Source organism: Gilliamella sp. Pas-s25 (assembly GCF_009795885.1).
Taxonomy (GTDB): domain Bacteria; phylum Pseudomonadota; class Gammaproteobacteria; order Enterobacterales; family Orbaceae; genus Gilliamella.
Genome location: NZ_WTEV01000007.1, coordinates 5036 through 62706, shown reverse-complemented (window position 1 = coordinate 62706; position 57671 = coordinate 5036). Strand labels below are relative to the sequence as shown.

General features: G+C 34.4%; 61 protein-coding genes, 1 pseudogene and 1 CRISPR repeat array. Of the genes and pseudogenes, 38 read left to right on the top strand and 24 right to left on the bottom strand.

The features are described from left to right. The first annotated feature begins 226 nt into the window (after positions 1–226). From murB to birA, 3 genes are read left to right on the top strand one after another with little or no spacing between them, the layout of a single operon-like run. On the top strand, positions 227–1237 hold the full coding sequence (gene murB, locus GQ593_RS05030) for a UDP-N-acetylmuramate dehydrogenase (RefSeq protein ID WP_160431064.1): 1011 nt from the start codon (positions 227–229) through the stop codon (positions 1235–1237). A gap of 59 nt (positions 1238–1296) precedes the next feature. Next, the gene (locus tag GQ593_RS05025) at positions 1297–2439 is read left to right on the top strand and encodes an MFS transporter (RefSeq protein ID WP_160431063.1); all 1143 of its coding nucleotides are present in this window, start codon (positions 1297–1299) and stop codon (positions 2437–2439) included. Beyond that, entirely contained in the window at positions 2414–3367 is a 954-nt protein-coding gene (birA, locus tag GQ593_RS05020) for a bifunctional biotin--[acetyl-CoA-carboxylase] ligase/biotin operon repressor BirA (protein WP_160431062.1), read from the top strand. The genes GQ593_RS05025 and birA overlap by 26 nt, the downstream gene beginning before the upstream one ends. A gap of 75 nt (positions 3368–3442) precedes the next feature. On the opposite strand, the gene GQ593_RS05015 is transcribed toward birA, so the two are convergent. The 4 genes from GQ593_RS05015 to GQ593_RS05005 form a co-directional block, all read right to left on the bottom strand. Then, positions 3443–5761 (bottom strand): zinc/cadmium/mercury/lead-transporting ATPase, encoded by a 2319-nt coding sequence (locus GQ593_RS05015; protein WP_160431061.1) that lies wholly within the window; start codon positions 5759–5761, stop codon positions 3443–3445. A gap of 112 nt (positions 5762–5873) precedes the next feature. Next, positions 5874–6326, bottom strand: a complete 453-nt coding sequence (locus tag GQ593_RS13595; RefSeq protein WP_202115373.1) for a hypothetical protein — start codon at positions 6324–6326, stop codon at positions 5874–5876. Between the two features lie 55 nt (positions 6327–6381). Then, positions 6382–6750, bottom strand: a complete 369-nt coding sequence (locus GQ593_RS05010) for a hypothetical protein (RefSeq protein WP_160431060.1) — start codon at positions 6748–6750, stop codon at positions 6382–6384. 251 nt (positions 6751–7001) lie between these two features. Then, on the bottom strand, positions 7002–7316 hold the full coding sequence (locus GQ593_RS05005; protein WP_160431059.1) for a hypothetical protein: 315 nt from the start codon (positions 7314–7316) through the stop codon (positions 7002–7004). A gap of 456 nt (positions 7317–7772) precedes the next feature. On the opposite strand from GQ593_RS05005, the gene GQ593_RS05000 reads away from it, so the two are divergent. Beyond that, entirely contained in the window at positions 7773–8201 is a 429-nt protein-coding gene (locus GQ593_RS05000) for an SMI1/KNR4 family protein (RefSeq protein ID WP_160431058.1), read from the top strand. A 406-nt stretch (positions 8202–8607) separates the two neighbouring features. Next, positions 8608–8940: a hypothetical protein gene (locus tag GQ593_RS04995; RefSeq protein WP_160431057.1), complete on the top strand. Its 333-nt coding sequence runs from the start codon at positions 8608–8610 to the stop codon at positions 8938–8940. A gap of 18 nt (positions 8941–8958) precedes the next feature. On the opposite strand, the gene GQ593_RS04990 is transcribed toward GQ593_RS04995, so the two are convergent. From GQ593_RS04990 to GQ593_RS04940, 11 genes are all read right to left on the bottom strand, one after another. Continuing rightward, complete coding sequence (locus tag GQ593_RS04990) at positions 8959–9240, bottom strand: hypothetical protein (RefSeq protein WP_160431056.1); 282 nt, start codon at positions 9238–9240, stop codon at positions 8959–8961. Next, entirely contained in the window at positions 9231–9563 is a 333-nt protein-coding gene (locus tag GQ593_RS04985) for a hypothetical protein (protein ID WP_160431055.1), read from the bottom strand. Before GQ593_RS04985 ends, GQ593_RS04990 begins: the two co-directional genes overlap by 10 nt. 174 nt (positions 9564–9737) lie before the next feature. Next, entirely contained in the window at positions 9738–10097 is a 360-nt protein-coding gene (locus GQ593_RS04980) for a hypothetical protein (protein ID WP_160431054.1), read from the bottom strand. A 172-nt stretch (positions 10098–10269) separates the two neighbouring features. After that, the gene (locus GQ593_RS04975; RefSeq protein ID WP_160431053.1) at positions 10270–11151 is read right to left on the bottom strand and encodes a hypothetical protein; all 882 of its coding nucleotides are present in this window, start codon (positions 11149–11151) and stop codon (positions 10270–10272) included. A gap of 127 nt (positions 11152–11278) precedes the next feature. Further along, on the bottom strand, positions 11279–11590 hold the full coding sequence (locus GQ593_RS04970; RefSeq protein ID WP_160431052.1) for a DUF7716 domain-containing protein: 312 nt from the start codon (positions 11588–11590) through the stop codon (positions 11279–11281). 40 nt (positions 11591–11630) lie between these two features. Beyond that, positions 11631–12116, bottom strand: coding sequence for a hypothetical protein (locus GQ593_RS04965; RefSeq protein ID WP_160431051.1), 486 nt, complete (start codon positions 12114–12116; stop codon positions 11631–11633). 146 nt (positions 12117–12262) lie between these two features. Then, entirely contained in the window at positions 12263–12622 is a 360-nt protein-coding gene (locus tag GQ593_RS04960) for a hypothetical protein (RefSeq protein WP_160431050.1), read from the bottom strand. 60 nt (positions 12623–12682) lie between these two features. After that, positions 12683–13147 (bottom strand): hypothetical protein, encoded by a 465-nt coding sequence (locus GQ593_RS04955; protein WP_160431049.1) that lies wholly within the window; start codon positions 13145–13147, stop codon positions 12683–12685. A 200-nt stretch (positions 13148–13347) separates the two neighbouring features. Continuing rightward, positions 13348–13725, bottom strand: coding sequence for an Imm8 family immunity protein (locus tag GQ593_RS04950; RefSeq protein WP_160431048.1), 378 nt, complete (start codon positions 13723–13725; stop codon positions 13348–13350). An 86-nt stretch (positions 13726–13811) separates the two neighbouring features. Beyond that, positions 13812–14405, bottom strand: coding sequence for a hypothetical protein (locus tag GQ593_RS04945; protein ID WP_160431047.1), 594 nt, complete (start codon positions 14403–14405; stop codon positions 13812–13814). 182 nt (positions 14406–14587) lie between these two features. Continuing rightward, a complete protein-coding gene (locus GQ593_RS04940) occupies positions 14588–15040 on the bottom strand; it encodes a hypothetical protein (RefSeq protein ID WP_160431046.1) in 453 nt (150 codons plus the stop codon). 175 nt (positions 15041–15215) lie between these two features. Here GQ593_RS04940 and GQ593_RS04935 point away from each other — a divergent pair, with 175 nt between their 5' ends. From GQ593_RS04935 to GQ593_RS04885, 11 genes are all read left to right on the top strand, one after another. Next, entirely contained in the window at positions 15216–15671 is a 456-nt protein-coding gene (locus tag GQ593_RS04935) for a CPCC family cysteine-rich protein (protein WP_160431045.1), read from the top strand. 78 nt (positions 15672–15749) lie between these two features. Next, on the top strand, positions 15750–16184 hold the full coding sequence (locus GQ593_RS04930) for a hypothetical protein (protein ID WP_160431044.1): 435 nt from the start codon (positions 15750–15752) through the stop codon (positions 16182–16184). 658 nt (positions 16185–16842) lie between these two features. Continuing rightward, positions 16843–17325 carry a competence protein ComJ gene (gene comJ, locus GQ593_RS04925; RefSeq protein WP_160431043.1) on the top strand — a complete coding sequence of 161 codons (483 nt, stop codon included), beginning with the start codon at positions 16843–16845 and terminating at the stop codon, positions 17323–17325. Between the two features lie 66 nt (positions 17326–17391). Beyond that, the gene (locus GQ593_RS04920; protein ID WP_160431042.1) at positions 17392–17802 is read left to right on the top strand and encodes a hypothetical protein; all 411 of its coding nucleotides are present in this window, start codon (positions 17392–17394) and stop codon (positions 17800–17802) included. 60 nt (positions 17803–17862) lie between these two features. Then, a complete protein-coding gene (locus tag GQ593_RS04915) occupies positions 17863–18201 on the top strand; it encodes a DUF7716 domain-containing protein (protein ID WP_160431041.1) in 339 nt (112 codons plus the stop codon). Positions 18202–18245: 44 nt separating this feature from the next. Beyond that, on the top strand, positions 18246–18632 hold the full coding sequence (locus tag GQ593_RS04910) for a hypothetical protein (RefSeq protein ID WP_160431040.1): 387 nt from the start codon (positions 18246–18248) through the stop codon (positions 18630–18632). A 357-nt stretch (positions 18633–18989) separates the two neighbouring features. Continuing rightward, positions 18990–19277 (top strand): hypothetical protein, encoded by a 288-nt coding sequence (locus GQ593_RS04905; RefSeq protein WP_160431039.1) that lies wholly within the window; start codon positions 18990–18992, stop codon positions 19275–19277. A gap of 8 nt (positions 19278–19285) precedes the next feature. Continuing rightward, positions 19286–19669 carry a hypothetical protein gene (locus GQ593_RS04900; protein ID WP_160431038.1) on the top strand — a complete coding sequence of 128 codons (384 nt, stop codon included), beginning with the start codon at positions 19286–19288 and terminating at the stop codon, positions 19667–19669. Positions 19670–19793: 124 nt separating this feature from the next. Next, the gene (locus tag GQ593_RS04895; RefSeq protein ID WP_160431037.1) at positions 19794–20228 is read left to right on the top strand and encodes a hypothetical protein; all 435 of its coding nucleotides are present in this window, start codon (positions 19794–19796) and stop codon (positions 20226–20228) included. A gap of 118 nt (positions 20229–20346) precedes the next feature. Beyond that, entirely contained in the window at positions 20347–20595 is a 249-nt protein-coding gene (locus GQ593_RS04890; protein ID WP_237397688.1) for a hypothetical protein, read from the top strand. A gap of 337 nt (positions 20596–20932) precedes the next feature. Next, positions 20933–22141: an MFS transporter gene (locus tag GQ593_RS04885; protein ID WP_160431035.1), complete on the top strand. Its 1209-nt coding sequence runs from the start codon at positions 20933–20935 to the stop codon at positions 22139–22141. A 60-nt stretch (positions 22142–22201) separates the two neighbouring features. Here GQ593_RS04885 and surE read toward each other — a convergent pair whose 3' ends face one another. Both surE and ypfJ read right to left on the bottom strand, forming a co-directional pair. Further along, positions 22202–22981, bottom strand: coding sequence for a 5'/3'-nucleotidase SurE (gene surE / locus GQ593_RS04880; protein WP_160431034.1), 780 nt, complete (start codon positions 22979–22981; stop codon positions 22202–22204). Positions 22982–22990: 9 nt separating this feature from the next. Further along, positions 22991–23848: a KPN_02809 family neutral zinc metallopeptidase gene (gene ypfJ, locus GQ593_RS04875; protein ID WP_160431033.1), complete on the bottom strand. Its 858-nt coding sequence runs from the start codon at positions 23846–23848 to the stop codon at positions 22991–22993. A 223-nt stretch (positions 23849–24071) separates the two neighbouring features. Between ypfJ and GQ593_RS04870 the strand changes: the two genes are divergently transcribed. Both GQ593_RS04870 and proP read left to right on the top strand, forming a co-directional pair. Beyond that, entirely contained in the window at positions 24072–24953 is an 882-nt protein-coding gene (locus tag GQ593_RS04870) for a DMT family transporter (RefSeq protein WP_160431032.1), read from the top strand. A gap of 335 nt (positions 24954–25288) precedes the next feature. After that, positions 25289–26794 carry a glycine betaine/L-proline transporter ProP gene (proP, locus tag GQ593_RS04865; protein ID WP_160431031.1) on the top strand — a complete coding sequence of 502 codons (1506 nt, stop codon included), beginning with the start codon at positions 25289–25291 and terminating at the stop codon, positions 26792–26794. 263 nt (positions 26795–27057) lie between these two features. Then, positions 27058–27625: direct repeats of the CRISPR family, unit length 28 nt; unit sequence GTTTACCGCCGAATAGGCGGTTTAGAAA. 55 nt (positions 27626–27680) lie between these two features. Here proP and GQ593_RS14180 read toward each other — a convergent pair. Together GQ593_RS14180 and GQ593_RS04855 are read right to left on the bottom strand one after the other, a co-directional pair. Then, positions 27681–27896 carry an HTH domain-containing protein gene (locus GQ593_RS14180; RefSeq protein WP_442903588.1) on the bottom strand — a complete coding sequence of 72 codons (216 nt, stop codon included), beginning with the start codon at positions 27894–27896 and terminating at the stop codon, positions 27681–27683. 924 nt (positions 27897–28820) lie between these two features. Further along, complete coding sequence (locus tag GQ593_RS04855; protein ID WP_160431029.1) at positions 28821–29687, bottom strand: AraC family transcriptional regulator; 867 nt, start codon at positions 29685–29687, stop codon at positions 28821–28823. Positions 29688–29984: 297 nt separating this feature from the next. Here GQ593_RS04855 and fsa point away from each other — a divergent pair. The 3 genes and pseudogenes from fsa (at position 29985) to GQ593_RS04840 (ending at position 32204) form a co-directional block, all read left to right on the top strand. Next, positions 29985–30646, top strand: a pseudogene (fsa, locus tag GQ593_RS04850) (fructose-6-phosphate aldolase). A 150-nt stretch (positions 30647–30796) separates the two neighbouring features. Continuing rightward, on the top strand, positions 30797–31606 hold the full coding sequence (locus tag GQ593_RS04845) for a siderophore-interacting protein (protein ID WP_160431028.1): 810 nt from the start codon (positions 30797–30799) through the stop codon (positions 31604–31606). 16 nt (positions 31607–31622) lie between these two features. Beyond that, the gene (locus GQ593_RS04840; protein WP_237397687.1) at positions 31623–32204 is read left to right on the top strand and encodes an acyl carrier protein phosphodiesterase; all 582 of its coding nucleotides are present in this window, start codon (positions 31623–31625) and stop codon (positions 32202–32204) included. A 74-nt stretch (positions 32205–32278) separates the two neighbouring features. On the opposite strand, the gene GQ593_RS04835 is transcribed toward GQ593_RS04840, so the two are convergent. Together GQ593_RS04835 and ilvY are read right to left on the bottom strand one after the other, a co-directional pair. After that, positions 32279–34465, bottom strand: a complete 2187-nt coding sequence (locus GQ593_RS04835) for a 3-hydroxybutyrate oligomer hydrolase family protein (RefSeq protein ID WP_160431026.1) — start codon at positions 34463–34465, stop codon at positions 32279–32281. Positions 34466–34602: 137 nt separating this feature from the next. Next, complete coding sequence (gene ilvY / locus GQ593_RS04830; protein WP_160431116.1) at positions 34603–35505, bottom strand: HTH-type transcriptional activator IlvY; 903 nt, start codon at positions 35503–35505, stop codon at positions 34603–34605. 205 nt (positions 35506–35710) lie between these two features. On the opposite strand from ilvY, the gene prfC reads away from it, so the two are divergent. The 12 genes from prfC (at position 35711) to GQ593_RS04770 (ending at position 50849) form a co-directional block, all read left to right on the top strand. Continuing rightward, positions 35711–37303, top strand: a complete 1593-nt coding sequence (gene prfC, locus GQ593_RS04825) for a peptide chain release factor 3 (protein ID WP_160431025.1) — start codon at positions 35711–35713, stop codon at positions 37301–37303. A gap of 176 nt (positions 37304–37479) precedes the next feature. Further along, positions 37480–40311, top strand: coding sequence for a pitrilysin (gene ptrA / locus GQ593_RS04820; RefSeq protein ID WP_160431024.1), 2832 nt, complete (start codon positions 37480–37482; stop codon positions 40309–40311). A gap of 114 nt (positions 40312–40425) precedes the next feature. Next, positions 40426–41298 (top strand): helix-turn-helix domain-containing protein, encoded by an 873-nt coding sequence (locus tag GQ593_RS04815; protein WP_160431023.1) that lies wholly within the window; start codon positions 40426–40428, stop codon positions 41296–41298. 21 nt (positions 41299–41319) lie between these two features. Beyond that, positions 41320–42600 (top strand): 3-phosphoshikimate 1-carboxyvinyltransferase, encoded by a 1281-nt coding sequence (gene aroA / locus GQ593_RS04810; protein WP_160431022.1) that lies wholly within the window; start codon positions 41320–41322, stop codon positions 42598–42600. A 1-nt stretch (position 42601) separates the two neighbouring features. Continuing rightward, positions 42602–43282, top strand: a complete 681-nt coding sequence (gene cmk, locus GQ593_RS04805; protein ID WP_160431021.1) for a (d)CMP kinase — start codon at positions 42602–42604, stop codon at positions 43280–43282. A gap of 111 nt (positions 43283–43393) precedes the next feature. Next, positions 43394–45076: a 30S ribosomal protein S1 gene (rpsA, locus tag GQ593_RS04800; RefSeq protein ID WP_160431020.1), complete on the top strand. Its 1683-nt coding sequence runs from the start codon at positions 43394–43396 to the stop codon at positions 45074–45076. A gap of 98 nt (positions 45077–45174) precedes the next feature. Beyond that, positions 45175–45465 carry an integration host factor subunit beta gene (gene ihfB / locus GQ593_RS04795; RefSeq protein WP_065638907.1) on the top strand — a complete coding sequence of 97 codons (291 nt, stop codon included), beginning with the start codon at positions 45175–45177 and terminating at the stop codon, positions 45463–45465. 304 nt (positions 45466–45769) lie between these two features. Next, positions 45770–48073 (top strand): DNA internalization-related competence protein ComEC/Rec2, encoded by a 2304-nt coding sequence (locus GQ593_RS04790; RefSeq protein WP_160431019.1) that lies wholly within the window; start codon positions 45770–45772, stop codon positions 48071–48073. Positions 48074–48174: 101 nt separating this feature from the next. Next, complete coding sequence (gene lpxK / locus GQ593_RS04785; protein WP_160431018.1) at positions 48175–49182, top strand: tetraacyldisaccharide 4'-kinase; 1008 nt, start codon at positions 48175–48177, stop codon at positions 49180–49182. Positions 49183–49185: 3 nt separating this feature from the next. Beyond that, entirely contained in the window at positions 49186–49371 is a 186-nt protein-coding gene (locus GQ593_RS04780; RefSeq protein ID WP_160431017.1) for a Trm112 family protein, read from the top strand. A gap of 17 nt (positions 49372–49388) precedes the next feature. Then, positions 49389–50153 (top strand): 3-deoxy-manno-octulosonate cytidylyltransferase, encoded by a 765-nt coding sequence (gene kdsB / locus GQ593_RS04775; RefSeq protein WP_160431016.1) that lies wholly within the window; start codon positions 49389–49391, stop codon positions 50151–50153. 3 nt (positions 50154–50156) lie between these two features. After that, positions 50157–50849, top strand: a complete 693-nt coding sequence (locus tag GQ593_RS04770) for a DUF2461 domain-containing protein (RefSeq protein WP_160431015.1) — start codon at positions 50157–50159, stop codon at positions 50847–50849. Between the two features lie 176 nt (positions 50850–51025). Here the strand turns inward: GQ593_RS04770 and GQ593_RS04765 are convergent, their stop codons facing one another. Next, positions 51026–51553, bottom strand: coding sequence for a single-stranded DNA-binding protein (locus GQ593_RS04765; protein ID WP_160431014.1), 528 nt, complete (start codon positions 51551–51553; stop codon positions 51026–51028). Between the two features lie 218 nt (positions 51554–51771). On the opposite strand from GQ593_RS04765, the gene corA reads away from it, so the two are divergent. The 4 genes from corA (at position 51772) to GQ593_RS04745 (ending at position 54561) form a co-directional block, all read left to right on the top strand. Next, complete coding sequence (gene corA, locus GQ593_RS04760; RefSeq protein WP_160431013.1) at positions 51772–52713, top strand: magnesium/cobalt transporter CorA; 942 nt, start codon at positions 51772–51774, stop codon at positions 52711–52713. A gap of 196 nt (positions 52714–52909) precedes the next feature. After that, the gene (locus tag GQ593_RS04755; protein ID WP_160431012.1) at positions 52910–53869 is read left to right on the top strand and encodes a glucokinase; all 960 of its coding nucleotides are present in this window, start codon (positions 52910–52912) and stop codon (positions 53867–53869) included. A gap of 24 nt (positions 53870–53893) precedes the next feature. After that, positions 53894–54142, top strand: coding sequence for a YcgL domain-containing protein (locus GQ593_RS04750; protein WP_081303153.1), 249 nt, complete (start codon positions 53894–53896; stop codon positions 54140–54142). Further along, positions 54139–54561 carry a YcgN family cysteine cluster protein gene (locus GQ593_RS04745; protein WP_065638821.1) on the top strand — a complete coding sequence of 141 codons (423 nt, stop codon included), beginning with the start codon at positions 54139–54141 and terminating at the stop codon, positions 54559–54561. The genes GQ593_RS04750 and GQ593_RS04745 overlap by 4 nt, the downstream gene beginning before the upstream one ends. A gap of 423 nt (positions 54562–54984) precedes the next feature. On the opposite strand, the gene GQ593_RS04740 is transcribed toward GQ593_RS04745, so the two are convergent. Continuing rightward, complete coding sequence (locus GQ593_RS04740) at positions 54985–55542, bottom strand: YggT family protein (RefSeq protein ID WP_160431011.1); 558 nt, start codon at positions 55540–55542, stop codon at positions 54985–54987. Between the two features lie 36 nt (positions 55543–55578). Next, the gene (locus GQ593_RS04735; protein ID WP_160431010.1) at positions 55579–56280 is read right to left on the bottom strand and encodes a YggS family pyridoxal phosphate-dependent enzyme; all 702 of its coding nucleotides are present in this window, start codon (positions 56278–56280) and stop codon (positions 55579–55581) included. Between the two features lie 36 nt (positions 56281–56316). On the opposite strand from GQ593_RS04735, the gene GQ593_RS04730 reads away from it, so the two are divergent. Beyond that, complete coding sequence (locus GQ593_RS04730) at positions 56317–57258, top strand: type IV pilus twitching motility protein PilT (protein ID WP_160431009.1); 942 nt, start codon at positions 56317–56319, stop codon at positions 57256–57258. Positions 57259–57671: the final 413 nt, after the last annotated feature.

Genomic DNA, 57671 nt, shown 5'->3' with positions numbered 1-57671 from the left:
TCACACTATTGTCGAAAAAAAGTAAATAGACTAATTTTATGAAGTGCACGATTAATAGCAAATTTAAAGAAAATTTAAAATTATTCGCGATCAAATAATTAATCAAATAAGCTTAACCAATGTGGTAATATAATCAGCAAATGCAATAGAGCCCAAATCATAACAATAACAGATAAAATCGAATTACACTTGGGTGTCTACTTTCACAAAATAAAGGTAGTGATTAATGAAACAAAAAATTCCTAATACATTTGGTCTAACTGTTTTTGCTCAAAAAGTTATTACTGTCACAACTGTCGAACAATTACAACAGATTTGGCAAGATAACTCGCCGCATTTACCGATTATGATTATTGGTGAAGGCAGTAACACTCTTTTTACCTGTGATTTTGAAGGTATTGTTATTGTTAATCGCATAAAAGGTATTACTATAACTGAAACCGAACAAGCGTGGCATTTAAAAGTGGGGGCTGGCGAAATTTGGCATGATTTAGTGTCAAGAACTATTGCGCAAGATATATCAGGGCTTGAAAACCTCGCATTAATTCCGGGGTGTGTTGGTTCTGCACCTATTCAAAATATTGGTGCTTACGGGGTTGAATTTCAAAAAGTAGCTGATTATGTAGAACTGCTTGAGCTTGCCACAGGTAACATCATTACAGTTATCGATGGTCAATATGGTTACCGGGAAAGCATCTTCAAAAAAGCATATTTGCAAGGTTATGCGGTCATCAATGTTGGTATTAAATTACCCAAACAGTGGCAACCAGTATTAACTTACGGTGAATTACGAAACTTTGATCCAAAAAGTGTCACCCCAAAAATGGTCTTTGATAAGGTATGTGATATTCGCCGCAGTAAATTGCCTGATCCAAAAGAGCTTGGCAATGGCGGGAGCTTTTTTAAAAATCCCGTGGTCGATAAAATTGAGGCAGATAAGCTACTTGAAATTTATCCGAATATGCCAATATATCCACAAGCCAATCATCAAACAAAATTGGCCGCAGGTTGGCTTATCGATCAGTGTGGTCTAAAAGGCTATCAAATAGGCGGAGCTGCCGTGCATCAGCAACAAGCGTTAGTGTTAGTCAACAAAAAACAAGCAACTGCACATGATGTAGTTGAATTAGCTCGTTATATAAAAAAATGTGTATTACAAAAATTCTTGGTGAGTTTATCGCCAGAAATCCGATTTATCGGCAACTCGGGCGAAATTGATGCTGACAGTTATTTATAATTGATACCAAATTATAATTGCCTGCAAATTATAACCCATAAATTATATGCGATAACATTATGAAACATTCGTATTCATTTCCTATTTTATTAACGAGTTTACTCTTTGTGACTATCTCGTTGTCAGCACTCAACACACAAGTACCATTGTGGTTAGTGCGTAATGAATTTTCGCTGGGGCAAATTGGTCTTGTGGGATCAAGTTATTTTACTGGCAACTTGATTGGCACTATTTTTGCCAATTGGTTTATTGGTAAATTTAATGCTCGACACACTTATACCTATAGTTGCATTATTTTTGCTATTGCAACTATTGGCTTAAGTTTTTCAATGAATTTTTATAGTTGGATCATGTGGCGCTTTTTTATTGGCATCGCTTGTGCTGTCACTTGGGTGGTGATTGAAAGTTGCATATTACTCACTGGCCCAGTGCATACCCGTGGAAGGATGCTTGCAGTTTATTTAACCACTTATTATTTAGGCACGGTTTTGGGGCAAGCTTTGTTACAGTATTTTCCACAAGATGTCTTGTATTTTGGATTGGTGATTATGTTACTAATGGGGCTTGCGATTTTATTTATTTTGCGCACACATTATAAATTACCAAAAAGAAAAAAAAGCAGCTTTGACATTATGCCAATGATATTAAATAAACCCTCTCGGCTTGGGTTAACCGGTTGCGTTATTGCTGGTATGTTAATCGGGTCGTTATATTCACTGTTACCAGTTTATTATTCACACTTGGGTTATAGCGATACTCAAGTTGCTAATTGGATGATTTTACTTATTTTATCAGGAGTGGCAGCACAAATGCCTGCCAACTGGTGTGCCGACAAATTTGGACGGCAAATGGTATTGCTAATTGAATCGCTACTCATGTTGGTTGCATGTATTATGCTTATATTTAATTGGTTTGGCGCATTGGCAATTATCTTATTAGGTGCAACCATTTACACCATTTATCCCATATCGATGGCTTGGGCTTGCTCATGTGTTAAAAAGCAAAATATTGTGGCTATGAACCAAGCAATGCTATTAACTAACACCTTAGGTAGCTTAGTTGCTCCTGCGGTGATAGCATTCATCATGGATAAAACGAGTAATACCTATTTATTTGTTAGTTTTGCTATAATTTCGTTATACTTCGTTATCTTATTAGTTAAAAAAAGAGGAACGGATGCGCAGCCACAAAAATCCACTTAAATTAATTGAAATATTAGCCGATGGACAGTTCCACTCAGGCGAAGAATTGGCAACCATTTTTGGCATTACACGTGCAGGTATTAATAAATATATCAAACAACTGCGTGAGTGGGGAATAGCGTTAACCTCAGTGCAAGGAAAAGGCTATTGCTTGGCAGCGCCGCTTGATTTGCTCAATAAAAACAAGATTGATCAGCATTACCAATCCGACAGCCATTGCGAAATATTACCGATTATTGATTCAACCAACCAATATCTGCTTGATCGAATAGGGCAATTAACATCGGGTGATTGTTGTGTGGCTGAATTTCAATCAAAAGCAAGAGGAAGACGTGGGCGAAAATGGTTTTCACCTTTTGGTAGCAATTTATACTTCTCGATGTATTGGCGATTAGATCAAGGCGTGGCTGCGGCAATGGGGTTAAGTTTGGTGGTCGGGATAGTACTTGCCGATACCTTGCGCACATTATCAGGCCAAGATATCAAAGTTAAATGGCCAAATGATCTTTATCTTAACGACCAAAAGTTAGCAGGAATTTTAGTTGAGCTCGCCGGTAAAACTGGCGACTGTGCCCATGTAGTGATTGGTGTAGGCGTCAATCTAACCATGACAAACCCCGATATCAACATAGTTAACCAAAAATGGGCTAATTTAGGTAATGTTGATCGTAATTTACTTGTGGCACAAGTTTCCAAAGTCTTAAAAAGTAAATTAATCGAATTTGAAAAACATGGTTTAGCTCCATTTATTCATGATTGGAATAGACTAGATAATTTTGCCAATCGACCAGTAAAACTATTAATTGGCGATAACACTATTCGTGGCATTGCAAAAGGCATTAATGAGCAAGGCGCTTTATTGTTAGAACAAAATGGTAAAATTAATGCCCATATTGGTGGCGAAATATCATTAAGAATTGATGAATAATAAACCCAAAATGATTTAACAAAACTATTCCGCTTGTAACAAGCGGAATAGATTAAGCAAACATATTCTTAACTTTTATTTTTTAAATTTCAAAACCCTAAGAGCATTAGCGGTCACAATCGCAGTCGTGCCTGAATCAGCCAACACTGCTAGCCACAATCCAGTAAAACCAAACAAACTGGTAATCAAAAAGATCAACTTAATGCCTAATGCAATGGTAATATTTTGTTTAATATTACGACTCGCAAAGCGAGTTAAGCGAATTAACTTAGGCAAACTGAGTAAGCTATTTTTAGTTAATGCGGCATCGGCAGCTTCTAGCGCAACATCTGTGCCACTTCCCATGGCAATACTCACAGTTGCGGCTTTCATGGCTGGTGAATCATTAATACCATCGCCCACCATAGCAATTGACGTTGTGTTACGGATCTTTTCAATGGTAATCAACTTATCGGCAGGCAACAGTTCAGCGCGGTGATCCATACCTAACTGATCGGCAATAGCTTTAGCTGCTCGCGCATTATCGCCTGTTAGCATCAAAGATTTAATACCAAGCTGATTAAGTTCATTTATTGTAGTCTTTGCATCTGACCGCAATATATCTTGCAGAGCAATAATGCCCATCAGTTGTTGATTTGTTACCGCAACCACCACGGTTTTACCTGCACTTTCAAGTTCCGCAATGATTTTAGTGTGTTCATCATTTAAAGGCGTTGAAACGGTCGCAACTTTGTTTGGCGAAACAATATAAAAATTCTGATTATCAATCTCGCCTTGAATACCAATTCCCGCAATCGCTTTACGATTATCGGCCTGATTAATGCTTAACTGATTTTGTAATGCGTAATCAACAATAGCTTTACCAATAGGATGATGCGAACCACTTTCAACCGAGGCAACCATTGTTAATAATTGTTCTTTGGAAATATCTTGAGGAATCACATCGGTTACTTGTGGTTTACCTTCAGTTAAGGTACCAGTCTTATCAAACGCAACCAGTTTAACCGAACCAATATGCTCTAATGCTGCTCCACCTTTAATTAACACCCCTTGCTTTGCCGCATTCGACAAGGCCGATGTTATCACCGCAGGCGTTGAAATCACCAGCGCACAAGGGCAACCAATTAATAACAACGTCAAGCCACGATAACACCAAGTATACCAATCAGCATTAAGCAACAAAGGTGGCACAACAATCACCAATAGTGCAAATAAAGCAATTGTAGGCGTATAGTAACGGCTAAATTTATCAATAAAACGTTCAATAGGCGCTTTGCGTTCCTCGGCATCTTCAATCATCTGTAAAATACGATCAACCGCATTTTGCCCGACTTCTGATACCACTTTAAGTTGAATTGTATTATCAACCACCAGCGAACCAGCCATAATTTTGTCGCCTGAAAGATAATTAACAGGAATGGACTCGCCAGTTAATGCGCTTTCATCAATATTGGCTTGCTCACTCATTAAAATGACATCAGCAGGCAACCGCCCTCCAGATGAAATTTCAATAATGTCCTCGGGTTTTAAACTATGACTGGCAACGGTTTTTCTTACACCGTCAATGATTATCACGGTCTCTTCTGGCATGAGCTGAGCAAGCGAGGAGATGCCTTTTTTTGCTTTACTTGTTGCAACACCTTCTAACATTTCACCAATCATAAATAAATATATGACCATGGTGGCTTCTTCGGCAGCACCAATAAATAAAGCACCAATAGCTGACACGCTCATTAACGACTCGATCGCAAATGGTGTTCCACTGCGCGTTAAAACCAATGCTTCTTTCAAAATAGGAATAAGTCCAACAATTGCTGTTACCATAAAGGCATATTCGCCAACGGTTTGATTACATAACAACAGGATATAGCTCACAACAATTAAAGCGCCTAATACTCCTAAAGGGATTAATGCTTTATTATCAAAACGATGGGAATGCTCATGATGATGTGAATGTTCGGGGGATGATTCAAAAATGGGTTTATAGCCTAACTCGATGATTTTATCTTCGATCAATTTAATGGTTTGTTCATTCTTTTGTGGAACAAAAACAACTAATTTTTCGGTAGAAAAGATAATCTTGGTTTGGCAAATATTGGGTAATGTCTTTACACTATTTTCAATTTTTTGTGCACAGTTTGCACAATCCATGCCTTTTATTTTCCATGTTAATTTAGTTTGATTGATTTGCCTGTCGGGGTCATCAGGGGGATCGTCAAACTCATTTTTTGGGTTAGTCATATGGGTATCGCCACCTGAACAAAGCGTTGAATCTTGATGACAATTTAACTCATGAGATAAATGTGCATGATTATGCGCCATATTTTGACAATTATCATGACAACATTCATGGTGGTGATGTTTGTGGCACATTGATTTGTTATTATATAACATAACGTTACCTCGTTTTGGGGATGATTTTGATTGTACGCTAAAAAATAAAAAAGAAAATCATTTTATTTTTAATAATGAGGTAATGGGGGATGACAGATCTTTTGATCCTTTATTAATCTAATATATCTGCATAAAAAAATGTTTCTTCATAAGAAAAGATCATCTTATTGCTATTGGTAATTAAAAGAATACTTGATTCATCACTAGGATAAAAAAAATCGCTCCATGCTTTAACAAAAATCTCCACCGGTACAATAGCACTCGCTTTTCGTTCCCAAAAGAAAAAAACTGATGAAATGTCGGTTAATTTATTTTTAAAAAACAAAGAAGATTCTTGAGGAAAGTTAAAATCCAAAGTAATTTTTTCTAGAATAGAATAACATGATGAATTGATGTTCATTAAATGTTCAAATGGAAATATCATATCCCAAAAATGACTCGATTCTTCGGTATCAAGGAAAACAATCCTGTTTTTTTCATCAAAGGATAGCAAGCAATCTTGAGAATTAAATCTCCATGCAATAGGATATTTTTTTTCATCAATGGTGAATAAATTTTTATGCATAAAATATATACCATGCCGAACTGTATTTTATCTAACTGCTATTTTTTTATAAAATTTATACAGGAAATCTTTTATTCTTATAAGCAGACCATAAGTGTGTAATAGCCCAGTTAGTATATTCTCCTGCTATAAAGCTCTTGGCTATTATCTCAATATCGTCAGCGATTCGGGATGATATTTCAAAATTATTAATCGCTTTTAAAGATAGCATAAATGCTTTTTCTCGTAATGTGTTAATCAATTTGATTTCATCATTATCAAAGCTTTTATTTTTTAATGCATTAAAGGTATTCATCCACTGATCATCAAATATATGTTCATCTCTTAGATCCAATTGATGATCTGCATCTAATAACTTTAAAAAATCGAAATTTGTTGGAACAGATAAATAATCATCAATTTCAGTAAGATATTTATTTTTCATTTTATGAATCCTTATTTTTTCTTAAAGAAAGTCATTATTCAATTGATAATTTTAAAGTATATAGCATTAGCAACTAAATTATAATCTTGATTCAGAGATTTAATATTCGCTTTCATGCATCTAAACTTGAATATGGTCTACAATAGGCATTAAAAATATTTTTATGTAAAGCTATGAAATTATTTATTGAAATAATAATTTAGAATCTTGCTTTCCATACCTTTAGCTGCTTTCAGTAGTAATATCTTATATTACATTTCTTTCAAAAACATATTTGCATAAGAGCTTAAATCATCTTGATCGTTACCTAGTGGGTGTTTTTCTCCTAATTTAAGCAACCAATCACTAAAATTTTCTAAAAATGATTTATTATCATTATTGACTTCAAATATCGCTGAATCAGAATAAGATTCAACTAATATATCTAATACCTCCAAAAAACCTTGATCATTTTTTAATATCTCCTCAACTTTAAATGCTTGAAGATATTTCATTACATCTATTATCTGAGATAACGTTAAAATAGTTGGACCATTTCTTAGATTATTTAATATTTCTTGGATCATGGCTATTTGCCTAAAAATTATCATCCTATTTTATTGATATTGTAGATGAGTTTTGTGTTTTTTTACTCTATTATTTTGCGGATAGTTACAGGTGCAATATAATTTGGGAATTAGTATGATGAATATATTTGATTCATTAGAAAGTTTTTTAAATACTTTAGCCTATAATGAAGAACAAGACTAAGATGAAACTATTGAATATAAAGATATTAAACCAAGAGCAAGTAACAAATTCTATGACTCTGAACAAGCAATAATACCGCTGACCTAAATGAGGTTGAAAAACTTTTAAAGATAACAATTTCTATGCAATAGTTTTAATGAATTTATTTCTAAATTAGTGTTTGAAGATGATTTATAGGGTTTATAAATAATAGCTATAAAACTGATTTTATCTTAGATGATATCTAGGTCTGTATTTAGACAGATTTACGCAACTAAAAAAGGCAATGGCAAATGGGGTTAAAACTTGAAGAATCAGAAAAACAATTATCTTTTGATGAATTAGACGAATTTAGCAAATACTTTGACAAAAAGATTCCACTTTCGTTTTCTAATTTTTATATGGAATTTAATGGCGGTTACCCACCTGAAAATGGAAGACATAATTTCTTTTTATTAGGTGGCTTTAATTCGATAAAATACGGTGATGTAACTATAGAAAATATATACACTGACTTAGTGGATAGTTTCCCTAATTTAAAGAATATGATTCCTTTTGCTTATGATGAAGGTGGAAATTGCTTTGTACTTTCATTAAAAGATGAAAATTATGGGAAAATATATATATGGTTAATGGATGAAAAAGAATTAGTTTTAGTGTCTGAATCCTTTGATAACTTTATCACAAAATTATCACAAAGTTATTCGCTATTGAATTATTAGTTAATTGATTATATTTTATTTTCACCAGTTGGTAATGATTCAGAATAACTAAAATATAAATTCAATAATAACCAGATTAGACATAAATGGGATGTTTTGGTCGATTAATCGCGCTATAACAAAAAAACGCAACGTACCTTTGACTACTGTATTGATTGTGTTGGAGAATCATTGCCGTTAGAAGTCATTTTGGGGTTTTCAAACAAATACTAATGAAGATCTTATTTAGATAGAACACCCGAAAATTATTTTGCCATAGTCAAGTTGAATTATGCGATGAGTGAACCACAATCAAAGCTCTTAGAGGATAGAACAAAAATTAATGATGTTGGAATCCATTATATGGTGAAACAGGGGAAAATGACATAATGATACAAGTCACAAATTTTAAGATAAAAGATTAATTATGAAATTTATTTATAAAGATGATAAAACAAAATCTATGCACTGGGCATTTTGTGAGAAAAGTCATACTCCTTTTATAGAGTTAAGTATTATTAATCATAAATTCACTAATATCTTTTATGATATAACCAATTATCATATCTCTTTAGAAGAAATTTCTGATGATATAAAAAAATTATATTTAGCTTACATCGAATTTTGTAGACTTTCAGATCCTATAATTGAAGATTTGTATAACCAATACTATTTTTTTAATTTAATCGTAAAAAGTGAGCATGCTAATTTTTTAGCAGAAAAATTATATGATTATCTTTTATTTAGATTAAGCAATTAAGTTAGAATATTTCCACTATTAATCAGGTTTAATTAAATAGTAATCAAAACAGTTAGGGCAGTATTTTTCTAGCCAATTTATGGCTCTTGCACTAATAAAACAGCCTAGTATTTCAATTCCCATAAAAAAATCAGAATCATCAAGTGCGTTGCCAACAAAAGTAATATATTCCGAAGGGTTTTGCATATCGATAAGTTTATTTTTGTTTAAATGAATTTGGCTTTCTATACTAGACAAGTAATAATCTGGCATATCCTGATTTAATTTTACATCATTAATACCATCAAAAATTAAATCCACTGGTTCATATAGATCAAATAATCAGTTATATCTTTATTCACATCCCATTTTGTCCAATCAAGATTAATAATTTTCTTTTTTTCTATTTCATACAAAAATTTAATGTCTTTTAATGAGGAATTTTCGATTAGTTCCTTTATTTCTTTTGTAAAAATAAAGTTATTATTTGAAAAATAAGCTTTTGGAGTAAAAGGTCCAGTACGTTCGATAGCAATAGACTGCTTATTTTCATCCCAAGGTGTTAACCCTGTCCAAAGTATATCGCCCCAAGGGGCGGTTTTATTTTCAATTAAGAATAGGAAGCGTTGATCTTTTGATTTCATGATTATGTACCTTTACATTGATACCCAAATAAACGTGTTATGACACTAGAAATAACAGCCTATATTCCATAGATCACTTAAGCTTTTTGTCAGACAATTAATTTATTTTTTTATCAATGCTTATAGCACTACAAAAACGGTTGCATAGTTATTACATGCGCAGCTATATTTTTGTTAAAACATGGTCAAGCAAAAATCACTATCTATGAAACGATACTCTAGCCAGTTGCCAGATTTTTTACTGTATCCTTGTAATATAAAATTATTTTGTTCAAGCGATATTTTCTGAATATATTCAAAAAACTCTAATTCATGTTTGAATAACGTTTTCTGTTCAAAGCGATTATTCAAATGATTAACGATAAAAACATTTGCTTCAAAAAATGACCAATTAAAAATCGATAAACAAACATTAGTTATACGTTGTTTTGTCTCTAATTGGTAAACTGATGCAAAATATATCTTAATTTCATGAGAAAATATTTTAGTATCCAAGATATTGCAATCAGCTGTTTCTATATGTTGTATATTCATTTTTTAGCAGCTTAGTTTGTTTTAAACAATAGATTGCTTTAAATCAACAATATTATCGTAAATATCTAAAGCGCTTGTTACCTAATCATATAGAAGAACGTGATTGGTATAATATTACTTTATCTGGCGATAGCATTGAGTCAATTAAGAAGATTTGCTTTTTTAACTTATCTTAATTTACTCTCAGTGACGGTTTATTAAGCTTTATAGTTAACTCTTTAATACATTCATTCGCCATTTTTTTATATTGTATCGCATTTTCTTCAGAATAGTTTTCATCCACCATTTTTTCAAAATCTGCAAGTGTACCAAAAAAGTCTGTTGCTTGAATTGCAAATGCGCCATTAGCCCAACAAGCAAAAATAGTTTGCGACTTATCTTCATCAGTTTTACGATAAGCTATATTCTGTATTTGATCTATATCCAAATGTATGCCACGAGTAACAGATAAGGTTTCGGGTAATTCTTGAATTTCTGTCGATTCGATGTTTAAGAGACCATCAACGGATAAGTATTCAGGTAACTTAGTCATTTTGGTAAATTTCAAATCTAAGTCACCTTTAATAGAAAAGTGTTCTGGTAATGCTTCTATTTCTGTAAATCCTAAGTATAAACTCCCACCAACTGATAAGTTTTCCGGTAGCATTTTGATGTTTGTCACTGTTAAATTGAGATCACCTTGGACAGATAGGTTTTCTGGTAGTGCTGTTATTTTTGTTTTTGCTAAATTTAGACTACCACTAATCGAAAAATTCTTAGGTAATGCTTTGATTTCCGTATTTGTTAAATATAAATAGCCACCAATAAGTATATTTTCAGGTAATTTTCTGATTTCTGTATTTGTTAAATCTAAATCACCACTAACAGAAAAATTTTTAGGCAGTGCTTCAATTTTTGTATGAGTTAAAATCAAATCCCCGTTAACAAACAAGTTTTCAGGTAATGCTTTAATTCCTTTATTTCTTAGATTTAAATTACCATCAACTGTGATCTTATTGTCTTCAATGAGGTACTTTATACCTTGTTTATTTAGTAATTCTAAAAATTTTTTCATAATTTCTCTTTAGCGATAAAAACTGTTTTAAATAGACTACATTAATGCAGTTAACAACGGTAAATTTTACTACTACAGATTTTTGCTTAAAAACGGAAAGACCTTTTTTTGACCTTCCTATTTTGGATTAATCCAAAAAATCATCATTTTCAAGGTAATAAATAATAGCATCTAATAAATCTTTTTTTGTAGCATTAGGATGATGTTCAAGTTTATTATCGATAATGGCTTGAAATGTCGGATATTCTAACCATGGGTTATATTTATCAGGTGTATCATCCATTTCATCAAATTCATCTTCCGTCTCTGCAACGTAATAATTGGCATTTTTAATGCAATTGATCTCATTTATAAATTCAGGTTCCACAAAAAAGCGCCATGGTTCATCCAGATTTTTATAAATACGGAATAAATTTTCAATTCCTTTTATAGTTTTCATTCATAATCTCCAATTATTATTTACAATAAATTGTATCTGGCTATTTTCTGCAATCATCACAACCATCATTTTGATTTATTTGATCATTCCACTCTAAACTGACTTGCTCATCATAGCATGATGGAATTTCTTTATCTAGAACGGGTAAGTATTCGCCGTTTATTATATTATATGCATGTTTTCTATAAGGATACTTAGATATTATATTTTTAATATCATCATACAAATTTTCTTTTTTTAACCAGACGTTACCACATTCACCACACCCAAAAAATGGAGGGATATCTTCAATATAAGATACTATACCCGTACATATTTCTTTAGGGCATCTTAACCCATTAACAACAGGAATTTTTTTATTGTCTAGGTTAGTTAACTGCATTGGATTAAAAGCATAACTCATTGAACAATAAGGGCACTGTATCATAATGAATTTCATGTTTTTTTCACGAGAAACTAAGATGAATCGGTCTTGCTCCTCTGATGCTATAAATGCTTTATTACAATTATCGCAGAATAAATTCATACCAACCTCTTTTAATTAACACCAAATAAGGGATATTCTTTTAGGATACTTGTGTAAATCTTATTATTGACGAAATAATGGGTTTTTATGATGTACAACCATATTATCAGCCAATTTTCCTTCCAAATTATTACAAACGTTAATAACTATTTGTAGCTTACTTCACATTGACCAATCACATCAAAAATATGATCATAAGTACTTAAAACATAATGTTCATCTTGTTCCTTATCAAATACTTTATCGAAACAAGATTTTTTTACCAGCTGATATTTTGATTCATCAATCATCGTAATAGTTAAACTTTTTATATTTTTAAATTTAAAACAGATTAAAGCCTCACCTTCTAATCTTCTGCTGGGTTGACAATGTGGTAACCACAAAGAAGCTACTACCTTTAATTCCAGTGGAAACATATCAAATATGATGTCTTTTAATATTAAAGCGTCTCTTCCATATATTTCTCCATAGATTGTTTCAATTGCCTGATTGTGTACTTCTGGCATTTTATTTTTCTCCTATTTCGACTATTCCCAAGCTGTCATCATGTAGTTTAATTATTATTTTTAATTGACCGATAAACCGAATGAAAACAACAGTGCTAAAACTGAGGCTTTTTTATCCTCGACACCAAAAGCCGAGGAATTTATATCAAAGGTATATAAAAGCTCATTTTTGTTTAACAACACAAAATGATAATCATGTAATATATCAATCAGTTCAGGCAATATTTGATAAATATCATCATTACAATCAATAACTTTATTTTCATAATATAAAAAAGCATAGGCCGATACTAAAGATAAATATAAATACATTGATTTATTATGATAATTAAATTTTAGCGATATACATACGTCATAGTTTAAATCAGTATTATCTTCTATTTTAAATAAAGCATGGATATCATTTAGTAGACATTTATATTTTAGAGAATTGTAGGATTTCATCACGAAATGGAAATCAGGGTTGCTTAAATCGCCATATGCTTTTTGCAGTGCATATAAGATCTTTTCTCTTTGAATATGCATTAATATTAAAACTCCCATTTTATGGAATACTTATATACTTCACTTTTGCAATCCACATGAACGCTGGTTTTAGTTTGCACGTTCTCATTAGGCTCAGTCTCAACCGAACTATTTTTACTCAAACCGCTATAAAGGATCACTTAATAAATTGTGCTAATTACTCATCACCACATATTCATAATTAGCATATTTTTTTAGGGTTATTTCATAGCATCATATTCCCAATAAAAACTACTGGCTAATTTATCCAAGGCTTGTATTTCATCAGTGGGATTTATCAAAGCAAGCTGCTGATCTATTGTGCGTCTAACCTTATTCCAATCGTATTGGTATAGTAACAACATTTTATATAATTTAGGTTGTTGCATTCTGTTGTTATTTAAATTCATTATCCCTTCTGGAGTGGCAATAATAATTGAATAAATATCTGTTTCATCCTTTCCTGTAATACCAATATTCATTTCTAATAAGTAAAATACTGCATTGTCTTCTGGTTTCCATCGCCAAGGATCATGTATATCTGGGGACCAGTAATGTTTGACTTCAAACTTTTGTTGCTTAATTTTCAATTTATTCATGATATATCGCTTGAGATTTTGCTAGATATGACACCCCGATAGAATTATTATTAAATCATATCGCCGTGTTGCCAGTTAGTTATTGTTTATGTTGATTGCTCAAAAGTCATATATGTATTTTCCTTTTCATTTAAAAAAATATATAAATAGGTAATATCGTGGCTGATTTCGGTTATATCTAATTGACCTATAAAAATTAATGGTTTGTTATCTACGGTTGGCCAGTTTGGGGATTGGAGCCACTTAGGTCTATTTTTTAAGAATTTAAAATCTTTCTTAATTTCTAATTTTAACGCTCTTTCTAATTCAACTCCAACTTTATCCCGATGTTTATTCATGATTAAATTAAAGTATGGTTCAGTTAAATTTAACCAGCTTGGCTGAATTTTCATGAATAGATCATACTTTTTTTCATGTTCATTATTTAACGAGAAGTTAATATTTCTTTTAGCGAGAAACTTTGAAAGTAAATCTTTACTATTGATTTCACCTGATGGCAATAAAATATCAATTTCAATAAGATATAAAAATGCGTTTTTATATCTGTTGGTATAGGGGGGAATTTGGTTCTCTTCCGATAGAAGATCTTCAATATCCTTATTATAATAAAGTTCTTTTTGAAAATCCTGTGGAGAAAGTGTGCCTGCCAAATAGCTTTTTATAATATCGATAGAGTTCATTTTTTATTACCTTTTGGGTATCGCAACAGATCAAGGGCAACATTTCTTTTTTCATGTGACTCAATTTTAATTGATTAAATTTTGAGATCTTCTTTTGAAATGTTATCTCTATTTTTCCTTATATAATCAATAATAATCATATATTAATTGATGACGATAAACAAATCACACATTATTCCAATTCAAAAAATGACGCTCTTTAATGTATTGGATATCACCGCAGGCGGTAAGTCAGCTCGCTGATAAATTATAGTGCTTCCACTACAGAAGTGTATTTCAATTTGTTCTATATTATCTATATGGTTTACTGTATGCTCAGGCAATAGTTGGATAATATTAGCTGGTAATAAAGCATTAAAATTTGTTTTCATTATTCCATAAGTATCATGGATAGCGATACCACTAACTTCATGGTTATCTTCAGATAAATTAATGAGTTCATAGCCACTATGTTCTTTTTTATCAAGACCTATTTCTATATCAAAAAGTCCGATTTTAGCTGTGTACAAAATGGCTGATTTCATTGTTTCTATTCGGCAACGTCGAAAAAAAGCATCTTGCGCTAAAGCAGGCAGGCACTTTAAAAAGCCGCCATTGTTAATAATATCAATAAGATCAATATTTAATCTTTCCATATTTCACATTCTATCTTTTTTATTGTTCCAGTTTTTCATTTATCATAAGCATAAAATAAAAAGCGAGGTAGTGATCAAACTGTATTTTTGATAAATTAGATAATTTATCATCGTTCACTTTAACTCAATGAAGACGCTCAGCCGAAAACTCGCTTTAACACTGTTAGCTATCGAAATGATTGCACAATCTTCAAAACAGGATATTGAGAATATTCTCTTTGCAAATTATCTTGATAAAGATGGTCAACCTTTAGCATATACAAATATCTATGATGATGCTATTCAACCGTTTTTATTAGGCTATTTTATTGATATTAAATTGAAAGGCTATTCTAATCAATATTTAAAACAATATGTTAGTGCTTTATATGGTAAATCTATTACCATTATAGGGGACGAAGATATTTTGCATGCATGCCCTTGTTGCCATTATTTAACCTTAACTCATCAAGGACAATACGATGTTTGCCCATTATGTGATTGGGAGGATGATGGTACACTAAGCACTGAATTAGAGCATTATAGTTCAGTTAATCACTCGACATTAAGCAAATATAAAGTAATGTTCGATAAAAAACAAAAGGCTACTTTGATGAATATTCCGTATAAATTAGCTAATAGAGATTTATAATACTTGCATCAAATCTAGATTTGATTATGCAATAAATTAACCACGCTTTTTGGGATTAACATATAAAAGAGTGCTTAGATGACAAAAATATTGGCGTTATGGAATAAACAAACGTTACCTATAAAAGACGGGATTTACTTTTCTACTGGTGAATCGATATCCCTTTCAGCCCAGTTTTATCCCCAATTGTTAATTAAAAAAGGGAAACCATTCCACCTTAATCTTTTTTTGGATAAAGATCCTGATAATATCACTAATATAGATATCATCCAAAAAATCACCCTAACAAATGGTAATAAATGCTTTTTAGGTGAAGGAAGCTATGGCTCGGAAGGTTTTATCGCCTACTTAACACCTAAGGATGATTTAAAATGGGTGATCTATTTCGAAACATCAAACCCATTCATTAATGCAATTGAATTACCCAATCACTTTCTTAGGGTGGAATCAAGTGCCAATTTCAAAATAGTAATTGAATTAAATAACCCACTTAATCTTATTTTAGTTAAATAAGTTTTGTTATATTCTTTTTAAGTCATATAGATAACACCGAAAGACCTCATGAAGAATTAAATAATCTGCTATCTACTAAAACAGGCAGGGTATTTACCCAACTGTCGATTTTTCGGTCATATTTTTGTAAAAAATATTCAGGATTCTATACCGTTTGGCGGTTAATGGAGACTTTACCGTATGCTATTGGTTAATCCCTATGATACTAACGTATCACTCAAACATTCACAAAACCTGCTAGCCGACAAAAGAATGGGAAAACTAAAAGAGATAGGTATTTTAATGAAGATGTGAGGCTCATTTCTTCGGTCATATTTTTGTAAAAAATATTCAGGATTCTATGCCGTTTGGTGATTAATTGAGACTTTGCAGCATCTATTGGTTAAGACCTATGATACTAACGAATCAATTAAACATTCACAAAAGATGCTAGCTAATAAATGAATGAAAAATCAGAAAAATATGTTTACTTTCATTGGGATGTGGCATAATAAGCAAATAGTTAGTGATGTAAAAAATAGAAAACAAAACTTAATCGATTTTTAGTAAAACGCCTTGTAAGTGTTAGCGGATTAGTTTAATTATGTGGTGTAAACAATCCAGCGGTTTCCTATATTTAATTTGATGATTTTATAGTGTGTAAAAGAGGGGATTGTTGATGGAAAAAAACAAACAGCAGGTTGTGGATTTATTAATATCTCATAGTCAAATTTTGGTTAGATCAAGACCATTCAGTGAAGAATTATCGCAATGGGGCAACCAAAATATCGAACAAGGTGCCGTTATTCATCACGATTATGTTATTTTTGATCCATTACCTGATGATGCTTTCGGTGCGAATGTCGTTTTAACCTTAGCAGATAATTTTATAATGGATAACCAAACCCAACGCTGCATTGTTGTTCCTTTTTATACACATCCTGACAATGTGATTGAAGTTGCCTCGGCGACAGAAAAATTTACTGTTAACCTACAATTAGATGCACCATTATATTCACTGCATTATGAAATTTGTGAAGGTGATGAAGTTTTTTATAAATTTACCTTTGTACCTGCACTTGTGCCGATTACTGCTCACTACATTATTGATGACCAATGGGGTGGTCAAAAAGGGAAAATGCTTCAATCAGGTAGAGTATAATGCTAACTTCAACAGGTTTAGCGCTAATCGGGACATACTCGCCACAAATTTAACCGAGATTAATAAATGGAAAAGAACAATCGCCAAAATATAAACAGCTATATTATTGAGGACGAAGGCATAGCAATAGATATTCTGTTGGCTAGTTTTAGCCAACAATGTATCCCGATTATTTATCTAGAATCCTTTGAGTCTGATAATAACATGCTAAATAATATCGATTTTATTAAATCTCACCAAGTCGAACTTCATCACATCATCAATAATGAAATCACGGCTTATATTACTCAAGTTTATAAGCAAGATGGCGGTAAAGTATTATCGCAAATTTCACTCATTAAAATTTACTTATTACCAGAAAAGGATGAATATGGCTTTATGTTTGCCTGGTCTGGCGATAGTGAACATGGTATCGGCGTTAAATTAAAAAATCTCTCAATGATAAAAATAGGTTATGCTGAAACGGCCTTTTTATAAAAGTAGAGATTATATTCGCAATATTATAATGATCCAAAATGATATAGGAGTATTAGGAACATGCTTATCAAAGAAAATCTTTATTCAATAAACGATATAATCAACTATATGAAAAATAGTCTTGAACGAGATGATGATTTTTGTGTATATGGCGTTGAAGACAAAGAGTTGGAAAATCAAGAAAGCTATTATATTGATGACTATCCTGAAGTCGATGATGATGGACAAGAAATTTACCCTCCTCTTGTACGGCAAAAGCATTTACATTATCTTTATTCAGGTCAACAATTTGCTGATGTTGTTGATGTTGTCTTAGATCAAAAGCCGTCAGCCACGATAGATGACTTTATTCAATCATTAAATTATTATGCAGAAAATGATAATTTTTTAGAGCTGTAACGCAACAATCAATTATAGCTTCATCAATAATGAAAGAATAAAATATGTGGGAACTAAAACAGCTATGTAACGATCTACATTTACCACTCGGTGATAAATTCACTCAAGATTGGGCGTATGAACTGCCCGATCAGTATCGAACGCAAACATGGCTCGATAAATACCTCTATGCTTATGTTAATTCAACATATTCAAAGTTACAAAAGCACATACTCATGACTTTATTACTTGATGTGACCAATGATTTATTATCATCGGGAATGAGCGCGTCATCGCCAAAAATTAGCCAAGTATTAGCGCTTTTATTTCATAATCATGATGATTATATGGATCTCATTGATTATTGGTCGTTATCTGATGAGCCTATAGAAGACTGCTTTGCATTAACGCCTGAAATAAGAAAGTTAAAACGACGATTAAATAACAAATGATAAGACTATTTTTTAAAACAATCTAAAACAAAACTATTTAGTTCCCAATTTTGTATCAGAGCCAACAACTGCGTTAAGATTGGTTTAAAATGATAATAGAAGAATAGCCGATTAACTTTTTGAACTGGATTATGCAGAAAAATAAAATGATTAATGGATATAAGTTTGTTAATAATAAAATTTAATTAAAGTATAGGATGATTTTGCCTAGAAATATAAATCATTATGTTTGTTTATCGAGATGATTTACTGGTTTTAAATTTATTTAATGATCAATTTATGGTTATATACTGCATTTAGCAATCAAGATAATCAACTTTTCCCATTATTTTACCGTGCTTAGCTAAAGAGGTGTCAATGCAACGAACAACGAATATCTCTGATGACGAATTAAAATTGATACAAATGCGATGTAATAACGCAACTAAAGGACCTTGGGTGTCTTATGTTGAGGATAGAGATCATACTAGTGGTGGTAATTTTATCATGACAGGTGATAACAATAATCGAGGCGAAGACATCGAGCTTATTGGCGCAACTATTGCCGATCAAGAATTTATTGCTCATGCACGACAGGATATACCAAGATTAATTAATGAAATTAGACGACTAAAGCAGTTACTTACAGATATTAAGTCATCATAAATAGAACAATGAAAAATAATTACGTATTTAAAAATTTAGCCAACAAAGAATTTGTATTAGGAACTGATAAGCAAGATATATTTTTCAACATGTTAGACGTTGTGCGTAAGGGCAATTTAACTTTATTTACTCAGTCATTTTCAGACCTTGTTTATCTCCTTGAAAAGGATAGCTATTATATTGCACATAACTTAATTGTTTATAAGGGTAAAAAAGCCATATTTGCAGGGCAACTAGTCAGGGCATTTAAAGCACAATTGATCGATTTTATTCAGCACGCCATTAATTATGATGATCTCAGGCCATTTTTGATATCTTCCATATTTACGCAAGATTGCAAACGGGTTTTTTATCTCACTGAAGAGGGATTTTATTTATATGATGTTAAATAGTGCTCAGCATAAATAGTACTAAAAAGCCAATAAATACTCGTTGTGATAACAAAGGGTTAAGGTAATAATAATACCGCGTGTTTTTTTATGTGTTATATCTATTCCCCATGTTATGGATAAATCAATGAATATAAAAAACTTTCTAGAAACAGGTAGTTATTTAGGCTTAAAAGTAGGGTTATCCGAACAAGCATTATATGCAATTTTACCCCCCAAAGTATTAGGTAAAAAACATTACTTTGATGAATCTAATAAAGACGAAGGCTTTAGCTATTTTTATCAGGCAATAGAAATCATGATAATAGAAGCCAAAATATACTCATTAGGCGTTGATGTCGAGCGTAGCTCTTTTACATTTTTAAATGATTTTACTATCAATGCTAATAGTAGTTTTGAGCTTATCTTAAAATATCTTGATATTGCAAATATAGCATGGCACTTTGAACAGCAGTATTGTTATCAGCGTGAAATAACCATAAAGACCCAAGGGAATGTTTTACTTGGATGTGTGTACGATAAAGGCGATTATCGATTATCAAAGTTGAAAGTATTTGAATAAAATAACAAAGACAACCAGTTAATAAATATTTAATCTATTGATATACAATCAATAATATCATGCATCAAAAATTTTTAGATTTTCAGCATAAGATTTTATATAGCAAAAAATAGGATAAATGATGATTCAACTACCTGATTGGTATGACGATTTATTACAATTTGAAAGTGAAGCAAAAGGTATCATTTTAAATTTCAACGTCACCATAAATAACCGTCACTATACCTTCAATTTTTATGATCCTGTGCGATTTGTTCAAGATGCTAATCATGAAATAACTAATAACGGCTATTTTCAAGATAAAAATGCAGTGATTTTAGAAAAAGTGACCAAAAAGAATATTATTCAATATCTATCAACACTTTAATTTATTTATATCAAATAGATAGGTTAGTAAATTGGGTTATTTATTGGTAAAATTGCGTGCCTCACTATTGCTTAATTGTCAATTAGCTATCATATTGCAAATCTTATTACCTTATTTTCTGGAAAACAGATTCATCATTATCACATCAATCATAATAAATTCAAATTATTACTGCTGTAAAATTTAAAGTCACATTAGCGTCGATTTAAACTATAATAAATGGTCAAAAAAATCGAAGAAAGCTTATTTTAGTTCGAATTTTAGTTCGAAATTTTGTTACGTGTATGTCGATTTTAAGTATATAATTGGCAGAAACCCTCCTCTATTATTTATTGATATGGCTAATATATCTTCATTTCGCCAAAAACAAGGCACTATTTTTTTTGCTTTTCTAGTTACCACTTTTATTGTGGGTATTGCAGGCGCTTTACAATCTCCCACATTAAGTCGATTTTTAACCTTTGAAGTCAACGTTGATTCTCGTTTAGTAGGGCTTTTTTTCTCGATTAATGCTTTAGCAAGCATTGTGGGTAGCTTTTTATTGGCTAAATATTCCGACCAAAAAGGTGACAGGCGTTATATTGTCATTTTCTGCTGTTTAATGGGTATTGCTAACAGCGTCATCTTCGCCTTTTCACGTCACTATTTAGTGTTAATCACCCTTGGGGTACTGTTTGCTGCGTTATCTTCTGCTGCTATGCCACAAATTTTTGCCCTAGCGCGCGAATATGCGGTAAAAACGGGGCGTAATGTTGTGGCCTTTAATTCACTTATTCGTGCTCAACTTTCGCTAGCTTGGGTGTTTGGTCCGCCAATTTCATTTGGTTTAGCCGTTAAATTTGGCTTTACGGTTATGTATTTAACCGCCATGAGCATGTTTATGGTCGCGATGCTGTTTGTTGCCATTTTTTTACCTTCGGTTGCCAAAAATCCCACTTCACAACTAAATAACGCAACAGAGCTACAAGCGGCAAGTCAACCAATTTGGCAAAACAGAAATGTGCTTTGCTTATTGTTATCCACCGTATTTATGTGGACAGCAAACATGATGTATATCATTGATATGCCGATTTATGTGGATGTTGCATTGCATCTATCTGATTCATTGCCAGGGGTGTTAATGGGGCTTGCTGCAGGTATTGAAATTCCCGTTATGATTATTGCTGGATATTTAGTGCCTTATTTAGGCAAACGAAATCTATTTTTTATTGCGATTATCTGCGGTTTAATTTTTTATATTGGCATGATTTTTTGTACCGATAAAACCGCTTTGTTAGCATTACAGCTATTTAACGCGCTATTTATTGGGATAGTGGCCAATATTGGCATTATCTATTTTCAGGACTTATTGCCAACTCAAATGGGCGTGGCTTCAACCTTATTTAATAATGGTGTTGTCTTTAGCATAATTATCGCTGGAATGCTACAAGGATTTGTCTCAAAAGCCTATGGGCATGAGCTCATCTATTGGATTGCGTTAGTTATGGTCGCAGTATCATTATTATTTTGTGCATTGGTAAAAGATCCACAAAATAAAGTGGATTAAATATAATTAATAGCAAATTTGTCTTCCTAATAGTTAGGAAGACAAATCGCCAAAAAACAATTAAAGATTAAACGTGTTTAATAGTTTTTCATAAAAGACATAATCTGTCCTTTCATAACTCAATGGTGTAATGGTAATAAAATCGGCATTAACACCATCAAGTTCTTTATTATCATCAATTACTTGCAAATTGCGTTTAGCTCTAAACCAAAAATAGTCGTTGCCTTCGGGATCTTGGGTTGGCATCACCACAAAACGACTTACATCGCTATCGCCTTGTTTGGTTATTTTCAAACCTTTAACCTGATGTGCTGCACAGGCAGGAAAATTGACATTAAAGCAGATATTTTTGGGAGCCGATAACGAAAGTAATTTAGCGATAACTGATTGTGCATGGTGCTTAGCACAATCCCAATTAGTTGGCTGATTATCTTCACTGGTTACTTGACTTAAAGCAATCGCAGGAATGCCCAACGTCATTGCCATCATTGCCGCACCAACCGTGCCAGATAAGATTGTTTCAAAGCCTACATTCGAACCATTATTAATTCCCGATAGCACAACATCAGGTAAATGATCCGCCATCAAATATTTAATCGCAAATAACGAACAATCGGCAGGTGTGCCATAAACGGCAAATTCGTGTTTACCACGCTGAGCAACCCTAAATGGCGATTTTAGGCTTACCGAACACGATACACCACTTTGATCTATCGCTGGCGCAACAAGCCAAACCTCGTGGGCTATTTGCTTTGCGATTTCTTGCAATAACTTAATGCCCGGTGCATCAAATCCGTCATCATTCACTAATAAAACGCGGTTAACTAACTTATTTAGCATATTCTTTCCTTATTGGGCAAATGTATTGCATTCATTAATTGCACCGCTATCAAATCCTCGTTTAAACCAACTATAACGTTGTTTAGATGTGCCGTGCGTAAAACTATCGGGCACCACATATCCTTCGCTTTGTTGTTGCAAGCGATCATCGCCAATAGCTTTTGCTGTGTTTAAGGCTTGTTCAATGTCACCTGTATCTAGTCGATTTTGTTGCTGCATTGCATTGCCCCACATACCAGCAAAACAATCAGCTTGCAGCTCTAATTTAACGGATAATTGATTATTAGTTATTGTTGATTGCTCCTGCTTTAAATGTTCAACTTGGCTAAAAGTACCCAGCAAATTTTGTACATGATGACCAATTTCATGCGCAATCACATAGCCCTGAGCAAAATCACCACCACCGCCAAGTCGCTGTTTCATCTCTTGATAAAACGACATATCGAGATAAACGGTTTTATCAATACTGCAATAAAACGGCCCCATAAAGGTTTTCCCTGTGCCGCACGATGTTCTTGTTGCGCCTTTATAAAGTACTAATTTGGGGGGAACATAGGTTTTGCCTAAACGTTGAAATTCTTGATGCCAATAATCCTCAGTACTGGCTAAAATGATTGATGTAAATTTAGCAGCATCTTCATCATCAATTGAATATTGATTGGTACTTTGCTCAGTACTGCTAGTATCAATTAGATTTGAATTTAACAAGCCGGTCAAATCAACGCCATAATAGCCCGCCACTAACACGACAATAAATAAAACAACTTTGCCTTTACCACCAATGGGGATTTTTGTTCCCATTTCACTTCCTGATTGTGAGCGACGATCTTCGATGTTATCACTCTCTCTTTGGTCTCTCCAGCGCATAGGGATCACCTTATCAGTTTAGATTTAATTATTTTAAAGGATAACAAATAAGGATTCTAGATTAAGTTGATAGTCTTATCGAAATTTACATAAATTAGCCGAAATCAGTGAATTTAAATTAGGTGGCGTGTTTGTTTTTCAACTGCGTTATTTTCTGACTGTTTTTAGGTATATAATACGCTCAACAGTCATTATATCTTCATTTTAATGTTAGGGTATTATTATGCCATATTTGTTACTTACATTAGCGGCTTGCTTTTGGGGCGGAAATTATGTTGTTGGGCGCGTTCTAGTTACACAAGCCGATCCTATGGTAATATCTGAAGGTCGTTGGGTCATCACTGCGCTGTTATTATTGTGTTTATACCATCAACAACTCCGCAGTGATCTGCCTAAAATTAAAAAATCGATTTGGCCAATATGTTTGCTTGCTATTTTTGGGCAAATTTTGTTCCCGTTAACACTTTATATTGGATTGCAATATACCTCATCGCTTAATGCGTCAATTTACCTTTCGGCAACGCCATGCATGGTATTGGTTATGAATAAATTATTATTTAATGATACGATTTCAAAAAATAATATTTTAGGGGTTTTATTTAGTACTATCGGTGTGATTTATTTAATTTTACAAGGAAACCTAACCAATTTAAGTGAACTTAGCAATATCAACAAAGGTGACCTGTGGGCAATGGCATCGGCACTAAGCTGGGCTTGTTATAGCGCATTTTTGCGGTTAAAAGATAAATCGATATCGGGTAATGCCTTTGTAACTATCAGTGCAGTGTTAGGTTCAGCAATGCTATTGCCCATTGCTTTAGTCTATTTTTATTGTTATCCAGTTTCTAATCTAGCACATTATACTACCCCTGACTTTTTGCTGGGTTTACTCTATATTGCTATTTTTGCATCTTGGCTATCTTATTTATTTTGGAATAAAGGCATAGTTGAAATTGGCGCAACAAGAGGGCAAATTTATACCCATATCATCCCCTTATCAGCTGGCATTTTCAGTATTGTGTTTTTACATACACCAGTTGCCTATTTTCATCTTGTTTCAATAGTATTCATTGTGATTGGGATCTATTTTTGTTCAAAAAAATAAACTGCTAATTATGTTTACACCGCTACATGATTAGCAGTTTATTTGCTGGATTTTACAAAATAAGGGGATTTTGCTATAATTGGTATTCAATCTTCACGAAAAGGAATTGTTTTGTTGTGATTTGCTAAAAACAAAATAGACAATAAAACATTAATTTTTGCTTTTTTATTATCCTCTTTTTTTATCTTTGCTGTCTTTTGCTTCAATTTTAATTAGCTGATAAACACATCTTGATGTGTAGTCCAAAAAAGTATTGTTTTTATGTATTAAAAGGTAACCGTTTACCTTGTTGCATCATTCCTTTTTATTATTTCTAGGTAAACAGGCGGTATTTTATGAAAAAAATAAGAAAGTCCAAAAACAAACCATTAAACATCAACGATATTTTAATAATTGATGATAGCAAGTTAAAAAAAGCCATTACCGCAGCAGCGTTAGGTAATGCAATGGAGTGGTTTGATTTTGGTGTGTATGGCTTTTTAGCTTATGTATTAGGGCAAGTCTTTTTCCCTGATGCTTCGCCAAGTGTTCAAATGGTGGCAGCGCTTGCCACATTTTCGGTACCGTTTTTAGTTCGGCCGTTAGGGGGATTGGTTTTTGGTATTCTTGGCGATAAATTTGGACGACAAAAAGTATTATCAATCACCATTATCATAATGTCATTAAGCACTTTTTGTATTGGTTTAATTCCATCTTATGCCTCAATTGGCATCGCCGCGCCCGTATTATTACTGCTAGCTAAATTCGCGCAAGGCTTTTCAATTGGCGGCGAATATTCTGGCGCAGCCATATTTGTTGCCGAATACTCGCCAGATCGCAAACGTGGCTTTATGGGGAGTTGGTTAGATTTTGGTTCTATTGCTGGGTTTTTAGTTGGCGCTGGCTTAGTGGTATTATTATCAAGCATTCTTGGTAAAAACGCATTTCATGATTGGGGCTGGCGAATTCCATTCTTATTTGCTTTGCCACTTGGATTAATTGGGCTTTATTTACGTCATGCATTAGATGAAACACCAGCATTTCAACAGCATACCGATTTAATGGATCAAAATGATCGTGATCATATTACCAATCAACCTAAAATGACATTTAAAGAGATCATAACCAAATATTGGCAGAGCCTACTGGTTTGTGTAGGGCTTGTGATTGTCACTAATGTGACTTATTATATGTTGCTTACTTATATGCCTAGCTACTTATCTCACAACCTAAATTATCATACAGAACATGGGGTGCTAATTATTATTGCCATTATGATAGGCATGCTCTTTGTGCAACCATTGATTGGATTTATTAGTGATAAAATAGGTCGCCGACCATTTATTATTGGCGGTAGCTTAGGTTTATTAATTCTTTCTTATCCCTCTTTCATTATGATCAATAGTGACATTATTGGTCTTATTTTCTTAGGATTACTGATTTTAGCTGTATTACTTAACTGTTTTACTGGCGTTATGGCTTCCATTTTACCGGCTATCTTTCCAACCAGTATTCGTTATAGTGCATTGGCGATATCTTTTAATATCTCGGTATTAGTTGCCGGTGCGACACCTACCGTTATCGCTTGGCTGGTTGAAGAAAGTCATAATCTATATATGCCAGCATATTATCTAATGGTTGTAGCATTAATTGGATTACTTACTGGCATAAAGATGAGAGAAACCGCAAACCAACCATTGCGTGGCGCAACGCCAGCGGCATCAGATCGTTCAGAAGCCAAAGAAATCTTATCGGATCACTTTGACACAATTGAGCACAAAGTCGAAGATATTGAACAGAAGATCGAAACTCTGCAGGCTCAGCGACAGAATTTAGTGGATCAGCATCCTAAGTTAGATTGATTTTTTATTTTTTGGATTTGTATGTTTTACTTTAAAAACATACAAAACTAAAATTTAATAAAATCAATATGCTACCTGAATAATTTTTAACAGTAAAATTAACCCATCATAAAAATAACCAAAACGCTGCCAACCCTTTTTTTTATTAATAAATTAAAGCAAATAAAAACAACATATTAGGGAAGTGCTACAAAAAAGGGTTTTTGAAAATAGAAATCCTATTTGCCTTTTGCTAAACAGGGTTTATAGTATATCGGTTTCTAGTTTACCGCCGAATAGGCGGTTTAGAAACATTACTAAGTGAAGACGAAGCTAAGCTTGTTGTTTACCGCCGAATAGGCGGTTTAGAAATCAGGGAACAAGCCCACCTTACATCTGTTACAGTTTACCGCCGAATAGGCGGTTTAGAAAATGGGTTGAGCAAATCACAACAGCAAATATTAGTTTACCGCCGAATAGGCGGTTTAGAAATGCTGCCGCCATTAACTGCGCGCTCAAAAAATGTTTACCGCCGAATAGGCGGTTTAGAAATCATATGTTTCACGACGCCGGAGCAGATATTCGTTTACCGCCGAATAGGCGGTTTAGAAAAGAAGAAAAATTAACTTCAGAACATAAAGATGGTTTACCGCCGAATAGGCGGTTTAGAAAGATAAACAAAAATCGGCGCTCCACTTCGTCGGGTTTACCGCCGAATAGGCGGTTTAGAAAAAATTAATCATTCAATAATCAACAATCAAGCCGTTTACCGCCGAATAGGCGGTTTAGAAAGTCATCATCCCAGTCTTGCAGCAAATTACCTTGTTTACCGCCGCACATGCGGTTTAGAAATCATTGGTTATGCTATTCAGTGATTATTTCGCCCGGATAGGTTTTGTTATAGTGTTTAGTTAGCTTGTTGTCTTAATTTATCTTCAATGGACTTTTTAACTTTAACCAGATGTTTAGATTTATAACTAATTGTTTTATAACGTTTAACTATACTGGTTAGATGCACAAACAGCTTCAATCGGGCTTTCTTTAGTACGTTATAAATAGTTGGACGACTAACCATAAAGCGTTTAGCCAATTCAGTGACAGTTATTCTTTCTTTATGATTTATGTGACAAATCTCTTGTCTTTGATAAAGTGTTAATTTTGTTTTTTATTTATATTCATTACAATGTCTTATCAAATTACTATAAACAACTAAGCAAATAAACTGGCTGATGAATTAGCAGATTGTCCATATTCTAGCGGTAAAAAAGAATCTAAATCTAAAGTCATCAGAAAAATTTCGTTTGAAATTGATGAAAGCTAATATGAAGAATTAGACGATATTGAAATAAAAAATAAACGAGCAAAGTTGCCTTTAAAAACAATATCTGATTTGCTAAGATTAGCAGTAAATGATTCCTTAACGAAACACAATAGATCTTAATTTAATATTAACCCACAATTATAAGGAATTTATATGAAAAAAATACTAGTAATGATTACTGCCATGTTTTTATTCGGATGTAATGAGAAGACCTATACTGTATAAGACTTTGAAAATAACAAAGAACTACTAGATGAATACCGTAAAAAATGTGAGAACGGTGAAATTGATGGTGATAGTTTGAATTGTGAAAACTATCACAAAGCAATGGTTAGTCTTAGTAGACCAACTAATACAGGAAAATGGACTGATTAATTTAAGAGCATAAAAGCCACTCATGTGGTTTTTAAATTTCTATCTGTGATAAGTTTATAGTCTTAATTTGATTCTTATTCATTATAAACTTATCACCTTATATTATAATCTTATCTCCTTTTTCTGCTTTATTGTCATTTAAAAATCGATTAATCTGTTTCGACCAAATAGTCTTTTCATTGCCGTTGTTATCAACTAATTTGGCAAATGCTGATTGCTTACCGTTTATTGGAAATTGATAATTAGCTTGACCGAAATCATTAATAATAAATTCTTGAGCTTCTAATGGTTCGACTTTTTCTATAGCTCATTGTGAAAAACAAAAGCGTTTGAACGTTAACTGTGAAAAAACTATTTGCACATTAACTTACTATGATATTGTCGACGATATTCGGTTGGTGTTCGCTCTGTCTTTTTTTTAAAAATCCGACAAAAATAATTACTATCTTTAAACCCCGATACTAGAGCAATTTCTTTTATATTTAGATCATAATCTTTTAATAGCGATTTGGCATATTCTAAACGAATATGATTTAGGTATTCATTTAACCCTATTTTTCCCTCGCTTTGAAATAGATGTGATAAATAATTGGGCGAAATGTAAAACATGTTAGCTAAAAAGTCGCGTGTAATATTTTCACGAAAGTGGGTATCAATGTATTGGCGAATAGCTTCAAATAAGCTGGTGGTTTTGGATGATGTTTCGATCTCAACATTAAGTAAATCTAGTGTATTGCTGAGCAAGCTTTGAATCAGAAAGTATGCTGTTTGGTTTTGCTCCTGTGGTTGATTTTGCCAATTTAGTTCTGTAAGTGCTTGAATGATAAATGTTCCCACTCTTGGCCCCCGCCTAGATTTGTTTACTTGTCCATGGGGGATTAATTGAGTGCCATCCCAGTGCAATAAGCTCATTCCAATTTGTTGTTTTCCAAACAAAATACTTAATGATGTAACAGGGGTTGTCCAAATGGGGTTGTTCCAACTTTGAGGGGAAATATATAAAAGATCATTAGTCGATAATATTTTTTCAATAATTTTTCCATTATTATCCGCCCATTGCATTTGTTGCTTGCCTTCTAATATGATTTCAATTCTAGGAAAGTTGACTTGGTAGGCAAGTAAAGGGGGGCAAGCATTACTATTGGCAAAATAGATATGATTGATTGACTCTTGGTTATTGACTAGTTTGGCTAATTTTTCGTTAATGATTTTTGTCATAAAAACAACTTGATAATAAATAAAGTTATGTACTATGTTGCTTAGATTATATACGGATATGGGAAAGATAAAAACAAACATAAATTTTTTTATTTAATAGGTTAATGTGAATTTTTAGTTGTGTGATCTAAATCTCAATTTCTTATTTAGCGTACAAAAATCCAGTAAATGACAAAATTGTCTTCTAGGCGGTTGGATCAGTTTTTTTTACTATAGCTGTCACGCAAAATTTGTAATACAAAGAGCGTTATACGTATACGTTAATAGATGTTTGTTGGTTTTAACTAGGAGTTAACCATGGAATTATACTTAGATACCGCCGATATTGTCGCCATTAAACGTTTAGCCAAGGTGTTACCTATTAGTGGGGTTACCACTAATCCAAGCATTGTAGCAAAATCGGGCAAGTCAATTTTTTCGTTATTAGATGAATTACAAGAGGTGCTAGGTTCAGATAAATTGCTGTTTGCCCAAGTGCTTTCAAGTAATGCCGACGAAATGATAAAAGAGGCTCATCAACTTAGAAAGGCGGTGCCGTCGATTGTGACTAAAATCCCTGTTAATGCGCAAGGCTTGATTGCAATAAAAGCACTAGCCCAACAAGGTATTCCTACGTTAGGCACGGCTGTTTATGGGGCAGGGCAAGGCTTTTTGGCAGCATTAGCAGGAGCTAAATATATTGCACCTTATGTCAATCGTATTGATGCTCAAGGTGGAAATAGTAAAGATACCGTGCTCGAATTGCAAAAACTATTAGATTTGCATAGCCACAGTCGATGGTATTAGCCGCCAGTTTTAGAACACCAAGGCAAGTGTTAGATTGTATGCTTGCAGGTTGCAAGTCTATTACGTTACCGGTAGATGTGGCAGAACAGTTTATTTCTGATCCAGCTGTGGATGCAGCAATTACTAAGTTTAATCAAGATTGGTGTGGTGCTTTTGGTAAGTTAACGTTTTAAATTTATTCGGCAATTAGTTTTTTTGCTTGCACTTGTTCCTCCACTATTAGGTCGAACAAGTGTATCTATTTCTTCAATTGTAAAAATAGCATAACTCTAACATTTTTTGTTGTATGATGATTTTAATTAACAATAAAAATAAAGGTGGACATGATGGATGAAAAAAAACAAAAAATCAAAATAAACAAAAAAGTCATTGTTAATGCGTTATTAACAGTATTGAATGTTGAAAAAATCTCACCGAGCTTTATTCGCATTGAGTTTGGTTGCAATAAACCAGTTAATATTGATCCATTATGGATTTGTCCGTATTTAAAATTGTTGTTTCCAGATCCTTTAACTGGCTTAATTGAGTTTCCGCAACTTGATGCAAATAATAAAATCCTTGTTGACGATAAGTTGCGTCAGCTTGTTCGTAGCTATAGCGTGCGCGAGTTTGATCATGTTGCCAATCAATTTTTTGTTGATTTTGCCATTCATGACACTGGTTTAGCTTCGGTTTGGTCGCAAAAAGCTAAGGTTGGCGATCAAATTGGTTTAATTGGCGCTGCCGGTAAGTTGAAATTTACTGATGATTGTTTGGTTTTGATGGGCGATATTTCAGCAGTGCCTGCCATTTGTTATACACTTGAGCATCTGCCTAAAAAACAAAAGGTTTTTGCTTTTATGCAGGTTAATCATAAAAGTGATATGGTGTCATTACCAGTTAATAAAAGTGTTGAGGTTAACTGGTTGGTGCAAAATTCAAATAACCCTCATCAGTTAATTGATGCGGTGATCAGTGCCGATTTATCAGGGCAAGATAAGTTATTATTTTGGGGCGGAATGGAACGTTCGTTGGCACAAGCTGTTCGTCATGCCGTTAAGGATAAATATCCACATTTGCAGCCAGATGCTTTTCATATTACTAGCTATTGGCGAGAAGGTTTTGCCGAAGGCGAATTTAAGCATCGTGAATAATGAGTATTACTATTTTATGAATATTTTGGCTCATTTGCATTTGGCTACGTTGGCGCGTAGTTCGTTAATTGGTAATACTGTGGCGGATTTTGTTAAAGGTGATCCTTATTTAACTTATGATTCCACTATTGCTGATGGCATTATGTTGCATCGCAAAATTGATAGCTTAACTGATAGCCTGTTTGAAGTTAAACAGGCCAAGTTGCTATTTCGAAAATCTCATCAGCGCGTTGCTTCCATTGCGTTAGATATTGTATGGGATCACTTTTTGTCAAAACATTGGGCTAATTATGGGGTGCTGCCAAGTGTGGCTCAATTTAATCAAGTAACTAAAGCGCATATCCAGCCCTATGTTGACGCTTATCCGACCGATTATCAACATTTTATGAACGCGATGTGGCAAGGCGCATGGCTCGAAAATTACGCTTCTATCGATTTTGTCGGTGATGTACTTGGTGGTATGGCAAATCGACGACCAAAATTGTATTTGTTAAGAGAAACTATTGTTGATATTAAGCAACACTATGCGCAACTCGAGTCGTTGTTTTTTGTGTTATATCCCAAAATTTGTTTAACGGTAAAAGCAAGCATGAGCTAAGATGGATTTTGTTGCTATCGGTTTAAGCTGTTGTACTGCCGCTTAAACCGATAGTGGTTTTTGGATATTTACTGTCAATTTGGTAATATCAGTTTGCCATCGTTTGTTTGGATGACATCATTGCGATTTGGCGTTTGCGTTATCGATTTTAAATTTTTACTGGTTACTTGTGGAGCATAACCACTTTTGCCACCGCGCGCTTTGGCTCGCACTACTTGGCTTACAGGTAGTGTGGCGTTGGTGGTCAAATTGGCCCATAACCATTCAATGGCATCTTCGCCATAATAATCAATTGGTAGTAAAGTGTTGTCAAATGGTGGTCTGCCGTCTAAGTAACTGGCATTTTCAACTTCAATGTATCGTAATTGCGATTGTTTTCCTTCAACTAAACTATTTAAAGCAACATAAGCACGCGATGTATAGTTGGGTAATTGTTTAACATTATTACGTCCATGTACAATAAAAGTTTTTATACCATTTAAGTTGCCCGATGCCATAACTTGTTTTATGCCTTGCTGCACGCGTGGATCTTGTGATTTTTTATAAACACAAATTGCGCCTTTAGTGCCATAATCAACCGTATTTTTTGTTTGCGAACTAGAATAAAATTCACGTCTTGGCGTGTTGAGATCTTCGTTTTCAACCAGATCTAAAACTGTTGCATCTCGACCATTCCAAAGTGGCAAATGCCCGTTTGCCATTTCCCATACTTGTTCAAACGAAATTTCTTCTAATGGCGCAACTTTTCCACTGTAGTATATTGGATTTTGCTGAGTACTGGCGACCGAAAAATCACACATGTTTTCAGTGACGTCGTATTTGCCATAAGCACTAATATATTGGTAAGGTAGGCCAATGGATTCCGTGTAGTAAAAATAGGGTAGTTGGATGTCCATATCGGGTGTCCAGCCATTTTTGTGTAGTTTTTCTAGGGCTTCTTCGGGCGTGCCTGTCGTGAGTAATTTTGCCTTTTTTAGGGCATTACAGCGTTGTTGTGAGTAAAGAAAATAACTCGCATAAGGCACGTAAGCATTGTCTTTATAAGGTTTTATTGCGGGAATTGCACACGGTATATATAATGCGCCATAAGCACTATAATTGGCAATGGATTTGGCTTCTAGCTTTTGTTTGTTGCTATTACCTATTTTTAGAGTAACTCGGGACTTATCAATATTCGGCTGAATTTGTGGATTAACTGCCACAATGCCGTCTATCATATTTTGATCATCCAATTCGCCTGCTTTTAATGCGGCACCGCCGCCATCACTTGCTCCATAGACTAAAACAAGGGTATTGTCTTTATTAAATATAACTTGTTTATTGGGCGAAAACATACTATTAAGTTCATAAAAGGCAAACTCAAGGGATTTTAATACATGTTCGCCCCAACGTGCTTCGGCATTGATTTTTGAGTGCAGTTGTTTTATGGCATAGCGATGGGGATATTTTTGAATATATTTTTCTTTATTCTTTATCGAAGGGTGAAATAAGATATTACCGCTATCCACTTCGCCCCATACGGTAAAACCAAGTTTGCGTTCGATATCATAAATGCCATTGCCTAACCCTTTGTCGTTATAGACCACTGCGCAGTTGTGTCTCAGTCCCCATAATCCACGGATTTGTACATCTTTGGCATTGAGTATTCCATCTGAATCACTGGCAGGAACGGCAACAATGCAGGGTTTGTTTTTGTCAAAATCAATCGGAATTTGAAGCAACATGCCCACGCCGTCTTGCCTTTGCACCGCTAATATTTCGGTACCTGCAATTTTGCCATCAAACAAAGGAGTTAATTCTCGCTTTCTAAAACCAAATAATGTTCCCTCGCCAATTTTGGTGTCAATATAGCGATTTAATTTGGCTTGTCGTCGTTCTTGAAAGTGTGGTTTGGTCGGAACTTCGACTTCAGGAGTAATAATGGTGGTTGATAACGGCGTAAAGCCCAGTCCAGCGGTAACAAGATCGTTGCTATCGCCATCATAATAAGTCAATGTACTGCGAATTAACCACTTAGGTTTGTGGATTGTATTGTCAATAGGGGCGGGGGTATCACTAGTAGTGTCAATATTGGTTTTAGCTGTAGCTGCAACTGTTGTTTTGCTATCGATTTTTATGCTGGTATCTGTGTTTGTTCCAGATGTGGTTGCTTGTGTATTTTTAACTGGTTCTGTTGATTCTGTCGTGTTGGCCTGTGCCACTGATGGTAGGGTTACACCAGCAAGAAGTATCAATGAGGCTAACATTTTTATCTGTTTCATTTGGAATTCCATTACAATTATATTTTTCAGATTTAATTATTATAATATCTTGCAAAAAATTAGTCGTTTATCAGTAATTTAATACGTCTATTGTGATGCTTTTAGTTTTTAATGTGCGATTATACACTATATTTTTGTTATCCGTTATTAGGTCGATTTAAATTGCAAATTGCCCAAAAGGCAGCGATGATTTTTTCAGATAACCGTCTCTTTTGTACGCAAATACCTACATCAAACGGTTCCATTAAGTTAGTGGACCATTCGGTTATGCGTTCTCTTACTCGTTCAGGACTGTTGTCCATTACAACTTTTGGCAATAAAGCTACGCCACATCCTAAAGCAACCATCGATACAATGGCTTCATGCCCCGCAACTGTTGCATAAATTTTGGGATTGGTGATTTTTTTTTGCTTAAACCATAAGTCGATACGGTGACGACTTGGTCCGTGTTCTGGCAATATAAACGGGATATTATGCCAATCGGGTTGTTTTTGATGTAACTTTTCGCTAAATGTGCTGTTAAGTTTGGGGATCAGCAAGACCATTTCAATTTCGCCAAATTTTAAAAACTCAATGCCAGTTGGGAGTTGTTTAGGTTTGCCGGCAATGGCTAAATCGGCTGCATTTGCTTGTATCTTTTCAACTGCGTCGGCGGCATCACCGGTTGAAATCTTAATTTCAACAAGTGGATAGAGGCTCCTAAAGCGATCGAGTATTTCGGGCAAGTGGCTATATGCGGCCGTGACCGAACAAAAAAGCGTAAGTTCTCCAACAAGCTGTTGGTTGGATTGATCTAAATCATATTTTAGCCGTTGGTGCATGTTTATTACTTGTTGAGCAAAGCGTTTGACTTTTTCGCCGACTTGAGTGATTTGTACTTGTCTATTGTCGCGAATAAATAGCGGATGACCAAAATGTTCTTCAAGCCGTTGGATCTGTCTTGATAAGGTTGAAGGACTAACATGCATGGCATGTGCGGTGATACCAAAGTGACAGGTTTCGCATAAATGTAGGTACAATTTTAAATCACGAATGTTCATAGCAAGTTCCGGTTTTATACTAAAACGCATAGTTTCCTGAAACTTTTTGTCAAGAAGCAGTAAATTATGCATGACTTATTAGCTAGGAAAATATTATGCATAGATCAACAAATAAGGCAAATGGGCTTGTGTATAACATCAATGGCAAAATAGACAGATACCTGCTAAAATAGACGATTATTTTTGTGTGGATTAAAACAGTTTTATGACAGAACAAGCTTATTTAGACGAAGTTAATGCACGTCGCACTTTTGCGATTATTTCTCATCCCGATGCCGGTAAAACCACCATTACCGAAAAGGTACTTTTATTTGGTCACGCAATCCAAACCGCAGGTACGGTTAAAGGCCGTGGTGCTAATGCCCAGCACGCTAAGTCAGACTGGATGGAAATGGAAAAGCAGCGTGGTATTTCAATTACCACTTCTGTGATGCAGTTTCCTTATAATGACTGTTTAGTTAATTTATTAGATACCCCAGGGCACGAGGATTTTTCTGAAGATACTTACCGTACGTTAACAGCGGTTGATAGCTGTTTAATGGTGATTGATGCGGCAAAAGGGGTTGAAGATCGTACCCGTAAATTAATGGAAGTCACGCGTTTGCGTAATACACCAATTTTAACGTTCATGAATAAGCTAGATCGTGATATTCGCGATCCGATGGAATTGCTTGATGAAGTCGAAAACGAGCTAAATATAATGTGCGCACCAATTACTTGGCCGATTGGTTGTGGCAAGTTATTTAAAGGTGTCTATCATTTAGCGAAAGACGAAACATACCTTTACCAATCAGGTCAAGGTCATACAATACAAGAAGTCCGAATTATTAAAGGGCTAACTAATCCTGATTTGGATGTAGCTGTTGGTGATGATTTAGCACAGCAACTGCGTGAAGAACTTGAGTTAGTGCAAGGGGCATCAAATGAATTTGATTTAGATGCTTTCTTGTCGGGTGATTTAACGCCAGTCTTTTTTGGTACAGCACTGGGTAATTTTGGCGTTGATCATATGCTTGATGGTTTAACTGCTTGGGCGCCAACTCCTCAACCTCGTCAAACTGATAAGCGTGAAGTTGAATCATCAGAAGAAAAATTCAGTGGTTTTGTTTTTAAAATTCAAGCAAATATGGATCCTAAACATCGTGACCGTGTGGCATTTATGCGCATTGTATCGGGTAAATATGAAAAAGGCATGAAATTGCGCCATGTTCGTTTGGCTAAAGATATTAATATCTCAGATGCATTGACATTTATGGCGGGTGATCGTGAACAAGTTGAAGAAGCCTATGCTGGCGATATTATTGGATTACACAATCACGGTACTATACAGATTGGTGATACTTTTACTCAAGGGGAAAATTTAAAATTTACCGGTATTCCTAACTTTGCACCGGAACTGTTTCGCCGAATTCGTCTTAAAGATCCACTGAAACAAAAGCAGTTATTAAAGGGATTAGTGCAATTGTCTGAAGAAGGTGCCGTACAGGTATTTCGTCCATTAACTAATAATGACTTAATTGTAGGTGCTGTCGGGGTACTACAGTTTGACGTGGTGGTTGCGCGTTTAAAATCGGAATATAACGTTGAAGCCATTTATGAGTCTGTTAATGTGACAACCGCTCGTTGGGTTGAATGTTCTGATGTGAAAAAATTAGAAGAGTTTAAGCGCAAATGCGAGCAGAACTTGGCTTTGGATGGGGGAGATAATCTTTCTTATATTGCGCCAAGTATGGTTAATTTGAATTTGACCGAAGAACGATATCCTGATGTTGAATTTAGAAAAACTCGGGAACATTAATTGTATTTATCACATAATAGCGGAATTTATTATTATGCCTAGGTGTTTTGATAAATCCGCTTCTTTCTCTTTAACAGCAGTTTTTTGACGATAAAGTCAAGCGAGTGAATATTATGGATTTGAAAAATAAAAAAATAGTTAATTTAATAATAGGTAGTTTTATTGGATTATTAACTATGACTACTTCACCGGTATCGTTTGCTATTGAAAATAAGCTTGTGAGCCCCGTTTTGTTAGAAAAAGTTCAGCAAAGTGAGCGCGATAAGCGCCAATATGAAGTGATTGAGCTATCAAATAAAATGCGCGTGTTACTTGTGTCTGATCCTAATGCTGTTATGTCACTCGGTTCGTTAGCATTACCAGTTGGGTCACTGCAAGATCCAAAAGATCAGCAAGGACTGGCGCACTATGCTGAACATATGGTATTAATGGGATCGAAAAATTACCCAGAACCAGCAAGCTTTTCTCAGTTTTTAAGCCTTCATTCTGGTAGCTATAATGCCAGTACTGCCACACATCGAACTGCGTTTTATTTTGAGGTCGAAAATAGCGCATTTGATAAAGCGCTAGATCATTTAGCCGATGCTATTGCCGAGCCCAATTTAGATCCTAAATTTGCCGATAAAGAACGCAATGCTGTTAATGCCGAAATGACGATGGCTAGATCGAACGATGGTTTTCGTATTGAACAAGTTAATTCCGAAACTATTAATCCTAATCACCCATCGGCACAATTTTCGGGTGGCAATTTAGAAACATTAAGTGATAAACCAAGTAGTAAATTACAAGATGCTTTAGTGACTTTTCATAAAAATTATTATTCGTCTAATATCATGGTGGGGGTAATTTATAGTAATCAGTCAATCAATAAATTAGCAAAATTAGCTGAAAACACCTTTGGGAAAATCCCTAATAAAAACATTAATGCTCCAATAGTTGATAAGCCAGCGATCACTCCAAATGTGCTAAGCAAACAGATTGCAATGGTGCCAGCGCAACCTAAGAAATTGCTATTTTTACAATTTCCAATGGAAAACAATTTAGATAAATTTGCTGATAAAAGCGATGAATATATCACTTATTTAATTGATAATAGTAGCCCCAACACGTTGTCTGATCAGTTACAAAAGCAGGGTCTTATTGAAGGTATTAGTTCGTCTATCAACCCTATCCGTTATGGTAATAGTGGTATGTTGAGTATTAATGTGAGCTTAACCGACGATGGTCTCGCTCAAAAAGATAAAGTTATTGGGGCTATTTTTAATTATTTGCAGTTAATTCAAAAGCAAGGAATTTCTGATGCTTATTATGAAGAACTTAAGAAAGTTTTAGCACTAGAATTTAAGTATCAGGATGTTGAGCGTGATATGTCTTATGTGGAATGGCTATCTGATCAAATGTTGTTGTACCCCGTTAAAAATATATTAAACTCTGATTTTATTGCTAATAATTTTGATAAAACAGCGATCGCCGCTCGCTTAAAAAGCCTAACGCCGGATAACGTTAGAGCTTGGATTATTTCACCAAATCAAACGACTAATAAGACGGCTTATTTTGTAGACGCACCTTATAAAATCGATAATATTACTAGTGAGCAAAAAGCGAATTGGTTGGCTTTAGGCAAAAATTTCACATTTAGTTTACCTGAATTAAATCCTTATATTCCTGACGATTTTTCAATTGTGAAGCAAAACCGTGCTCAAGCTCAACCAGCTGGGTTTAGTAAACGTGGTAATCATCTTCATTTTGTTAGTCAATATTTCAAAACTGAACCTAAAGCGGCGATTGTGGTTTCGTTACGGAATAACGAGGCTTTTAGTGATGCTAAAGCAGAGGTCGCTTTTAATTTACTTGATTACATTGCAAGTCGTAATTTAGAACAATTACGATTTCAGGCTAGGGTTGCGGGTATTTCTTTATCAACAAATAATGATAATGGCCTGATGATTTCAGCTAGTGGCTTTAGTCAGCATCTACCCAAAATGGTGACAGCAATTATTAATAGTTATCGCAATGTGACGATTGATGAGCAAAGTTTAGTGTTAGCTAAATCTTGGTATTTGCAGGAATTGGATAAATCTGAGCATGCTAAAAGTTATTGGTTGGCGGTTAATCCTATTAATGAATTGTCAGATTTACCATATTTTGAACGGGATGAAAGACGTCAAATTACAGCAACAATGACTATTAATGACGTTTTAACTTATCGCGATAATTTATTAACCCACTCAGTACCTTATATGCTTAGCTTGGGTAATTTGTCTAACGAGGATTCTTTAGATCTTTATCATTCCATCCAAAAAACACTAGTGCGTGATGTTGAATTTACTCCTGTTGATAATATTCAGATTAAAAAATCATTGGAGGCCAAAATGACTCAACATGCGAAAAGCACTGATAATGCTTTGATGATGAGCTATATTCCAACCGGTTATGATCGAATTAGCAGTTGTATGCTAAGTTATACGCTGTCTAAAATCATATCACCATGGTTTTTTGATCAATTGCGTACTAACGAGCAACTCGGCTACGCTGTATTTGCAGGCCCTGTTACAGTTGGAGATTCAGTTGGAATGAGTTTTATCATTCAAAGTAACCAATACGATCCAGCTTATTTATTTAAGCGTTATCAAGAATTTTATCCTGTTATATCAAATAAGCTTAAAGCATTATCTAAAGAAGATATTGAGCAATATAAAAAAGCGGTACTTGATGAATTGAAAATGCCTCCGCAAACATTGGATGAAGAGTTTAGTCGTTATATGGCTGACTATCGGAATTCGCGTTTTGCGTTTGATTCACGACAGCAAAAAATTGAACAATTGAAAAAAATAACTCAACAAGATTTAGTTGATTTTTATAATCGTTCAGTGATGGATAAAAAAGGTTTTGTATTTGCATCGCAAGTTCTTGGTAAGCGTGAAGATAATGCTAAACAGCCAGAGGCAATTTCTGAGTTTACTGAATTTGAAAATGTATCGGCATTGCAAGATGTGTTATTAAAATAGTGGTTATTTAAATTGTTGATAAAAATATAGGCTACACCTAAAACATTTTGCCAAAAATTGGCATTGTTATCACCTTGTGATACACTGCCAAAACCCTAATAGTTTGAGTGTATTATGATTACTGGATCGATTGATTATTGTGCTATAGGTCAACGTCTGCGTGCGTATCGGATTGCTGCTTCTTTGAAGGCTGAAGATGTGGCAGAAAGTCTTAAAATTTCAAGAGCAGCAGTCTATCGGTTAGAAAAAGGTGAGATCGTTAAAATCGAAACTTTAGAGCGACTGGCATCTTTACTCGATACGTCTTTTGCAAGTTTGCTTGGCATTGATACTGAATACTATTCGAGTGGTGAAGGTTTTTTTGAACGTATGCGTCAGTTAGAAGAGCAATCAACTCATATCTATTCTCACTTCGATCCTTTTTCATTTTTATTAACTTCACCAAATTATCTTGCTCATTTAGCTCTGATGCTAAATGAATCAAATGAATCGATTGATCACCCAAAATATTCTGTCATTTTGTCAATTTTAAAAGAACGTAAAAAGCAGTTTCATCAATCAGTCCCAAAGGTAATTAATTTAATTAGTTTGCGTAATGTAGAGCGGTTTTTGCATATTGGTTTAGTGGGAAATTTGACAATTTCGCCAGGCAAGAAGTCAGAAAGGATGTTATTAGCACGTAAAGAAGTTTATCATTTAATCGAGCTAATAGAACAACAATCCTTTGCACCCACTATTGCTATTACTCAAGAAGCAATTCCATCAATTGCTTTTCAGATTTTTTATCAAGATGAAAGTCCCATCTCATTAGCAATGAGCCCATTTCGATTAGGTGAGTTACCTAATGTTACTACTGGTATTGCGTCAATCACATCATCTTATGATGCTATTAAACGGTATCGTCATTTATTTGATAAGTTATGGCAAAATAGCGCGAAAGATAAGCAAGCAATTGATTTATTAAAAACGACGTTAGAAAAATTTTAAAGAATATTAAAGAGAGTCATTATGTTATCCTTAACATTACAACCGATAAAAAAATTTAGTGGTACGATTAATTTGCCAGGTTCGAAAAGCGTTTCTAATCGTGCTTTATTACTATCAGCATTAAGTAAAGGCAATACTCGTTTAACTAATTTACTTGATAGTGATGATGTGCGTTATATGCTTGATGCACTTGCAGCATTAGGTGTTAAGTATCAGTTATCGCATGATCGCACCATTTGTGATGTTCAAGGTATAGGGGGAATGTTGCAATCTGACCATTCATTAGAGCTTTTTTTAGGTAATGCTGGTACGGCAATGCGTCCTTTAGCTGCTGCATTATGTCTTGGTCCTAATAATATTGTGTTAACTGGCGAACCTCGTATGAAAGAACGTCCAATTGGTCATTTAGTCGATGCATTGCGTCAAGGAGGCGCTAATATTGATTATCTCGAAAATGAAGGTTATCCACCACTACATATTCAAGGTGGTTTTACCGGTGGTAACATCCAAGTTAATGGTTCTGTATCTAGCCAATTTTTAACAGCCTTGTTAATGGCTTCGCCATTGGCACAAAATGATACCGAAATTACTATCATTGGGGATTTGGTATCTAAACCTTATATTGATATCACTATCAAAATGATGGCTATTTTTGGTGTGTCAGTCACAAATCACAACTATCAAAAATTTACGGTTAAAGCAAATCAGTGTTATCAATCGCCGGGGCATTATTTAGTTGAAGGCGATGCCTCGTCGGCTTCTTATTTTTTAGCAGCGGCTGCAATTAAAGGTGGCACAGTTAGGGTAACGGGCATTGGTAAAAAAAGCTTACAAGGTGATATACAATTTGCCCATGTGCTTGAAAAAATGGGTGCTACAGTGATTTGGGCTGATGATTATATTGAATGTTCACATGGGCAATTACACGGTATTGATATGGATATGAATCATATTCCTGATGCAGCAATGACGATAGCAACAACGGCTTTATTTGCTAAAGGGCCAACTACAATCCGTAATATTTATAATTGGCGAGTTAAAGAAACCGACCGTTTATATGCAATGGCAACTGAATTGCGTAAAGTAGGGGCGACGATCGATGAAGGCAAAGATTATATTACTATTTTGCCACCCGCAAAATTAACCCATGCCGAAATCGAAACTTATAACGATCACCGTATTGCTATGTGCTTTTCACTCGTGGCGCTTTCTGATACAGCTGTAACAATATTAGATCCTAAATGTACCATGAAAACTTTTCCTGATTATTTCGAACAATTTAAACGATTAAGCGAAAAATAAAATGAATAAACCTGTTCCCATTATTGCTGTTGATGGACCAAGTGGTGTTGGTAAGGGCACATTATGCCAAGCGTTAGCCAATCATTTTAAATGGCATCTTTTAGATTCTGGCGCTATTTATAGGGTGCTAGCACTTAGTGCGATTAAACAAGCTATTGCTCTCGAAGATGAAAGTCAGCTTGTGCAATTAGCACTTAATTTACCGTTAACGTTTAATACTGATGGTTGTGAAGTTAAGGTGCTATTAAATCATATTGATGTCACTAAAGACATCCGCACAGAACAAATAGGTGGCGCAGCATCAAAAGTGGCGGCTATTAATACAGTCAGAGCTGCTTTATTACAACGCCAACGTGACTTTAGGCAAGCGCCGGGACTGATTGCCGATGGACGTGATATGGGCAGCGTGGTATTTAGTGATGCACCTGTTAAGATTTTTCTTGACGCAAGTGCACATTCTCGTGCAGAAAGACGGATGAAACAGTTGCAAGATAAGCAAAATCATGTTAAATTCGCCCAAATTTTGCAGGAGATAACTGAGCGTGATTTGCGCGATCGTAATCGAACTTTTGCGCCACTAAAACCTGCAATTGATGCGCTAATAATTGATACCACATCACTTTCTATTCAAGATGTTTTTAATCAATCTATTAAGTATATAAATGAAAAACTTGCGCTGTAAATTTATTTTCAGCGTTGATCAAGCTCCAATATAGGGATATTTGGAGTATTTTAAACAACCCCACAAGACATGATGTAATGTGGACGTTAATATTAATTTAAGTATATAAATATGACTGAATCTTTTGCTCAACTCTTTGAAGAGTCTTTAAATCAACTAGACACTCGTTCTGGTAATCTTATCCGTGGTACTGTTGTTGCTATCGACAAAGATGTTGTTTTAGTTGATGCTGGTTTAAAATCTGAATCAGCAATTCCAGTAGAGCAGTTTAAAAATGCCCAAGGCGAATTAGAAGTTCAAGTCGGCGACATTGTTGATGTTGTGCTTGACTCAATTGAAGATGGCTTTGGTGAAACAATCTTATCTCGTGAAAAAGCTAAACGTCACGAGGCGTGGCTAATTCTAGAAAAAGCAGTTGAAGATGCTGCAACAGTTTTAGGTGTTATCAATGGTAAAGTTAAAGGTGGCTTTACGGTTGATCTTAATGGCGTTCGTGCGTTCCTTCCTGGTTCGCTTGTAGATGTACGTCCATTACGCGATACGTCTCATATTGAAAATAGAGAAATCGAATTAAAAGTTATTAAATTAGATCAAAAACGTAACAACGTTGTTGTATCACGTCGTGCTGTTATTGAATCAGAAAATAGTGCAGAAAGAGAACAACTTCTTGAAAATCTACAAGAAGGTTCTGAAGTTAAAGGTATTATCAAAAATCTTACTGATTACGGTGCATTTGTTGATCTTGGTGGCGTTGATGGTTTACTTCATATCACTGATATGGCTTGGAAACGTGTTAAACACCCAAGTGAAGTGGTTGAAGTGGGTCAAGAATTACTTGTTAAAGTACTTAAATTTGATAAAGAACGTTCACGTGTTTCTCTTGGCTTAAAACAATTAGGCGAAGATCCATGGGTTTCAATTGCTAAGCGTTACCCAGAAGGTACTAAAGTAACAGGTAAAGTAACTAACTTAACTGATTACGGTTGTTTTGTTGAAATTGAAACGGGTGTTGAAGGCTTAGTTCACGTTTCTGAAATGGATTGGACAAACAAAAATATTCATCCTTCTAAAGTTGTTAGTCTTGGTGATGAAGTTGAAGTGGTTGTACTTGAAATTGATGAAGAGCGTCGTCGTATTTCACTTGGTCTTAAACAATGCAAACCAAATCCATGGTTACAATTTGCTGAATCACACAATAAAGGTGATAAAGTTAGCGGTAAGATCAAATCAATCACTGATTTTGGTATCTTCATTGGCTTAGATGGTGGTATTGATGGTTTAGTTCATCTTTCAGACATCTCTTGGAATATGCCTGGCGAAGAAGCAGTTAAAGCTTATAAGAAAGGCGATGATATCGAAGCTGTTGTGTTACAAGTTGATGCTGAACGTGAACGTATCTCTCTAGGTGTTAAACAACTAGAAGACGATCCATTTAGTAGCTTTGCTTCTAACTTCAAAAAAGGCACAATTGTTAAAGGAAATGTAACAGCAGTTGATGCTAAAGGTGCGACTATTGAAATCGCTGAAGGTATTGAAGGCTACTTAAAAGCACAAGATATCGCTCGTGAACGTATTGAAGATGCAACAACGGCATTAAAAGTTGGTGATGAAGTTGAAGCTAAAATCGTTAATATCGATCGTAAATCTCGTGCAATTTCTTTATCAGTACGTGCAAAAGATGAAGCTGACGAAAAAGAAGCACTTGCTGCGGTAAATAGTACTGCAACTCAAGAAGAGGCATCATTCACTAATGCAATGGCTGAAGCATTTAAAGCCGCTTCAAAAACTGAGTAAAAAATATTTATGTAAAGAGTAAAGAGGGCTTGCCCTCTTTTTCTTTTATGGTATAAACTGAATAAGTTACATGACACATAAATAAATTAGGAGTGACCATGAACAGATCAGATTTAGTAGAACGAATTGTTAATTGGCGCACACATCTTCCTGTGCAGTTAGTTGATGATTCTGTTAGAGATATTATTGAGCAGATCGCTTTAGCCATGGAAAGCAACGATCGTGTAGAAATCCGAGGCTTTGGTAGTTTTAGTTTAAACTATCGTGCTCCACGTAAAGCAAGAAACCCAAGAACGGGTGGAAGTGTTGAAGTGAAACATAAATATATTCCTCACTTTAAACCAGGTAAAGAGTTGCGAGAAAGAGTAAACAAAGCTGCAAACGCATAATCTTTAAATTCTATGTTTAATTAAAAGCCTTTGAGTCGAATCATTGGCTTTTTTATTTTGAGCAAGCTAATTCATTGAGCAATGTTCTCTCGTTTATTTAATCCAATCCGTCCATGAAAAATCCATCAACACGATAACTATGTTGTATTTTTTAATTATGAACATGACAAACAAATTTTAGCTAATTTTATCTAAATTAATGATCAAATTGGAAGACTGATCGAAAAAATCAAACTCATTTATCTTGTTAAGCATATTCAGTGATAGGCTGGCTATTGGTTGAAAATAAATATGGCGGGCACTAATGCGGCAATTTTATTCTCTTGATTTATTGGCTATCATGTTTTCGCTAGGCTGCTTGCCATTATTGTTTTTGCCATACTTATTATCTGATTGGTTGTGGTATGGTATTGCCATAATCTTGATCATGTTGATGTTGGTTGTTCCAGTTAAGTTACACAATATTTTGTCTATTTTTATTGTATTGGGTTTAGGTTTTTTATGGTCTACGGCATATTCTAAACAATATTTATCGAGTATTTCGCCTTATATTGATAAACAGCTTGTTGTTAAAGCCAAAATAGTAAATATAAATACACGACAAACAGCAATTGATCCTTATTATTTGTCATGTTCTGTTTTTTCTATTTCAGATGTTATGCTGCCTAATAGTATTCCGATTTCGGTTTATTGGGATAAGCCAGACCTCCCCAAATCGGGACAAATTTGGCAATTAACACTAAAAACGAAAGTTGTGCATAGCTATTTAAATGAAGGCGGATTTGATAGCCAGCGCTTTTCGATAGCAAACCGAAGTTTGCTATCAGCTAAATTAATTGATGCCAAACTAGTAGATAGTAAATCTGATCTAAGACAATTTATTACTGATTCAGCACTATCTTACATTGATTTGTTTCGTTATCGAGGTATCTTGTATGCCCTTGCTTTTGGTGATCGATCTCAATTAGATGACTCACATCGTGTGGTGATGAAGCAAACAGGCATCGCCCATTTAATGGCTATATCGGGTATGCATATTTTAGTGGTTTTTGGCCTGAGCTGTTTTATGGTTAAAGTGTTACTATTTTTTATTCCAAAGCGCTTTATCTATTTTTTTGTGCCGATTATTATAGGGTGGTTATGCGCTCTTTTTTATGCATGGTTAACGGGTTTCAATCCCCCTACATTGCGCGCTATACTGGCTTTATCAATTTGGATTTATTTACGTTATACAAAACATCATATAAGTGCATGGCAAAAAGTTAATCGAATTATTGCGTTATTATTACTGTTTGATCCGTTGATGATTTTATCTGAAAGTTTTTGGTTATCTTGCTATGCGGTAATTAGCTTAATTTTTTGGTTTGATTGGTTGCCACTCCCTAAAGCAGTAAAGAACAAAAAGCGTTGGTATGTAGTTAGGCTATTGCATTTGCAGTTTGGGTTAACCTTGTTGTTGCTTCCCATTCAATTTTTAGTTTTTCAGGGTGTTAGTGCGGTTTCAATTTTAACCAATTTGATTGCGATTCCTGTTATTTCGTTATTTACTTTTCCTTCTGTTTTACTGGCACTAATATTTAGTATTATCAACTGTTTTTCCATCGCATTGTGGTTTTGGTTGATTGCTGATAAATCTTTGCAATGGTTATTTTTTAATTTAAATTGGCTTAATTGGTTATGGCTTAACATTCCTTCAGAATTTTATTGGTTAAGTCTTTTAGGCTGGTTAGGTGTAGTTATAATGCGCACTGGGATTTGGCACCACTTTAGTATTACTTTGTTAGCCATTTTGGCGATATTGGTCACACCATTTTTCAAACAGCAACACTATCGTTGGCGGTTAGATATGTTAGATGTTGGTCATGGCTTGGCAATTGTTATTCATGATGGCAAGTCAGCCATTTTGTATGATACCGGAGCCAACTGGGAAACAAGTTCAGCTATGGAAAGGGTCATTATTCCTTTTTTGCAATGGCATAATTTGAATGTACAGGGCATTATTATTAGTCATCAACATAATGATCATGTTGGAGGTTTAAAATTGCTTCAACAAGTTTACCCAAAGGCATGGTTAATGAGTTCTTCTTCTGATTTAAATAATAACTATCCATGTTTAGCCGATAATCGTATTAATTGGAACGATCTGACATTTAATATATTGTGGCCTAATAAGTTGGTAAAATATGCCCAAAATGAGGACTCTTGTGTAATACAAGTAACCGATGGGCACTTTTCTGTATTATTAACTGGGGATTTAGAGCGTAATCAGGAGTATCAGTTAATTACAAAATATCGAAATCAGTTAGCATCCACAATCTTACAAATTCCGCATCATGGTAGTAGTACTTCGTCAAGTTATGCATTTTTAAACCATGTTAAACCACTAAAATCGTTGGCGTCTACCTCTCGTTATAATCCTTGGAAACTGCCTTCCAATAAGGTAATAAAGCGGTATCAAGATTTACACTTAGATTATTATGTTACAGCTAGAACTGGTCAAATAAGTCTATTTTTTAATAAGCACACTTGGAAGTTAAAAACCATGCGAGACGAAATTAAACCCAGATGGTATCATGATTGGTTTGGTAGTTTTCCAATTTATGAGTAAAATAGGCTATCGTTTGCTATAGGCAACCATGTTAATAATTGTTATATCGACATTAAAAGATAAAACAATTTGACTGAATGTAATTAAGTGATGTTAAAGTTATGATTGAAAAACTGTGGTATGGTAAAAATCGATTATTTTGGTTGTTCATACCATTTTCTTTATTATATGGTTTGATTGCTTTTGTTCGCCGCTTTTTATATCAATTAGGTATTTTTAAATCTTGGCGCTCCCCTGTACCTATTATTGTTATTGGCAACTTATCCGTTGGTGGTAATGGCAAAACACCACTGGTTGTTGGTTTAATTGAATTGTTAAAACAAAGAGGATTACAAGTTGGCGTTGTTTCGCGAGGATATGGTGGCAAGGCTGATAGCTATCCGCTTATTTTAGATAATACAACCACAACCGAACAAGCTGGTGACGAGCCGGTACTTATTTTTCAACGTACTAATGTGCCTGTTGCTGTATCGCCCCACCGAGCTGAAGCTGTTCAAGCATTATTAAAGCAGTATGAGTTAGATGTCATTTTGACCGATGATGGTTTACAACATTATGCATTATCGCGCGACATTGAAGTAGTAGTGGTTGATGGAAAACGTTTATTTGGTAATGGATGGTGGATGCCGGCAGGACCAATGAGAGAGCGAAAAAGACGATTAAAATCGGTTGATCTGATTATTATAAACGGTGATAGCGTAAATAATTTGGCTCAGCAGTATCCAAATAAAACCTACACCATGCAATTAACGCCACTATATGCAGTAAATTTACTAACTAAAGAAAAAAAAGCATTATCTTCATTGCAAAATATTTATGCTATTGCGGGTATTAGTAATCCAAAACGTTTTTTTGATATGCTGATCAACATGCAAATTGATGTGGTTAAAACCGTTTCTTTTGCTGATCATCAAAAATTTACTTTGCCGTTGTTAAACAATGTCGCAAGTAGTGAACAAACACTTTTAATGACTGAAAAAGACGCCGTTAAATGTAGGCAATTTGCCCAGAAAAATTGGTGGTATCTACCTATTGATGCGGTAATACCCGTAGAGGCTGTTGATCAGATCTGTTTGTTATTAGCTAAGACAAAATCTCAAAGAGAATAAAATATGAAAGAAATCTTATTAAGCGCACTTGCTTGTCCTAAATGCCATGGGCAACTACAATATGATGCCAACAATCAGCAGTTAATTTGTCCAGCAGATAATCTAGTTTATGCAATCAAAGATAACATTCCGGTATTACTAGAAAGCGAGGCAAAGCCACTCAATCAATCACAGCCTGTTCAAGAATAAGAGTTAAGGTATTAATTATGAATTTTTCAGTTATTATTCCTGCTAGGTATGCTTCAAGTCGTTTGCCAGCTAAACCGCTAGCGGATATTCATGGTAAACCTATGATTGTTCGAGTGATGGAGCAAGCAAAAAAATCGTCAGCCACTCGAGTAATTATTGCAACAGATCATCAGCAAGTTTTTGATGTAGTCAAGGAGTATGGCGGTGAAGTCATTCTTACTAGTGACAAGCATAATTCTGGTACTGAAAGGTTAGCAGAGGTCATTAATGCTTATCAGTTTGCTAATGATGAAATCATTGTTAATGTACAGGGGGATGAACCTTTAATTCCACCCGTTATTATTGATCAAGTGGCTGAAAACTTGGTGCAATATAAAACTGGAATGGCAACATTAGCGGTGCCAATTGCTTCTGTTGAAGAGGCATTTAATACCGGTGCGGTTAAAGTTGTGACCGACAAAGATGGGTATGCGCTTTATTTTTCTCGTGCTACGATTCCTTGGGAGCGCGATCGTTTTGCTAAATCGGTTGATCTCTTAAAGCAATCCAGTATTGGTAATTTTTATCTTCGTCATATTGGTATTTATGCTTATCGTGCTGGCTTTATTCGTCAGTATATCAACTGGGCACCATCTTCACTTGAGCAAATTGAAATGTTAGAACAACTTAGAGTGCTTTGGTATGGTGAGAAAATTCATGTTGCAGTGGCAAAACAGCCCCCAGCAATAGGGGTTGATACGCTAGAAGATTTAGAAAAAGTAAGAGCGTTATTTAAGGAGTAAGCAATGGCAAACTTCACTGGTTTTACACAAGCAGGGCTTAATTTTTTGCAAGATGCTTGGATAAATAACAGCAAACCATGGTTTGAACAACATCGCGCTATTTATGATAACGATTTAGTTAAGCCTTTTAGGCTATTAGTTGATCAACTAGCTCCAGAGATGCTTAAAATTGATGAATGGTTTGAGACTCGACCAGCCATTGGTAAAACTATTTCGCGTATTCATCGCGATACTCGTTTTTCAAATGATAAATCACTTTATCGTAGTCGCTTATGGTTGACCTTTAAACGACCTAATCGAGATTGGAAAGAAGCACCTGCCTACTTTTTTGAAATTAGCCCAAGTAGCTATCAATATGGTCTTGGTTATTATTGTTCATCAAAACAAACGATGGATATTTTTCGAGATGAAATCCTTAATGATACTAAGAAATTTTTAGCGATGACGCACTGCGTTAAAAAACCATTTGAGCTTGTTGGTGAAAGTTATAAACGGCCGTTAATCAAAGAGCAAGATGTAAAAATAGCAACATGGTATAACCGCAAAAATCTTGCTGTTATGGTAACAAGTGATCATATTGAAGATGTGTTAAATAGCGATTTACCCAATAAATTAATGAAAGGATTTAAACAATTAGTCCCGCTTTATGATTATTTAATGCAAGTGGAAATGATCAAAAATATACCAAAACTGTAATTTACTCTAAGTAGCAGTAATGTTTAATTTATCACTATTGCGTTTTAGAATTATATTTTTACATATTTAAAGGGCGTTTTTATATTAGCTGTTTTATATAAAATATAAAAACAAACAACCCCTTATAACAAAGGAGTTGTTGATGAAGTTTTTACATTTATACTCTAAGGTAAAACTTAGAATGGAATATCGTCGTCAAAATCCATTGGAGGTTCGGGAGTTGCGGCTGGTTGTGTTGGTGCTGCTGGTGCACTTTGTGTTGTCGGGCGAGATTGAGCAGCTGGTGCAGATGAAAAATTATTTGCGCTTTGTCCCCAATTTTGTGAGCCATCATTGAAACTTTCGCCACTATTTCTTGAACTTAAAATTTGTAAAGTCCCACCAATTGGGTTGATCACCACTTCTGTAGTATAACGATCTTGTCCTGACTGATCTTGCCATTTTCGAGTTTGTAATTGTCCTTCAAGATAAATTTGCGAACCTTTTTTTAAGTATTCGCCAGCAATTTCAGCTAATTTACCGAAAACAACAACGCGATGCCATTCAGTGCGATCGCGGGTTTCACCAGTTTGTTTATCTTTCCATGATTCTGATGTTGCGACACTCAAATTAGTAACTGCATTACCATTAGACATGTAACGAACTTCAGGGTCTTGTCCTAAGTTACCGACTAAAATGACTTTATTTATTCCTCGATTGGCCATTGTTAACTCCTAAAAATTACATAAGTATTTAAGCTAGGTATTGTAACATGAGACTATAGTAATATCAGCGAATTTAATTCAATTAATGGAATATTGATCCCATTATGTAAAGATAGAGAAAGATTGGTCTAACCATAGGAATTTTTTACTTTAACGAGTATAATGCCAAATATTTGTTGGTGTATTGTTCTAAACATTCCCCCCCTACTGGAGACCTTATGATTAATGCGTTTGGATTAAAAAACAAACAATTAGTAAAAATTAATGAAGGCGATATAAATAATGCGACTTGGGTTGATTTGATTGAGCCAGAGGAAGCTGATCGTGATTTTGTTTTAACACATTTAGGACAAAACTTAGCAACGAGTATTGAGTTAGATGATATTGAGGCGTCAGCGCGTTTTTTTGAGGACAACGAAGGATTACATGTTCACTCTTTCTTTTTTTATGCAGATGCAGAAGACCGAGCAGGTAACTCAACAGTTGCATTTACTGTGCACAATGGACGTCTATTTACCTTGCGTGAGCGTGATCTTCCGGCCTTTCGTTTGTATCGCATGCGTTCTCGTTATCAAAGCATGAACGATGGAAATCCCTATGAAGTATTACTTGATTTGTTTGAAGTTAAAGTAGAACAATTAGCCGATCAAATCGAAAATATTTATAGTGAATTAGAAGAGTTAAGTTTAATTATTATGGATCGCTCTGCGCAAGAACATTATGATGAAGCGATCACCTCATTAGCTGAACTTGAAGATACCGCGTGGAAAGTACGGCTTTGTTTAATGGATAGTCAACGAGCAGTTAACTATTTAGTTCGTCGCGCAAAAATGCCAGTAGAACAACTTGAACAAGCTCGTGAGGTGATTCGCGATATTGAGTCACTTGTTCCGCATAATGAATCATTATTTCAAAAAGTAAACTTCTTAATGCAAGCTGCAACCAGCTTCATTAATATTGAACAGAGTCGAATTATTAAGATTTTCTCGGTTGTGTCGGTTGTGTTTTTACCTCCAACAGTGGTTGCTTCTGCTTATGGTATGAACTTTGAATTTATGCCTGAATTAAAATGGGAGTACGGTTATCCGTTTTCATTACTATTAATGTTACTAGCGGGTGTTGCACCTTATATTTATTTTAAACTTAAAAAGTGGTTGTAGATTTTGCTATTTTAAATTTTTAAAACTTTATCCGCTAACTCGGTTTAGCGCAGCCCCATATAAGCAATATCAATTAAGGTAACTTATTGAAATTATTATAAATGGTTTATAATGTTACCTATTGCGCTTTCGGTATGATGAATAAAAAGCTTACTATTTAAATTAAAATAATTAATTTATCATAAAAGGGAACAACATGAGTCAATATGCACTAGTCACAGATATTGGTGGTACCAATGCTCGTTTTGCGTTGTATGATTTAGCAACTAATGAGTTATCTGCAATCACTAAAATTCTTATCTCAAAAAATGATATATTATTAACATTAATTAAAGACTATTTAGCATCCCAATCAGTAACCGTTGAAATGGCTTGTATTGCAATTGCTTGCCCGATTGATGATGAGGATGTGATCAATATGACTAATAATGATTTATCATTTTCGCGTTCTGAATTAATTCAAGCATTAAATCTTATAAAACTTGAGGTGATTAATGATTTTACAGCAGTGTCAATGTCAATACCTCAATTATCAAAAAAAGATTTAATCAAAATTGGTGGTGACGAACCTAATCTAAATTACCCCATTGCAATTTATGGTGCAGGTACAGGGCTAGGCGTGTCTCATTTAATAAAAATTAAGCAGCATTGGATTAGTTTATCTGGAGAGGGTGGTCATACCGAATTGCCAATGACCAGTGAAGATGAAGATCGTATTTTAGCTCAGCTAAGAAAAAAGTTTGGACGGGTTTCGACCGAACGTTTCCTATCAGGAAATGGTATTGTTAATATTTATCAAGCGCTGTTGCAAATTAATGAACAACCTATAGAAGCACTTACGCCAGACATTATTGTTAAAAATGCCTTATCAAAAAGTTGCCCGCTGTGTTTGCAAACTCTAACGTATTTTTGTACTTTTATGGGGCGCTTTGGTGGCAATTTAGCTTTAACACTGAATACTCAAGGTGGTGTTTATATTGCTGGGGGGATTGTGCCTCGTTTTATAGAATTTTTTAAATCATCACCATTTAGAGAGGCATTTGAACATAAAGGTCGCATGTCTTATTTAGTTAAAAAAATTCCTGTTTATGTGATAACTCATGAAGATCCTGGGCTATTGGGTGCTGGTGTTTATTTGCAAAACAGTCTTAAGTAAGGTTTATTAATAAGGTTTTATTTTATGATGTGGTGTTATATTTATCGAAGTACTAAAAAAGAAAATTGCTATTTGTATATGGAACATGAAAATGACTTTTCAAGTATTCCTGAAAAAATACTTTCTATTTTTGGTTCGCCGGTATTTGTGATGAAAGTATTACTTGATGGTAAACGGCGGTTTGTTGTCGGTACTTCCGATGAAATTGAAGAAAAAATAAAGACAGATGGTTTTTTCTTGCAGATGTTAAAAGAAGATGATTTTAAAGTATGATTGAACCATTTTGGGAATCTAAAACATTAGATCAAATGAGCGATGATGAATGGGAACAGCTTTGTGATGGCTGTGGTCAATGCTGTCTTAATAAGTTAATGGACGAAGATACCGACGAAATCTTGTATACCAATGTGGCTTGTAATTTACTTGATTCTAAAACTTGTCAATGCAAACATTATCATAATCGTTTTAAATATGAACCCGATTGTATTAAGCTGACCCGTGAAAATCTGCTTACCATTGAATGGTTACCACCAACTTGTACTTATCGTTATTTTTCTGAAACAGGTCAGCTGCCTCATTGGCACCCACTAATTACAGGGAATAAGAAACTTATGCATAAGCTAAAAATATCCGTTAAAAATCGCATTGTTTATGAAAAAGATGTGATTTGTTGGGAAGATCATATTATTTAAAAAGAGAGTTATTGTGTTCTTAGATTGTTGATAAATTTCGCTATTATTTAAATCTAACATAGTGCTGTTAAGAATATTTTGTAAAATATTTAAGTTTAAATTTTAATAAAATCAATATTTTAAATTTATTTTATTAAAATAAGACTGCTTTTTATTTGGTAGGTAATTGGGGCGTAACAGTTGGATTTAAAGTGCTTAGCCTGCTACCTTGCGAATAAACTCAAAATCAGCGGTATTTACAATGTTAAGAACAAAATGATTTTGTGGAAAAAAGGCTTGTTGTCTTTTTTATGTTTAATGAATGTATTTTTTCAGCATTGGCAATACCTTTGATTATTTTTCACTTATCTATTAACTAAAAAACTCGCTAAAAAGCGAGCTTTTTATCAATAATCTAAAAAAGTGTTCCTCTGTTATTTGAACTTAAAGTATCAGCCATAGATATCCAACAATATCGATAGCCAACATATTTAAAAACATCAAAATAAATACGAAAATCATAAATGAGATATCAATCATACCTATAGGAGGGACTATGCGACGGATTGGCGATATAAGAGGTTCTGTTAACTGAGCAAGCAATTCATCTGCACCTGATTGCCCTCGGCTTACCCAACTCGAAATTGCTCGAAATAGTAATAACCAAAATAATAAATATCCAAACGCATGCGCTATGGCTGCAATAGCATATAGAAGGTATTCACTAGACCACATTGGTGTATTAATCATGCCATAATAGAAAATAAAAACGATCTTAATAACAGCAACAAAGTACAAAAGAACCCATGTAGCAGTATCCATACGCTTAATCGACGGAATAACTTGACGTAATGGACCAATAATAGGTTGGGTTATTTTGACAATAAATTGGGTAAATGGATTATAAAAATTTACACGTGCAGTTTGCATCCATAAACGCAAAATTAAGATATATAGGCATAACGTTAAAATAGTTTTGCACAAAAAATAAAGTGATGTCATTTAAGACTCCTTAATATAAACTCTTTTGGCAATATATCACAAATATTGCCTTGCTCCAAAGATTGCCGTTCCTATGCGAACCATAGTACTACCAGCAATAATCGCAGCTTGCATATCGCCACTCATTCCCATAGATAATGTATCCATAAATGGGTAATCCGCCTGTAATGATTGCAGAAGTTGTTGCATTTGTTTGAAAACATCTAATTGTTTATCAAAATCATTTTCTATTTCAGGAATAGCCATTAAACCACGTAAATTTAAATTTGGTAGCGTGATAATGTGTTGCACCAAATCTGCAACTTCTTCAGGAGCAACCCCCGATTTACTCGCTTCTTGACTAATATTAACTTGAATTAAAACATTGAGTTTTCCCATATTAGCTGGGCGCTGATCGTTTAAACGCTGTGCGATTTTAAATCGATCAATGGTGTGCATCCAGTCAAAGTGTTCAGCGACTAATTTGCTTTTATTGGATTGTAATGGACCAATAAAATGCCATGTAAGTACTCTATTTGGCATGATTTGTTTGAAATATTGAATCTTTTCTACGCCTTCTTGCACATAGTTTTCGCCAAAAACGGATTGACCCGCATTTATGGCTTCGGTGATTTGTTGTACAGATTTGGTTTTACTGACTGCAATAAGTTCTATTGTATTGGGATCGCGTTCGCACTTTAATGCAATTTTCTCAATTTCTTTTTTAATAACAATTAAATTGTCTTGTATTATATTCATGTTAATTCCCAATTGGTAATTAGTAGGTAAAGTTTAATGTTAAACTCAATTTTGGCTCTTAGTGTAACGCAAAATGCGTCAGATTTGCACCTTTCAAGTGGCACAGTGCCATGCATTCGAGTTAATGGGCAATTACAGTTTTTGGCTGAAGAAAAATTATCACCATTACAACTTGAAATGGAATTATTTAATTTGCTGGAACAATCACAAATTGATGCCTTTAAACAAAGTGGACAACTTGATTTTGCTTATCATTTGGCAGAAATAGGGCGATTTAGGGTAAATATTTTCTATCAACAGCGTGGCATTTCAGCAGTATTTCGTGTTATTAATCATCGTATTCCAACCTTATCACAAATTAATGCGCCGGCTATTTTTAGAAAACTTGCTACAATTGACTCAGGGATTATTCTTATAACAGGTACAACAGGAAGCGGTAAATCCACGACTTTAGCATCATTAATTCAATATATAAATTCGACAGTCGCTAAGCATATTATTACTTTAGAAGATCCAATTGAATATATTTACCAAAATGATAAATCATTAATTCAGCAATGCGAGGTGGCAAATTTTGGAAGTGCTATTGATAGCCTTTTAAGGCAAGATCCCGATATCATATTGCTAGGTGAACTACGCAATAAACACTCGATCCAAGCTGCATTAACCGCTGCTGAAACCGGTCATTTAGTTTTTGCTACTTTGCATACTCATTCTGCTATTCAAACCATTAATCGTATCATCGATGTATTTAAAGATAGTTCACGAGATTTTATTCGCACGCAATTATCAACAAGTCTAAGAGCTGTTATAAGTCAAAAATTAGTTCCAGATAATAACGGACGTAAAGCTTTATTTGAAATACTGATTAATACTCCAGCAGTTAGTAATTTGATCAATGAAGGCAAAACGAAGCAGATCTTCTCGCTTATGCAGACTGGGCAGCAGTATGGCATGCAAATTATGCAAGACTACTAATTAAAAAATTTAAATTATGTTTGGTCGTAAGCTTATTTTACTTGTTTATATATTTTACATAGTTTGGAAAGGGAAATAAGATATCTTTACAAATCTTAACAAAAAAATGGGAGTATTTACTTTAAAGTGATATACTTTTATGTTTATAATCTGTCTCTCTATTTATCCTAAAGTCTTATTGTGAGATTTAAATATAAGTTATTATTGAATAATCAATTGGGGAAAATTAATTAGTTATTAATTGCTAACCTATTGATTTTATATGAAGATAACGAAATAAATTAAAAGCTTTGCGAAAATGTATAGGTCATGGTAAAATGATTAGTAACAGCACACAGCACACAGCACACAGCACACAGCACACAGCACACAGCACACAGCACACAGCACACAGCACACAGCACACAGCACAC

Bases quoted from the DNA above. Each gene is read 5' to 3' on its own strand.
- GQ593_RS04745 (WP_065638821.1), top strand. From the start codon at position 54,139: ATGATTGAACCATTTTGGGAATCTAAAACATTAGATCAAATGAGCGAT.
- GQ593_RS13595 (WP_202115373.1), bottom strand. From the start codon at position 6,326: ATGCATAAAAATTTATTCACCATTGATGAAAAAAAATATCCTATTGCA.
- GQ593_RS04885 (WP_160431035.1), top strand. From the start codon at position 20,933: ATGGCTAATATATCTTCATTTCGCCAAAAACAAGGCACTATTTTTTTT.
- GQ593_RS04735 (WP_160431010.1), bottom strand. From the start codon at position 56,280: ATGAATATAATACAAGACAATTTAATTGTTATTAAAAAAGAAATTGAG.
- lpxK (WP_160431018.1), top strand. From the start codon at position 48,175: ATGATTGAAAAACTGTGGTATGGTAAAAATCGATTATTTTGGTTGTTC.
- surE (WP_160431034.1), bottom strand. From the start codon at position 22,981: ATGCTAAATAAGTTAGTTAACCGCGTTTTATTAGTGAATGATGACGGA.
- GQ593_RS04900 (WP_160431038.1), top strand. From the start codon at position 19,286: ATGAAAAATAATTACGTATTTAAAAATTTAGCCAACAAAGAATTTGTA.
- GQ593_RS04975 (WP_160431053.1), bottom strand. From the start codon at position 11,151: ATGAAAAAATTTTTAGAATTACTAAATAAACAAGGTATAAAGTACCTC.
- GQ593_RS04895 (WP_160431037.1), top strand. From the start codon at position 19,794: ATGAATATAAAAAACTTTCTAGAAACAGGTAGTTATTTAGGCTTAAAA.
- GQ593_RS04870 (WP_160431032.1), top strand. From the start codon at position 24,072: ATGCCATATTTGTTACTTACATTAGCGGCTTGCTTTTGGGGCGGAAAT.
- GQ593_RS04750 (WP_081303153.1), top strand. From the start codon at position 53,894: ATGATGTGGTGTTATATTTATCGAAGTACTAAAAAAGAAAATTGCTAT.
- GQ593_RS04995 (WP_160431057.1), top strand. From the start codon at position 8,608: ATGAAATTTATTTATAAAGATGATAAAACAAAATCTATGCACTGGGCA.
- cmk (WP_160431021.1), top strand. From the start codon at position 42,602: ATGAATAAACCTGTTCCCATTATTGCTGTTGATGGACCAAGTGGTGTT.
- GQ593_RS04890 (WP_237397688.1), top strand. From the start codon at position 20,347: ATGATGATTCAACTACCTGATTGGTATGACGATTTATTACAATTTGAA.
- GQ593_RS04915 (WP_160431041.1), top strand. From the start codon at position 17,863: ATGCTTATCAAAGAAAATCTTTATTCAATAAACGATATAATCAACTAT.
- GQ593_RS04755 (WP_160431012.1), top strand. From the start codon at position 52,910: ATGAGTCAATATGCACTAGTCACAGATATTGGTGGTACCAATGCTCGT.
- GQ593_RS04770 (WP_160431015.1), top strand. From the start codon at position 50,157: ATGGCAAACTTCACTGGTTTTACACAAGCAGGGCTTAATTTTTTGCAA.
- GQ593_RS04780 (WP_160431017.1), top strand. From the start codon at position 49,186: ATGAAAGAAATCTTATTAAGCGCACTTGCTTGTCCTAAATGCCATGGG.
- GQ593_RS04815 (WP_160431023.1), top strand. From the start codon at position 40,426: ATGATTACTGGATCGATTGATTATTGTGCTATAGGTCAACGTCTGCGT.
- ilvY (WP_160431116.1), bottom strand. From the start codon at position 35,505: ATGAACATTCGTGATTTAAAATTGTACCTACATTTATGCGAAACCTGT.
- GQ593_RS05025 (WP_160431063.1), top strand. From the start codon at position 1,297: ATGAAACATTCGTATTCATTTCCTATTTTATTAACGAGTTTACTCTTT.
- GQ593_RS04835 (WP_160431026.1), bottom strand. From the start codon at position 34,465: ATGAAACAGATAAAAATGTTAGCCTCATTGATACTTCTTGCTGGTGTA.
- GQ593_RS04730 (WP_160431009.1), top strand. From the start codon at position 56,317: ATGTTAAACTCAATTTTGGCTCTTAGTGTAACGCAAAATGCGTCAGAT.
- murB (WP_160431064.1), top strand. From the start codon at position 227: ATGAAACAAAAAATTCCTAATACATTTGGTCTAACTGTTTTTGCTCAA.
- GQ593_RS04985 (WP_160431055.1), bottom strand. From the start codon at position 9,563: ATGAAATCAAAAGATCAACGCTTCCTATTCTTAATTGAAAATAAAACC.
- GQ593_RS04980 (WP_160431054.1), bottom strand. From the start codon at position 10,097: ATGAATATACAACATATAGAAACAGCTGATTGCAATATCTTGGATACT.
- GQ593_RS04955 (WP_160431049.1), bottom strand. From the start codon at position 13,147: ATGCATATTCAAAGAGAAAAGATCTTATATGCACTGCAAAAAGCATAT.
- ypfJ (WP_160431033.1), bottom strand. From the start codon at position 23,848: ATGCGCTGGAGAGACCAAAGAGAGAGTGATAACATCGAAGATCGTCGC.
- GQ593_RS04905 (WP_160431039.1), top strand. From the start codon at position 18,990: ATGCAACGAACAACGAATATCTCTGATGACGAATTAAAATTGATACAA.
- prfC (WP_160431025.1), top strand. From the start codon at position 35,711: ATGACAGAACAAGCTTATTTAGACGAAGTTAATGCACGTCGCACTTTT.
- GQ593_RS04950 (WP_160431048.1), bottom strand. From the start codon at position 13,725: ATGAATAAATTGAAAATTAAGCAACAAAAGTTTGAAGTCAAACATTAC.
- proP (WP_160431031.1), top strand. From the start codon at position 25,289: ATGAAAAAAATAAGAAAGTCCAAAAACAAACCATTAAACATCAACGAT.
- GQ593_RS04935 (WP_160431045.1), top strand. From the start codon at position 15,216: ATGATTGCACAATCTTCAAAACAGGATATTGAGAATATTCTCTTTGCA.
- ihfB (WP_065638907.1), top strand. From the start codon at position 45,175: ATGAACAGATCAGATTTAGTAGAACGAATTGTTAATTGGCGCACACAT.
- GQ593_RS04765 (WP_160431014.1), bottom strand. From the start codon at position 51,553: ATGGCCAATCGAGGAATAAATAAAGTCATTTTAGTCGGTAACTTAGGA.
- GQ593_RS05010 (WP_160431060.1), bottom strand. From the start codon at position 6,750: ATGAAAAATAAATATCTTACTGAAATTGATGATTATTTATCTGTTCCA.
- GQ593_RS05015 (WP_160431061.1), bottom strand. From the start codon at position 5,761: ATGTTATATAATAACAAATCAATGTGCCACAAACATCACCACCATGAA.
- GQ593_RS04855 (WP_160431029.1), bottom strand. From the start codon at position 29,687: ATGACAAAAATCATTAACGAAAAATTAGCCAAACTAGTCAATAACCAA.
- comJ (WP_160431043.1), top strand. From the start codon at position 16,843: ATGGAAAAAAACAAACAGCAGGTTGTGGATTTATTAATATCTCATAGT.
- ptrA (WP_160431024.1), top strand. From the start codon at position 37,480: ATGACTACTTCACCGGTATCGTTTGCTATTGAAAATAAGCTTGTGAGC.
- corA (WP_160431013.1), top strand. From the start codon at position 51,772: ATGATTAATGCGTTTGGATTAAAAAACAAACAATTAGTAAAAATTAAT.
- GQ593_RS04845 (WP_160431028.1), top strand. From the start codon at position 30,797: ATGATGGATGAAAAAAAACAAAAAATCAAAATAAACAAAAAAGTCATT.
- GQ593_RS04910 (WP_160431040.1), top strand. From the start codon at position 18,246: ATGTGGGAACTAAAACAGCTATGTAACGATCTACATTTACCACTCGGT.
- kdsB (WP_160431016.1), top strand. From the start codon at position 49,389: ATGAATTTTTCAGTTATTATTCCTGCTAGGTATGCTTCAAGTCGTTTG.
- GQ593_RS04970 (WP_160431052.1), bottom strand. From the start codon at position 11,590: ATGAAAACTATAAAAGGAATTGAAAATTTATTCCGTATTTATAAAAAT.
- GQ593_RS05000 (WP_160431058.1), top strand. From the start codon at position 7,773: ATGGGGTTAAAACTTGAAGAATCAGAAAAACAATTATCTTTTGATGAA.
- GQ593_RS04940 (WP_160431046.1), bottom strand. From the start codon at position 15,040: ATGGAAAGATTAAATATTGATCTTATTGATATTATTAACAATGGCGGC.
- aroA (WP_160431022.1), top strand. From the start codon at position 41,320: ATGTTATCCTTAACATTACAACCGATAAAAAAATTTAGTGGTACGATT.
- GQ593_RS04965 (WP_160431051.1), bottom strand. From the start codon at position 12,116: ATGAATTTATTCTGCGATAATTGTAATAAAGCATTTATAGCATCAGAG.
- rpsA (WP_160431020.1), top strand. From the start codon at position 43,394: ATGACTGAATCTTTTGCTCAACTCTTTGAAGAGTCTTTAAATCAACTA.
- GQ593_RS04790 (WP_160431019.1), top strand. From the start codon at position 45,770: ATGCGGCAATTTTATTCTCTTGATTTATTGGCTATCATGTTTTCGCTA.
- GQ593_RS04960 (WP_160431050.1), bottom strand. From the start codon at position 12,622: ATGCCAGAAGTACACAATCAGGCAATTGAAACAATCTATGGAGAAATA.
- GQ593_RS05005 (WP_160431059.1), bottom strand. From the start codon at position 7,316: ATGATCCAAGAAATATTAAATAATCTAAGAAATGGTCCAACTATTTTA.
- birA (WP_160431062.1), top strand. From the start codon at position 2,414: ATGCGCAGCCACAAAAATCCACTTAAATTAATTGAAATATTAGCCGAT.
- GQ593_RS04920 (WP_160431042.1), top strand. From the start codon at position 17,392: ATGGAAAAGAACAATCGCCAAAATATAAACAGCTATATTATTGAGGAC.
- GQ593_RS04930 (WP_160431044.1), top strand. From the start codon at position 15,750: ATGACAAAAATATTGGCGTTATGGAATAAACAAACGTTACCTATAAAA.
- GQ593_RS04840 (WP_237397687.1), top strand. From the start codon at position 31,623: ATGAATATTTTGGCTCATTTGCATTTGGCTACGTTGGCGCGTAGTTCG.
- GQ593_RS04945 (WP_160431047.1), bottom strand. From the start codon at position 14,405: ATGAACTCTATCGATATTATAAAAAGCTATTTGGCAGGCACACTTTCT.
- GQ593_RS04740 (WP_160431011.1), bottom strand. From the start codon at position 55,542: ATGACATCACTTTATTTTTTGTGCAAAACTATTTTAACGTTATGCCTA.